This is a genomic window from Micromonospora sp. WMMD1155, assembly GCF_029581275.1.
In the GTDB taxonomy this organism is placed as follows: domain Bacteria; phylum Actinomycetota; class Actinomycetes; order Mycobacteriales; family Micromonosporaceae; genus Micromonospora.
This window is the reverse complement of record NZ_CP120742.1, coordinates 6107924-6165594: the sequence shown is the minus strand read 5'-3', so window position 1 is coordinate 6165594 and position 57671 is coordinate 6107924. Positions and strand designations below refer to the sequence as shown.

52 protein-coding genes and 1 riboswitch (2 of these 53 running past the window's edge) are annotated in these 57671 nt (G+C 73.4%); of the genes, 27 read left to right on the top strand and 25 right to left on the bottom strand.

All coding sequences use genetic code 11. The annotated features are described in order from the left end of the window. The 11 genes from O7617_RS28095 to cobN all read right to left on the bottom strand — a co-directional run. On the bottom strand, nucleotides 1-577 hold the 5' portion of the coding sequence (locus O7617_RS28095) for a precorrin-8X methylmutase (RefSeq protein WP_282259248.1). It extends 20 nt beyond the left edge of the window; only the first 577 of its 597 coding nucleotides appear in the window; it begins with the start codon at nucleotides 575-577; its stop codon lies off the left edge, out of view. After that, a complete protein-coding gene (locus O7617_RS28090; protein ID WP_282259246.1) occupies nucleotides 574-771 on the bottom strand; it encodes a 4Fe-4S binding protein in 198 nt (65 codons plus the stop codon). Before O7617_RS28090 ends, O7617_RS28095 begins: the two co-directional genes overlap by 4 nt. Then, nucleotides 759-2546, bottom strand: a complete 1788-nt coding sequence (gene cobJ, locus O7617_RS28085) for a precorrin-3B C(17)-methyltransferase (RefSeq protein ID WP_282259243.1) — start codon at nucleotides 2544-2546, stop codon at nucleotides 759-761. Before cobJ ends, O7617_RS28090 begins: the two co-directional genes overlap by 13 nt. After that, on the bottom strand, nucleotides 2543-3898 hold the full coding sequence (gene cbiE / locus O7617_RS28080) for a precorrin-6y C5,15-methyltransferase (decarboxylating) subunit CbiE (RefSeq protein ID WP_282259241.1): 1356 nt from the start codon (nucleotides 3896-3898) through the stop codon (nucleotides 2543-2545). Before cbiE ends, cobJ begins: the two co-directional genes overlap by 4 nt. After that, nucleotides 3895-5046, bottom strand: coding sequence for a cobalt-precorrin-5B (C(1))-methyltransferase (locus tag O7617_RS28075; RefSeq protein ID WP_282259240.1), 1152 nt, complete (start codon nucleotides 5044-5046; stop codon nucleotides 3895-3897). Before O7617_RS28075 ends, cbiE begins: the two co-directional genes overlap by 4 nt. Beyond that, a complete protein-coding gene (cobM, locus tag O7617_RS28070; RefSeq protein ID WP_282259238.1) occupies nucleotides 5043-5876 on the bottom strand; it encodes a precorrin-4 C(11)-methyltransferase in 834 nt (277 codons plus the stop codon). Before cobM ends, O7617_RS28075 begins: the two co-directional genes overlap by 4 nt. Then, entirely contained in the window at nucleotides 5873-6613 is a 741-nt protein-coding gene (gene cobI / locus O7617_RS28065; RefSeq protein ID WP_282259237.1) for a precorrin-2 C(20)-methyltransferase, read from the bottom strand. The genes cobM and cobI overlap by 4 nt, the downstream gene beginning before the upstream one ends. Continuing rightward, nucleotides 6610-7965: a cobyrinate a,c-diamide synthase gene (locus tag O7617_RS28060; protein WP_282259236.1), complete on the bottom strand. Its 1356-nt coding sequence runs from the start codon at nucleotides 7963-7965 to the stop codon at nucleotides 6610-6612. The genes cobI and O7617_RS28060 overlap by 4 nt, the downstream gene beginning before the upstream one ends. After that, on the bottom strand, nucleotides 7959-8570 hold the full coding sequence (gene cobO, locus O7617_RS28055; protein ID WP_282259235.1) for a cob(I)yrinic acid a,c-diamide adenosyltransferase: 612 nt from the start codon (nucleotides 8568-8570) through the stop codon (nucleotides 7959-7961). The genes O7617_RS28060 and cobO overlap by 7 nt, the downstream gene beginning before the upstream one ends. A 55-nt stretch (nucleotides 8571-8625) precedes the next feature. Then, a complete protein-coding gene (locus O7617_RS28050; RefSeq protein ID WP_282264886.1) occupies nucleotides 8626-10803 on the bottom strand; it encodes a VWA domain-containing protein in 2178 nt (725 codons plus the stop codon). A 154-nt stretch (nucleotides 10804-10957) separates the two neighbouring features. Next, the gene (cobN, locus tag O7617_RS28045; protein ID WP_282259234.1) at nucleotides 10958-14626 is read right to left on the bottom strand and encodes a cobaltochelatase subunit CobN; all 3669 of its coding nucleotides are present in this window, start codon (nucleotides 14624-14626) and stop codon (nucleotides 10958-10960) included. 270 nt (nucleotides 14627-14896) lie between these two features. After that, a riboswitch (cobalamin riboswitch) is annotated at nucleotides 14897-15026 on the bottom strand. A 335-nt stretch (nucleotides 15027-15361) separates the two neighbouring features. Here cobN and O7617_RS28040 point away from each other — a divergent pair. After that, nucleotides 15362-16084 carry an MBL fold metallo-hydrolase gene (locus O7617_RS28040; RefSeq protein ID WP_348774204.1) on the top strand — a complete coding sequence of 241 codons (723 nt, stop codon included), beginning with the start codon at nucleotides 15362-15364 and terminating at the stop codon, nucleotides 16082-16084. An 11-nt stretch (nucleotides 16085-16095) separates the two neighbouring features. Here O7617_RS28040 and O7617_RS28035 read toward each other — a convergent pair whose 3' ends face one another. Continuing rightward, nucleotides 16096-16431, bottom strand: a complete 336-nt coding sequence (locus O7617_RS28035) for a hypothetical protein (protein ID WP_282259233.1) — start codon at nucleotides 16429-16431, stop codon at nucleotides 16096-16098. Between the two features lie 126 nt (nucleotides 16432-16557). Here O7617_RS28035 and O7617_RS28030 point away from each other — a divergent pair, with 126 nt between their 5' ends. Beyond that, on the top strand, nucleotides 16558-17130 hold the full coding sequence (locus O7617_RS28030; RefSeq protein ID WP_282259232.1) for an RNA polymerase sigma factor: 573 nt from the start codon (nucleotides 16558-16560) through the stop codon (nucleotides 17128-17130). Further along, on the top strand, nucleotides 17123-17833 hold the full coding sequence (locus O7617_RS28025; RefSeq protein ID WP_282259231.1) for a hypothetical protein: 711 nt from the start codon (nucleotides 17123-17125) through the stop codon (nucleotides 17831-17833). The genes O7617_RS28030 and O7617_RS28025 overlap by 8 nt, the downstream gene beginning before the upstream one ends. 31 nt (nucleotides 17834-17864) lie before the next feature. On the opposite strand, the gene O7617_RS28020 is transcribed toward O7617_RS28025, so the two are convergent. Continuing rightward, the gene (locus O7617_RS28020; protein WP_282259230.1) at nucleotides 17865-18713 is read right to left on the bottom strand and encodes a helix-turn-helix transcriptional regulator; all 849 of its coding nucleotides are present in this window, start codon (nucleotides 18711-18713) and stop codon (nucleotides 17865-17867) included. A gap of 129 nt (nucleotides 18714-18842) precedes the next feature. On the opposite strand from O7617_RS28020, the gene O7617_RS28015 reads away from it, so the two are divergent. From O7617_RS28015 to O7617_RS28005, 3 genes are all read left to right on the top strand, one after another. Further along, nucleotides 18843-19829, top strand: coding sequence for an aldo/keto reductase (locus O7617_RS28015; RefSeq protein WP_282259228.1), 987 nt, complete (start codon nucleotides 18843-18845; stop codon nucleotides 19827-19829). Between the two features lie 406 nt (nucleotides 19830-20235). Beyond that, complete coding sequence (locus tag O7617_RS28010; RefSeq protein ID WP_282259227.1) at nucleotides 20236-20517, top strand: hypothetical protein; 282 nt, start codon at nucleotides 20236-20238, stop codon at nucleotides 20515-20517. 27 nt (nucleotides 20518-20544) lie between these two features. Beyond that, entirely contained in the window at nucleotides 20545-21213 is a 669-nt protein-coding gene (locus O7617_RS28005; RefSeq protein WP_282259225.1) for a hypothetical protein, read from the top strand. Between the two features lie 106 nt (nucleotides 21214-21319). On the opposite strand, the gene O7617_RS28000 is transcribed toward O7617_RS28005, so the two are convergent. Beyond that, nucleotides 21320-22216 (bottom strand): aldo/keto reductase, encoded by an 897-nt coding sequence (locus O7617_RS28000; protein ID WP_282259223.1) that lies wholly within the window; start codon nucleotides 22214-22216, stop codon nucleotides 21320-21322. A 73-nt stretch (nucleotides 22217-22289) separates the two neighbouring features. After that, nucleotides 22290-23543, bottom strand: a complete 1254-nt coding sequence (locus O7617_RS27995) for an MFS transporter (protein ID WP_282259222.1) — start codon at nucleotides 23541-23543, stop codon at nucleotides 22290-22292. Nucleotides 23544-23703: 160 nt separating this feature from the next. Between O7617_RS27995 and O7617_RS27990 the strand changes: the two genes are divergently transcribed. Next, nucleotides 23704-24690, top strand: a complete 987-nt coding sequence (locus tag O7617_RS27990) for a LacI family DNA-binding transcriptional regulator (protein WP_282259221.1) — start codon at nucleotides 23704-23706, stop codon at nucleotides 24688-24690. Between the two features lie 147 nt (nucleotides 24691-24837). Here the strand turns inward: O7617_RS27990 and O7617_RS27985 are convergent, their stop codons facing one another. Next, on the bottom strand, nucleotides 24838-25962 hold the full coding sequence (locus tag O7617_RS27985; protein WP_282259220.1) for an FUSC family protein: 1125 nt from the start codon (nucleotides 25960-25962) through the stop codon (nucleotides 24838-24840). A gap of 595 nt (nucleotides 25963-26557) precedes the next feature. Further along, nucleotides 26558-27187, bottom strand: coding sequence for a TetR/AcrR family transcriptional regulator (locus O7617_RS27980; RefSeq protein WP_282259218.1), 630 nt, complete (start codon nucleotides 27185-27187; stop codon nucleotides 26558-26560). 67 nt (nucleotides 27188-27254) lie between these two features. On the opposite strand from O7617_RS27980, the gene O7617_RS27975 reads away from it, so the two are divergent. The 17 genes from O7617_RS27975 to O7617_RS27895 all read left to right on the top strand — a co-directional run bounded on the left by O7617_RS27975 (nucleotide 27255) and on the right by O7617_RS27895 (nucleotide 42866). Then, entirely contained in the window at nucleotides 27255-28418 is a 1164-nt protein-coding gene (locus O7617_RS27975; protein WP_282259216.1) for an FAD-dependent oxidoreductase, read from the top strand. A 209-nt stretch (nucleotides 28419-28627) separates the two neighbouring features. Continuing rightward, nucleotides 28628-29401 carry a DUF3153 domain-containing protein gene (locus O7617_RS27970; protein WP_282259215.1) on the top strand — a complete coding sequence of 258 codons (774 nt, stop codon included), beginning with the start codon at nucleotides 28628-28630 and terminating at the stop codon, nucleotides 29399-29401. Nucleotides 29402-29546: 145 nt separating this feature from the next. After that, nucleotides 29547-29891: a hypothetical protein gene (locus O7617_RS27965; RefSeq protein ID WP_282259214.1), complete on the top strand. Its 345-nt coding sequence runs from the start codon at nucleotides 29547-29549 to the stop codon at nucleotides 29889-29891. Nucleotides 29892-29902: 11 nt separating this feature from the next. After that, a complete protein-coding gene (locus O7617_RS27960; RefSeq protein WP_282259213.1) occupies nucleotides 29903-30511 on the top strand; it encodes a glycine zipper family protein in 609 nt (202 codons plus the stop codon). Further along, on the top strand, nucleotides 30508-31206 hold the full coding sequence (locus O7617_RS27955; protein ID WP_282259212.1) for a carboxypeptidase-like regulatory domain-containing protein: 699 nt from the start codon (nucleotides 30508-30510) through the stop codon (nucleotides 31204-31206). Before O7617_RS27960 ends, O7617_RS27955 begins: the two co-directional genes overlap by 4 nt. 22 nt (nucleotides 31207-31228) lie before the next feature. Continuing rightward, entirely contained in the window at nucleotides 31229-32488 is a 1260-nt protein-coding gene (locus O7617_RS27950; RefSeq protein WP_282259211.1) for a phage tail sheath subtilisin-like domain-containing protein, read from the top strand. Nucleotide 32489: 1 nt separating this feature from the next. Beyond that, nucleotides 32490-32975: a phage tail protein gene (locus tag O7617_RS27945; RefSeq protein ID WP_282259210.1), complete on the top strand. Its 486-nt coding sequence runs from the start codon at nucleotides 32490-32492 to the stop codon at nucleotides 32973-32975. Next, nucleotides 32950-34356, top strand: coding sequence for a hypothetical protein (locus tag O7617_RS27940; RefSeq protein ID WP_282259208.1), 1407 nt, complete (start codon nucleotides 32950-32952; stop codon nucleotides 34354-34356). The genes O7617_RS27945 and O7617_RS27940 overlap by 26 nt, the downstream gene beginning before the upstream one ends. Beyond that, entirely contained in the window at nucleotides 34356-35222 is an 867-nt protein-coding gene (locus O7617_RS27935) for a hypothetical protein (protein ID WP_282259206.1), read from the top strand. The genes O7617_RS27940 and O7617_RS27935 overlap by 1 nt, the downstream gene beginning before the upstream one ends. After that, entirely contained in the window at nucleotides 35219-36811 is a 1593-nt protein-coding gene (locus tag O7617_RS27930; RefSeq protein ID WP_282259204.1) for a contractile injection system protein, VgrG/Pvc8 family, read from the top strand. Before O7617_RS27935 ends, O7617_RS27930 begins: the two co-directional genes overlap by 4 nt. Then, entirely contained in the window at nucleotides 36811-37149 is a 339-nt protein-coding gene (locus O7617_RS27925; RefSeq protein WP_282259202.1) for a hypothetical protein, read from the top strand. Before O7617_RS27930 ends, O7617_RS27925 begins: the two co-directional genes overlap by 1 nt. Next, nucleotides 37146-37580 (top strand): GPW/gp25 family protein, encoded by a 435-nt coding sequence (locus O7617_RS27920; protein ID WP_282259201.1) that lies wholly within the window; start codon nucleotides 37146-37148, stop codon nucleotides 37578-37580. Before O7617_RS27925 ends, O7617_RS27920 begins: the two co-directional genes overlap by 4 nt. After that, entirely contained in the window at nucleotides 37577-40216 is a 2640-nt protein-coding gene (locus tag O7617_RS27915) for a putative baseplate assembly protein (protein ID WP_282259200.1), read from the top strand. The genes O7617_RS27920 and O7617_RS27915 overlap by 4 nt, the downstream gene beginning before the upstream one ends. Further along, nucleotides 40197-40712 (top strand): phage tail protein, encoded by a 516-nt coding sequence (locus O7617_RS27910; RefSeq protein ID WP_282259199.1) that lies wholly within the window; start codon nucleotides 40197-40199, stop codon nucleotides 40710-40712. The genes O7617_RS27915 and O7617_RS27910 overlap by 20 nt, the downstream gene beginning before the upstream one ends. Further along, nucleotides 40709-41632: a hypothetical protein gene (locus O7617_RS27905; protein ID WP_282259198.1), complete on the top strand. Its 924-nt coding sequence runs from the start codon at nucleotides 40709-40711 to the stop codon at nucleotides 41630-41632. Before O7617_RS27910 ends, O7617_RS27905 begins: the two co-directional genes overlap by 4 nt. Then, nucleotides 41629-42090, top strand: a complete 462-nt coding sequence (locus tag O7617_RS27900; RefSeq protein WP_282259197.1) for a hypothetical protein — start codon at nucleotides 41629-41631, stop codon at nucleotides 42088-42090. The genes O7617_RS27905 and O7617_RS27900 overlap by 4 nt, the downstream gene beginning before the upstream one ends. 20 nt (nucleotides 42091-42110) lie before the next feature. After that, nucleotides 42111-42866, top strand: coding sequence for a hypothetical protein (locus tag O7617_RS27895; protein WP_282259196.1), 756 nt, complete (start codon nucleotides 42111-42113; stop codon nucleotides 42864-42866). A 125-nt stretch (nucleotides 42867-42991) separates the two neighbouring features. Here O7617_RS27895 and O7617_RS27890 read toward each other — a convergent pair whose 3' ends face one another. The 8 genes from O7617_RS27890 to O7617_RS27855 form a co-directional block, all read right to left on the bottom strand. Beyond that, nucleotides 42992-43477, bottom strand: a complete 486-nt coding sequence (locus tag O7617_RS27890) for a hypothetical protein (RefSeq protein ID WP_282259195.1) — start codon at nucleotides 43475-43477, stop codon at nucleotides 42992-42994. 17 nt (nucleotides 43478-43494) lie between these two features. Beyond that, nucleotides 43495-47580: a polymorphic toxin-type HINT domain-containing protein gene (locus O7617_RS27885; RefSeq protein ID WP_282259194.1), complete on the bottom strand. Its 4086-nt coding sequence runs from the start codon at nucleotides 47578-47580 to the stop codon at nucleotides 43495-43497. A gap of 160 nt (nucleotides 47581-47740) precedes the next feature. Continuing rightward, nucleotides 47741-48631: a PmoA family protein gene (locus O7617_RS27880; RefSeq protein WP_282259192.1), complete on the bottom strand. Its 891-nt coding sequence runs from the start codon at nucleotides 48629-48631 to the stop codon at nucleotides 47741-47743. Continuing rightward, a complete protein-coding gene (locus tag O7617_RS27875; protein ID WP_282259191.1) occupies nucleotides 48628-49284 on the bottom strand; it encodes a hypothetical protein in 657 nt (218 codons plus the stop codon). The genes O7617_RS27880 and O7617_RS27875 overlap by 4 nt, the downstream gene beginning before the upstream one ends. Further along, nucleotides 49268-50149: a carbohydrate ABC transporter permease gene (locus O7617_RS27870; RefSeq protein ID WP_282259189.1), complete on the bottom strand. Its 882-nt coding sequence runs from the start codon at nucleotides 50147-50149 to the stop codon at nucleotides 49268-49270. Before O7617_RS27870 ends, O7617_RS27875 begins: the two co-directional genes overlap by 17 nt. Beyond that, the gene (locus O7617_RS27865; RefSeq protein ID WP_282259188.1) at nucleotides 50149-51132 is read right to left on the bottom strand and encodes a sugar ABC transporter permease; all 984 of its coding nucleotides are present in this window, start codon (nucleotides 51130-51132) and stop codon (nucleotides 50149-50151) included. Before O7617_RS27865 ends, O7617_RS27870 begins: the two co-directional genes overlap by 1 nt. A 72-nt stretch (nucleotides 51133-51204) precedes the next feature. Further along, nucleotides 51205-52551 (bottom strand): extracellular solute-binding protein, encoded by a 1347-nt coding sequence (locus O7617_RS27860; protein ID WP_282259187.1) that lies wholly within the window; start codon nucleotides 52549-52551, stop codon nucleotides 51205-51207. Between the two features lie 19 nt (nucleotides 52552-52570). Beyond that, the gene (locus O7617_RS27855; protein WP_282259186.1) at nucleotides 52571-53701 is read right to left on the bottom strand and encodes a LacI family DNA-binding transcriptional regulator; all 1131 of its coding nucleotides are present in this window, start codon (nucleotides 53699-53701) and stop codon (nucleotides 52571-52573) included. A gap of 238 nt (nucleotides 53702-53939) precedes the next feature. On the opposite strand from O7617_RS27855, the gene O7617_RS27850 reads away from it, so the two are divergent. The 3 genes in view from O7617_RS27850 to O7617_RS27840 are tightly spaced (at most 24 nt apart) and all read left to right on the top strand, a layout consistent with a single transcriptional unit that may run on beyond the window. After that, entirely contained in the window at nucleotides 53940-55268 is a 1329-nt protein-coding gene (locus O7617_RS27850; protein WP_282259185.1) for a Gfo/Idh/MocA family oxidoreductase, read from the top strand. A 24-nt stretch (nucleotides 55269-55292) separates the two neighbouring features. After that, nucleotides 55293-56726, top strand: coding sequence for a glucuronate isomerase (gene uxaC, locus O7617_RS27845; protein WP_282259184.1), 1434 nt, complete (start codon nucleotides 55293-55295; stop codon nucleotides 56724-56726). Next, nucleotides 56723-57671 carry the 5' portion of an enolase C-terminal domain-like protein gene (locus O7617_RS27840; protein ID WP_282259182.1) on the top strand. It continues 356 nt past the right edge of the window, so the window shows 949 of its 1305 coding nt (coding positions 1-949); its start codon is at nucleotides 56723-56725; its stop codon lies beyond the right edge, outside the window. The genes uxaC and O7617_RS27840 overlap by 4 nt, the downstream gene beginning before the upstream one ends.

The following is a 57671-nucleotide window of genomic DNA, read 5'->3' as shown; positions in this document are numbered from 1 at the left end:
AGAGCAGGGCGTTGAGGGCGGCGGCGGCGACCGCCGAACCACCCTTCTCGCCCACGTTGGACACCCCGGGCAGGCCGCTGGCGCGCAGCGCCGCCTTCGACTCGGCGGCCCCCACGAAGCCGACCGGCAGGCCGACGACCAGCGCCGGAGCGGCGTCCACTGTGAGCAGTTCGACAAGGGCGGTCGGCGCGCAGCCGACCACCCAGACCGCGCCGGGGCCGACCCGGCCCAGTGCGAGCCGTACGGCCGCCGCCGAGCGGGTGATCCCGGCCGAGCGGCCCAGCTCGGCGGCGGCCGGCTCGGCGACCGGGCACACCAGCTCCAGGTCCGCGCGGGTGATCCCGGCGGCGACCATCGCCACGTCGGTGACCACGGGTACGCCCGCCCGCAGCGCGGCCAGCCCGGATTCCAGGGCGGCCTCGTCGCACACGAGGTCGTCGACGTACGCGAGGTCGGCGCTGGCGTGCACCACCCGCTCGGTCACCGCCCGGGTCAGCGGCGGCAGGTGCGACAGGTCGACGCGCTCGCGCAGGATGCGGTACGACTCGACCTCGATCGGGTGCACGACCCGGCTCATCGGGCTCCTTCGGAAGGGTCGGACGCGGCGACGCGGATCGCGTCGACGGGGCAGATCTCCAGGCATTCCAGGCAACCGGTGCAACGGTCGGCGCGCACCGTCAGGCCGCCGGGCACCGGTCGGATGGCGTGGGTGGGGCAGGTGAGCAGGCACGCGCCGCAGCCCTGGCACGCGTCGATCGTCACGACCGCCACCGGTACCCCCGGGGTGTGACCATCCGGCCGGCGACCAGCCGGGTGTCGCTGTTGCCGACCACGACGACGCTGTACATGTCCACCACCGCCGGGTCGATCGTGGCCAGGCTCGCCAGGTGCACCCGCTCGCCGGGGCGGCTGGCGTTGCGCACCACCCCGACCGGGGTGTCCGGTGACCGGTGCGCGGCGAGGACGCCGAGCGCCTTGCCGAGCTGCCAGTCCCGGGCCCGGCTGCGCGGGTTGTAGAACACCGTCACGAAGTCACCCTCGGCGGCGGCCGTCACCCGCCGCTCGATGACCTCCCACGGCGTGTGCAGGTCGGACAGACTCACGTAGGCGTGGTCGTGGCCGAGCGGCGCGCCGAGCACCGCGCCGGCGGCGAGGGCGGCGGTCACCCCGGGCACGCCCACCACGTCGATGCGCTGGTCGGCGTACTCCAGGGCGGGGCTGGCCATCGCGTACACCCCGGCGTCGCCGGACCCGACCAGCGCGACCGCCCGGCCGGCGGCGGCCTCGGCGACGGCGGCCCGGGCCCGTGCCTCCTCCGCGCCCAACCCGCTGGACCGGACCCGGGTGCCCGGGCGGAACACGTCGCGGACCTGGTCGAGGTACTGGTCCAGGCCGACCACGACGGAGGCGCGGCGCAGCTCGGCCACCGCGCGGGGGGTGCGCAGGTCGGGCGCGCCCGGCCCGAGGCCGACGACGGCCAACCGGCCGCGCGGCGCGTGCCGGGCCACCGCGACGGTGGCCATCGCCGTCGCGGTCTTCCCCACCAGCAGCGTGGCGTCGTCGGCCCGGCCGTCCGCGCCGAGCAGGGCCGCGGCCTCCGCGACGCTCGGTGTGCCGACGGCGGCGCGGACCACCTCGCTGGGGTGCGGCACGTCGATCGCCGCCAGGCGCGTCGCCGGCCAGGTCACCAGGGGTACGCCGAGCGCGTCGGCGGTACTGCGGATGCCTGCCTCGTCGGCCTTCACATCGGCGCTGGCGAGGCAGCGCAGGCTCGCCGGGTCGAGCCCGGCGTCGGTCAGCACCCGGTGCAGCAGCTCGGCCACCTCGGCGGCCGGTACGCCCCGACTCGCCCCCACCCCGGCGACGAGCGACGGTGGGCGCAGCACCACGGTCCGCCCGTCGAGCGGGATCTCCCGGTCGGTGACCAGCAGCCGGTACCCACCGTCGGCGCCCCCGTCGGCGTCGGCGTCGGCCTCGGACGGGTCAGCCCCGGGCGGCGCGTCAGCGTCGGCGTCGGCTCTCGGGGGTCGGACGTTCGGGGGCAGGGCGGGCAGCGGCCAGTCGGCGTCGGCGATCAGCTCGACGGGCTCGCCGTCCAGGATGGCCCGGGACACCGCGGCGACCGCGCCCTGCACGGGCCAGCCGAGGGTGTCCAGCCCGGGCAGACCGACCGCGTCGGTGGCGGTGGTGACCACCGGGCGGGCGTCCAGCAGTGCGCCCACCTGCTCGGCGAGGTCGTTGCCGCCACCGGCGTGCCCGCCGAGCAGCGCCACGGCGTGCCGGGCCGCCTCGTCGACGACGACCACGGCCGGGTCGCTGTGCTTGTCGCCGAGCAGCGGGGCGACGATCCGTACCACCGCGCCGGTGGCCAAAAACGCCACCACCGCGTCGCACCCGGCCCAGGCGGACCGCAGCGCGTCGGCCACGGTGTCCCCCTCGACCAGTCGGGCGTGCGGCCAGGCGGCGGCCACGGTGTCGGCGTGCCGGCGACCGGCGGCGGTGGCGGCCACCAAGCCGATGCGGGTGGGCACTGTCGGGTCGGTCACTGGCGCTCCCCGGTGAGGACGACCACCGGGTTGGTGGCCGCGAGTCGGATCGACCCGCCGGGCAGGTCGGCGAGGCGGGCGGCGGAGAGCTGACTGCCCTCGACCGTGTAGCCGGCGGCCCGCAGCAGACCCACCGCCGGTGCGACCCGGTCCAGCGCGGCCAGGGTCAGCACCACCCGTTCGGGGCGGCGGGCCACCACGGCGGCGAGGGTGTCGTGGCCGCCACCGCCGACGAAGACGGCGTCCGGGTCGGGCAGCCCGGCCAGCGCCTGCGGTGCCCGGCCGACGACGAGCCGGACGGTGACCTCGTGCGCGGTGGCGTTGGCCCGGATGGTCGCGGCGGCGTCGGGGGCCTGTTCGACGGCGAGCACGGCAGCGCCGAGCAGCGCGCACTCGATGCCGACCGAACCGCTGCCCGCGCCGACGTCCCAGATCAGCCGACCCAGCCGGGGGCGCATCCGGGCGACGACCAGAGCCCGCACCTCCGACTTGGTGATCATCGAATCGCGGTGGACGTAGCGGGTCTCGGGCAGCGCCCAACCGCCGACCGGCGCGGCGGCCGGCTGGTTGTCGACGCGCATCCCGCCGACGGCGACCGGATCCGCTGCGCGGTCGGCAGCCGCCTGGGGATACGCGGCGTCGGCAGCCGCCTGGGGACGAGCTGCGTCGGCGGACGCCTGGGCAAGCGCGGCGTCGGCGAGGCTGAGGACCACGTGCGGGTCGGCCCAGGTATCGGTGGCGGCCTGCTCGGCGGCCACCTCGCGGACGCGTTCGGCGTCGGTGCCCAGGTGCTCGGCGACCAGCAGGCGGCGGGGCCAGCCGACCAGGCCCGCGCCCAGCTCGGCGGCGCCCGCGCCGGGTGCGGTGAGCACCGCGACCAGTGGCAGCGCCCGGCAGGCGTTCAGCGCCGGTCGGAGGTCACGGCCGTGCGCGGTGACCACGGCGGCGCCGTCCCAGGGCAGGCCGGCGCGGGCGAACGCGGCGGCCACACTGGACACCGCCGGCACCACCCGCAGCGGCAGCCCGGCCGCCCGCAGCCGCCGGACGATGCCGAACAGGCCGGGGTCACCGCTGGCCAGCACGACGGCCGGCACCCCGGCAGCGACAGCCGCGGCGAGCCGGTGCAGGGCCGGGGCGAGCGGTCCGAGGGTGACCGTGTCCGCACCGGCCGGTACGGGCACCGCCGCCAGATGCCGGGCGGCCCCGACGACCAGCCCGGCGGCGGACAGCACCGGCGCGAGCGCGGGGTGCGGCGCAGCGCCCGCCGCGTCGAGGCCGACGACCGTCACGCCGACCACCGGGTTCAGCTGGGCCGTCGTCTTCGCCCGGGTCGCCGCCTCCGCCGGGGTCATCGGGGCCACCGCCCGGAGGAGGCGACGACGTGTGCCCCCGCGAAGTCGACCATCGCCACATCCACGGTGACCGTCGGCCCCGCGAAGCGCCGCAGCACCTGACGGACCCGCCGGCAGAGCACGTCACCGGCCGGTCCGAGCAGCCCGGCGCCCTCCCACAGCTCGTACGCGTGCCGCCCGGTGTTCGCCTCGGTCACGGCGGCGACGAGGGCCGCGTCACCGCCGGCCTCGGCGGTCACCGCGCCGAGCAGCGAGAGGTCCACAGTGGAGCGCGTGTAGTGGGTCATCAGGATGCCGGCGGCGAGTTTGGCGAGTTTGCCGGCCATGCCGACGAAGACGACACCGGTCATGCCGTCGTCCACGGCGGCGGTCACCGCCGCGCCGGTGAAGTCGCCGACCTCGACGAAGCACACCTCGGGCAGGTCGGGCAGGAGCGCGCGGGCGGCCCGCTCGGTACGCCCACCGGTGCAGAGCACCACGGTCCGCTCCCCCTGGGCGGCCATCACGTGCACCGCCTGCACGACACTGGCCCGCCAGGAGGCGGTGGAGAAGGGGCGGACGATCCCGGTGGTGCCGAGGATCGAGATGCCGCCGAGGATGCCGAGCCGCCGGTTGGTGGTCTTGCGGGCCATGATCTCGCCCCTCGGCACGCTGATCACGACGCGCACGCCGACTTCGGTGAGGTCGACCACCTCGGCCACCGCCTCGCCGATCATCCGACGGGGAGTGTCGTTGATGGCTGGGCCGCCGACCGCGAGCCCGAGGCCGGGCTTGGTGACGGTGCCGACGCCGTCGCCACCGGCGAGTCGCAGGCCGGGCACGTCGGTCCAGCCCACGGTGGCGGTCAGCTCCGCGCCGTGGGTGACGTCCGGATCGTCCCCGGCGTCCTTGACCACGACCGCCTCGACGCGCACCGGGGGGTCGCCGGTCACCTCGCACCGTTCGACCGGGAACCGCACCCGTCGTCCGGCGGGCAGGCCGATCTCCACGTCGGGCTGGACCTCCCCGGTGACCAGCGCGGTGACCGCGGCCTTGGCCGCCGCCGTCGCGCACGCGCCGGTGGTCCAGCCGGTCCGTAGCGCGGTGGGCCGGACCTTCGCGGTACGCGGCAGGTCCGGCTCGCGCAGCGGCGGCTCGGGGTACGTCATGGTGTGCCGGTTCCCCCGGCCCGGGTGCCGCTCCGGCGGCGCAGCTCGGCGCGGGCGGCGGGCTCCGCCTTGCGGAAGGTGTGGAAGTGCCCGGGGTGGTAGAGGTGCGAGCGGGTGCCCTCGGCGGCGAGGGCCGGCCCGACCAGGAACAGGGTGTGCTTCCAGAGCCGGTGCTGCTTGACGGTGGCCTCCAGGGTGCCGACCGTGCAGCGCACCACCAGTTCGTCGGGCCAGGTCGCCTGGTACGCCACCACGGCCGGGGTGTCCTCCGGGTAGCCGCCGGCCAGCAGCTCGGCCTGCACCTGACCGGAGCGGGCGGCGGAGAGGAACAACGCCATGGTGGTGCCGTGCCGGGCGAAGTCGCGGACCCGCTCACCGGGCGGCATCGGGGTCCTGCCGCCTTCGAGGCGGGTGAGGATCACCGACTGGGCCACCTCGGGCACGGTCAGCTCCCGCCCGACGATCGCCGCGACGGCGGTGAACGACGACACCCCGGGCACGATCTCGACGGCCAGGCCGAGCGCCCGGCACAGGTCCAGTTGCTCCTGCACCGCGCCCCACAGCGCCGGGTCGCCGGAGTGGATCCGGGCCACGGTCAGCCCCTGCTCGGCGGCCCGCTCGTAGAGCGGCAGCACGCCCTCGATGGGTAGCTGCGACGAGTCGACGATCTCCGCGTCGGGGCGGGCGTGGCCGAGCACGTCGGCGTGCACCAGGCTGGCCGCCCAGATCACGATGTCCGCCTCGGCGATCACCCGGGCGGCCCGCAGGGTCAGCAGGTCGGCGGCGCCCGGGCCGGCGCCGACGAACCACACGGTGCCGTCGCTGGTCACAGTTTTCCTCCTCGGTGGGCGCGGCGGGCCGGGACCAGCAGCGTCGACAGGTACGGCAGGTCGTGGTCGGCGTCGCCGACCGGGCCGATCCGTTCGCCGGGCAGCCCGAGGCTGCGCCCGAGGACCGCGTCGGCGAGGCGGTCCTGTCGGCGCAGCTCGGCGAGCAGGTCCGGGTGCCGCCGCCAGCCCTTGTAGACGACGACGCTGCCCGGCCCGGCGAGGGCGTCGGCGAACAGCGCCGACCCGGCGGTGGCCGGGAGCAGGGTCAGCGGTTCGCGTCCCTCGCAGAGCGGGGTGCCGCTGCGGGAGGCCAGCTCCTGCATCGCGGTGACGCCCGGGACGGTCGCCACCCGCACCGCCGGGCGCCGGGCCCGCACGCTCTGCGCGAGGTAGCCGAAGGTGGAGTAGACGTTCGGGTCGCCGATGGTGGCGAACGCGAGGGCCCGCGCGCCCGCGTCGACCGCCTCGACGACCGCGCGGGCCGCGTCGTCCCACGCCGCCGCCCGGCGGGCCGTCACCCCACCTCGGTCGTCCAGGGCGAACGGCAGCCGCCGCAGCCGGTCCGCCGGGACGTGGTCCCGCACCGTCGTCTCGGCCCGCCCGGCGTCCGGTTCGGGTCGGTCCGCCATCACGGGTACGAAGACCACGTCGGCCTCGCGCAGCACCCGCACCGCCTTGACGGTGAGCAGTTCCGGGTCGCCGGGGCCGACACCCACCCCGGTCAGCGTGGCGGTCATCGGCACGCCTCGACCAGCCGGCGGGCCGCCTCCGGGTGACCGGCCCAGTGGGTGTGCAGGTAGGAGGCGTGCACCCGACCGGCCACGAAGCCGTGCGCGGTGTCGTTCCAGCGCCACGCCGGACGGTCGCCGTGCCCCGGGTCGGTGGCGGTGCGGTGGAACTCGTGTCCGCGTACCGGCTCGCCGCCCCGGGCCACCGGGGAGTCGGTGACGGCGACGGCCTCGCGGTAGCCGAGGGTGAGCCGGCCGGTCATCCGGGCCGTCAAATCCAGTCGGCCGCACATCGGTACGCCGTCCAGGGACCGCCCGAGGTAGAGCAGCCCCGCGCACTCGGCCACGATCGGCCCGTCGAAGTCGGCCAGCTCGGCGCGCAGCGCGGTGTTCCCGGCCAGCGCCTCCGCGTACGCCTCGGGGAAGCCTCCCCCGATCACCACCGCGCGGGTGCCGGTGGGCAGCGCCGGGTCGTGCAGCGGGTCGACGGTGACCACGTCCGCACCGGCGGCGGTGAGCAGTTCGGTGGTCTCCGCGTACGAGAAGGTGAAGGCCGGGCCCCCGGCGATCGCGACCCGTGGCCGCCCCGCGTCGGCCGGCCCGCCGACGGCCGCGACCGGGTCCCACGCCGGGGCGGTCAGCGGCCCGGCGCTGCGGGCCAGGGTGAGCACGGCGTCCAGGTCCACGGTGGCCTCGACCAGCTCGGCGAGCGCGGTGACGATGGCGAGGGACTCGGGCGCCCGCTCGGCGACCGGCACCAGGCCGAGGTGTCGGGCCGGCGCGGTCACCTCGGCGGCCCGGGTGACCGCCCCGAGCACCGGTACGCCCACCTCGCCGAGAGCGTCGCGCAGCAGCCTCTCGTGCCGGGACGAGCCGACCCGGTTGAGGATCACCCCGCCGATCCGCACGGCCGGGTCGAACGCGGCCATGCCCAGCGTCAGCGCGGCGGCCGAGCGGCCCTGCGCGGTGGTGTCGAGCACCAGCAGCACTGGCGCGTCGATCAGCCGGGCGACGTGCGCGGTGGAGGCGAAGTCGCGGCGGCCGACCGCGCCGTCGTGCAGGCCCATGACGCCCTCCACGACTGCGACGTCGGCGGGCGTCGGAACGCTCGCGCCGTGCCGCAGCAGACCGGCGATCCGCTCGGCGCCGACCAGGAACGGGTCGAGGTTGCGACCGGCCCGACCGGCGGCGAGGGCGTGGTAGCCGGGGTCGATGTAGTCCGGGCCGACCTTGTGTGGGCTGACCGTCAGGCCGCGACGGCGCAGCGCGGCGAGCAACCCGGTGGCGATCGTCGTCTTGCCGTGGCCGCTGGCCGGCGCGGCGACCACCACCCGGGGCAGCGGCCGGGGTTCGCTCACCACTCGATGCCCTTCTGGCCCTTCTGCCCGGCGTCCATCGGGTGCTTGACCTTGGTCAGCTCGGCCACCAGGTCGGCGGCGGCGACCAGGCGCGGGTCGGCGTCGCGGCCGGTGATGACGACGTGTTGGAAGCCGGGCCGGTCGGCCAGGGTGGCGACCACCTCGTCCACGTCCACCCAGCCCCACTTCATCGGGTAGGTGAACTCGTCCAGGACGTACAACCCGTAGCGCTCGGCGGCCAGGTCACGCTGGATCTGCCGCCACCCCTCCAGGGCGTCGGCGGCGTGGTCGGCGTCGCCGCCGCGCTGGATCCAGGACCAGCCCTCACCCATCTTGTGCCAGGCCACCGGTGCGCCCTGGCCGGTACGCTCGTGCACCTCGCCGAGGGCCCGGAAGGCGTTCTCCTCCCCCACCCGCCACTTGGCGCTCTTGACGAACTGGAACACGCCGATCGGCAGCCCGGCCGTCCAGGCGCGCAGCGCCAACCCGAACGCGGCCGTCGACTTCCCCTTCATCTGTCCGGTGTGGACCATGAGCAGTGGCCGGTGCCGCCGCTGCCGGGTCGTCAACCCGTCGGCGGGCACCACACTCGGCTGTCCCTGCGGCATCAGCGATCTCCCCTTCGCGCGATCCTGCGGTCTCGGCCCGCCATCGGTGCCCCCGTCACGCCGCGACCGGCAGCCCGGCATCGCGGGCGTGCGGGTGGGTGAGGGCGGCCAGCGGGTGGTGCGGCGCGTTCAACTGCGTCGCCAGGCGACGCGCCAGGTTCAGGCGTACCGGGCCGCTCTCGCAGTCCACGACGACGCAGGGAGCGCCGGTCGCCGCCAGCACCGCCGCCGCTCCCGCCGCGCGGTCCAGCGGACGGTGCCCCGCCGTGGCCCGGCCGTCGGTGACGACGAGGACGAGGGGACGCCGCCTCGGGTCGCGCAACCGCTCCACCCGCAGCAGGTCGGCCGCCGCGAGCAGCCCCTCGGCCAGCGGCGTACGCCCACCGGTCGGCAGCTCGGTCAGCCGGGTCGAGGCGGCCAGCACCGACGAGGTGGCGGGCAGCAACGTCCGCGCGCCGGTGCCCCGGAAGGCGATCACCGCTACCTTGTCCCGCCGCTGGTACGCGTCGGTGAGCAGGGCGAGGACCGCGTCCTTCACGGCGGTCATCCGCTGCCGGGCACCCATCGAGCCGCTGGCGTCCACCACGAACAGCACCAGGTTGCCCTCGCGCCCCTCCCGGACCGCCTCGCGCACGTCGCCCGGACGCAACCGCAGCGGGCCGGTCAGCCGTCCCCGCGACGCCTGGTGCGGTGCGGCGGCGCGGACCGTCGCCGGCAGGTGCAGCGCGGCGACCCGGCCGTGCGGCACCCGGGCCCCGGTGGTGCGCCCCCGTCCGGTGCGGGCCCGCGACCGCCGACCGGGCACCCCGTCGCCCACGCCGGGCGCGGTGAGCAGCCGCGCGGTCAACCCACCCCGGGGTACGGCCACCGGCTGCGCGTCCCCGCCGCCGCTCGTCGAGTGGTCGGCACCGGCCGCCGCTGCTCGGCCGTCGCGGCTGCCCGGCCCCCGGTCGTCGCCTCCCCGGTCGTCCGCGGAGCGCTGCGACCGACCGTCGTCGTGGTCGCCGGGCCGGCGCTGCGGCCAGTCATCGACGCCGTCCGCGCGCCCGTCCGGGCCGGTGCCGTCGCGCGCCGCCGAGCGCCCGGGTTCACAGTGGTCAACGCCGTCACCGCCGCTGTCGCCGCCGTTCGGGCCGCCGGGACCGGCCGGGCCACCGCCGTTCGGGCCGCCGCCCGGTGGGCCACTGTCGTTCGGGCCACTGTCGTTCGGGCCACTGTCGTTCGGGCCGTCGTCGTCCGGGTCGTCGGGGTGGGCCTCCTGGGCGCGCTGCAACGCCTCGTCCAGGCGCTTCTCGTCCAACCCGGGGGTGTCGAACGGGTCGCGGCGGCGACGGTGCGGCAGGGCCAACCGAGCCGCCACCCGTACGTCGTCGACGGTGACACGGTCCCGGCCGTGCCAGGCGGCGTGGGCGAGGGCGGTCCGCGCGGTGACGATGTCGGCACGCATCCCGTCCACGTCGAACGCCGCGCACACCTCGGCGATCTGCCGCAACGCGGCGTCCGGCAGGCGTACCCCGGACAGTCGACGGCGGGCGGCGGCAACCTGGGCGGCGATCTCCGCGTCGGCGTCGGCCCAGCGGGCGGCGAACCCGGCCGGGTCGGCGTCGGCGGCGAGCCGACGGCGGACCACCTCGACCCGGACCTCCGGATCGCGGCTGGCGCCCACCTCGACGGTCAACCCGAACCGGTCGAGAAGCTGGGGGCGCAACTCCCCCTCCTCCGGGTTCATCGTGCCCACCAGCAGGAACCGAGCGGCGTGGCTGACCGAGACACCCTCCCGCTCGACGTGGCTGCGACCCATCGCCGCCGCGTCCAACAGCAGGTCCACGAGGTGGTCGTGCAGCAGGTTCACCTCGTCGACGTAGAGCACGCCCCGGTGCGCGGCGGCGAGCAGACCCGGCTCGAACGCGCGGACCCCCTCACCGATGGCCTTCTCCAGGTCCAGCGAGCCGACCACCCGGTCCTCGGCGGCACCCACCGGCAGCTCGACCAGGCGGGCCGGACGGGTCTCGGCGGTCGCGTCGACCGGGTGCGGGCCGTCCGGGCAGGCCGGGTCCGGCTCGGCCGGGTCACAGCCGAACCGGCAGCCCGCGACCCGGCGCACCGGGGGCAGCAGCGCGGCGAGCGCGCGCACGGCGGTGGACTTGGCGGTGCCCTTCTCACCCCGCACCAGCACCCCGCCGATCGCCGGGGACACCGCGTTGAGCAGCAACGCCAACCGCATGTCCGCCATGCCGAGGACCGCGCTGAACGGGTAAGTCGTGGTCGTCACTGTGCCTTCTTTCGTTCGCGACTGCGGGGCTCGCAAAACCGGCTCACTCCTCGCGCTCACAGCGCTTCCTTCGATCGCGACTGCGGGGCTCGCAAAACCGGCTCACTCCTCGCGCTCACACCCGGTCCTCCAGGTCGCCCTCGCTGGCCAGGTACGTGTCGCGCAGCCGGTCCAGGGTGGCCGGTTCGGGTTTCGCCCACAGCCCCCGGTCGGCGGCCTCCAACAGCCGCTCGGTGATGCCGCGCAGCGCCCACGGGTTGGACTGCTCCAGGAACTCCCGGGTCGTGTCGTCGAACAGGTACGCGGCGGCCAGGTGCTCGTACATCCAGTCGTCGACCACACCGGCCGTGGCGTCGTAGCCGAACAGGTAGTCCACGGTGGCCGCCAGCTCGAACGCGCCCTTGTAGCCGTGCCGGCGCATCGCGGCGATCCACTTCGGGTTGACCACCCGGGCCCGGAACACCCGCCGGGTCTCCTCGCCCAGGGTGCGGGTCCGCACGTCGTGTGGCATCGCCGAGTCACCCACGTACGCCCGCGGTGCCGTGCCGGTCAGGTGGCGGACCATGGCCACCATCCCGCCGTGGTATTGGAAGTAGTCGTCGGAGTCGACGATGTCGTGCTCGCGGGTGTCCTGGTTCTTCACCGCCACCGCGATCCGGGCGAAGGAGCGTTCCATGTCGCCGCGCGCCTCCCGCCCGTCCAGGCCCCGGCCGTAGGCGTAGCCACCCCACACCGCGTACACCTCGGCGAGGTCGGCATCGCTGCGCCAGGTCCGGGCGTCGATCAGCGGCAGCAGCCCCGCCCCGTACGCCCCAGGCTTCGACCCGAAGATCCGGGCGGTGGCCCGCCGCTCGTCGCCGTGCTCGGCGAGGTCGGCGGCGACGTGCGCGCGCACGTAGTTCTCCTCGTCCGGCTCGTCCAGGGCCGCGACCCGCCGCACGGCGTCGTCGAGCAGCGCCACCACGTGCGGGAACGCGTCGCGGAAGAAGCCGGAGATGCGCACCGTGACGTCGACGCGGGGCCGACCCAGCTCGGCGGTGGGTACCACCTCGACGCCGGTGACCCGCCGGGACCTGTCGTCCCAGACCGGGCGGCAGCCCAGCAGCGCGAGCACCTCGGCGATGTCGTCGCCCTGGGTGCGCATCGCGCTGGTGCCCCACACGGTCAACCCCACCGAGCGGGGGTACGCGCCGGTGTCGGCGAGGTGCCGGGCCAGCAGCGAGTCCGCGAGGGCCACCCCGACGTCCCAGGCGTTGCGGCTGGGGATGGCCTTCGGGTCGACGGAGTAGAAGTTGCGGCCGGTGGGCAGCACGTTGACCAGGCCCCGGGTGGGTGAACCGGACGGGCCGGGCGGCACGAACCGGCCGTCCAGCGCGCCGAGGGTGTTGGTCAGCTCGTCGGTGGTGCGGTCCAGCCGGGGCACCAGTTCGGTGGCGGCGAAGCGCAGCACCGCGGCGACGTCCGGGATCGGCCGGCCGGTCACCTCCGCGACCACCGCGTCGGCGGTGTCGGCGTCCCAGCCGAGCGTCTCCATGCCGACGACCAGCCGCCGGGCGAGGGCCTCGAGCAGGTCGACCGCGTCGGCGGCGGTGCCGGCGGGCCCGTCCACCGTGTCGGTCAGCGCGCTGGGCAGCGCCAGCCGCTGTCCCGGTGACGCGAGCAGCTCCTGTTCGTCGAGGGAGTAGGCGGCGGCGAGGGCCTGCCGCAGGCCGGGCAGGGCGTGGGCGCCGCCCCAGATCTGGGGGGCGCGCAGCACGGCGAGGACGAGGTTGACGCGGGGCTCCCCGGTGGGCGCGTCGGCGAGGATGTGCAGGCCGTCGCGGATCTGCACGTCCTTGACCTCGCACAGGTACCCGTCGAGGTGCAGCACGAAGTCGTCGAAGTCGTCCGCGTCGGGCATCGCCTCGGCGTGCAGGTCGTGGTGCAGTTCGGCGGCACGCACCAGGTCCCAGATCTGGGCCCGCACGGTGGGCACCTTGGCCGGGTCGAGGGCCTGCACCGTCGCGTACTCGTCGAGCAGTTGTTCCAGTTTGGCCAGATCGCCGTACGTCTCGGCGCGGGCCATCGGCGGCACCAGGTGGTCGATGACCACGGCGTGTGCCCGCCGCTTGGCCTGGGTGCCCTCGCCGGGGTCGTTGACGATGAACGGGTAGACCAGCGGCAGGTCGCCGAGGACCGCGTCGGGCGCGCAGTCGGCGGCCAGACCGAGACCCTTGCCGGGCAGCCATTCGAGGGTGCCGTGCTTGCCCAGGTGCACCACGGCGTCCGCGTCGAAGCCGCCGTCGGCGACGGGCGCGGCCAGCCAGCGGTACGCGGCCAGGTAGTGGTGGCTCGGCGGCAGGTCCGGGTCGTGGTAGATGGCGATCGGGTTCTCCCCGAACCCGCGTGGCGGCTGGATCAGCAGCACCACGTTGCCGAAGCGCAGACCGGCGAGCACGATGTCCCCGCCGTCGGTGTACAGCTCGCCGGGCGGCTCACCCCAGTGTTCCCGCATCCGCTCGCGCAGCTCGGTCGGGACCTGGTCGAACCACCGCCGGTACGTGTCCCCCGGTATCCGGGCCTCGGCGGCGGCCAACTGCTCCGGGGTGAGCCACTCCACGTCGTGCCCACCGGCGGCGATCAGCGCGTGGATCAACGCGTCCCCGTCGGTGGGCGGCGGCGCGTCGCCCAGGTCGTAGCCGTCCTCGGCCAGCGCGGCGAGCAGCCGGACCGCCGAGACCGGGGTGTCCAGCCCGACCGCGTTGCCGACCCGGGAGTGCTTCGTGGGGTACGAGCTGAGCACCACGGCGACCCGCTTGTCCGGGTTGGGAAGGTACCGCAGCCGGGCGTGGCGCACCGCGATCCCGGCGACCCGGGCGGCTCGCTCGGGATCGGCGGCGTAGACCGAGAGGCCGTCCGAGTCGATCTGCTTGAACGAGAACGGCACGGTGATGATTCGGCCGTCGAACTCGGGGATGGCCACCTGCATCGCGGCGTCCAACGGGGACAGCCCGGCGTCGCTGTCGGCCCACTGCTTCCGGGTGCTGGTCAGGCAGAGTGCCTGGATGATCGGCACCTCCAGGGCGGCCAGGGCGCCGACGTCCCAGGCGTCCTCGTCGCCGCCCCCGGACGCGTCCGCGGCGACGGCGCCGCCCGCCGCGAGGACGGTGACCAGCAGGGCGTCGCAGCGGGCGAAGAGCCCGAGCGGGCCGGCCCCGGTGGTAAGCCCGCGCAGCGAGCCGCAGAAGATCGGCAGCGGGTTGCCGCCGGCCGCGCGGACCGCGTCCGCGAGCACGTCGACGAATCCGGTGTTACCGGCGAGGGCGTGCGCCCGGTAGAAGACGATCCCGACGGTGGGCTGCTCCGGATTCGTGGGGTACTCACGGTGGACGCCGTACGTCGGGGTGGGTGCGGGCGCGGCGAACCCCTCACCGGTGAGCAGCACCGTGTCGGAGAGGAACCGGGCCAGCTGCCCCAGGTTGCCCGGGCCGCCCTCGACCAGGTACGCCAGCGCCTGCGTGACCACTCCGGACGGCACTGTGGAGACGGCCATCAGCTCCGCGTCGGGCAGCGCCTCACCGCCGAGCACGACGGTCGGCACCCCGGTTTCGAGCACCGCCGCGATACCGTCCGGCCACGCCTGTCGACCGCCGAGCAGGCGTACGACGACGAGGTTCACGCCGTCGAGCAGGGCGGGCACCTCATCGGCGGCGACCCGGGCGGGGTTGGCCAGCCGGTAGTCGGCGCCGCTGGCCCGGGCGGCCAGCAGGTCGGTGTCGGCGGTGGAGAGCAACAGGATGCGCACGGCAGGCTCCGGTGAGTGACGCCCCGGCCACCATGAGGGTGACCGCGACGATGCGGGTGGGTGCGGCGTCAGCCGGTACGCCGGCGGGGCGGTCGGCTCGCGGGCGCGAGCGACGGGCCCGGCCGGCGGCGAGGGCTCAGCTCAGCGGGGCGTGACCGGTCGCGGGCGCGGCGAAGCGCGGGTTACGACGACAGTCGTCGATGAATGAGACGCCGTGCGTCATCGGGTCCTCCTCGGGTGTCCACGCCCTGGGGTACGTCCCGACGGCCGAAGTATCCTGGCTTCCGGATCGACGCTCTCCCCCGGCCTTCCAACCGCAGACACACGGCCGTGACTCACGAGGGGGGATCACTCCCCGGTGACAGTGGCGGGACCGCGTCGGAATCGCACCGACTTCCTTCACTGCCGTCAGGCCGCGAATGCTGCCACACCCCTCCGCCGCGGGTCAACGCCGGTCCAGACCCGCCCGGCGGGCTGCGCAGATCGACATTCGGCGATCACCGGGGCCGCGGCCACGCGCGTTTCAGTGCCCCGGATTAATGCTTCGCGTCCTTTGCTCTGCATACCTGTAGGCACCGGGCACGGAGCGTCACCGGTGCATATGGATATGCAGAGCAAAGGACGGCCGCACCTGCCCTGGCCCGCGCCGATCGTCCGGCGGGACGGCGCTGGCCGACCCGCTCGCCTAGGATCGGCGGACGCCACACCAGCGTCCGCGATCAATCCCGGAGGTCGATCACCATCGTCGCCCCGAGGTTCCACCACCTGGCCGGCCGGGTCTGGCTCTGTCCGGGCGACCCCGACCCGGATGAGGTCCAGGCGAGCGTCGCCTTCGTGGCCGACGAACGCGGCAGTGTGATGATCGACGCTGGGCAGAGCCCCGCGCACGCCCGCGAGATCCAGGCCGCGCTCGCCGCGGCCGGGCTACCGCGGCCACGCTGGCTCGTCTACACCCACCACCACTGGGATCACGTCTGGGGCGCCTGCGCGTGGCCCGACGTGGAGATCGTCGGGCACGAGGCGGCCGTGCCGCTGCTGCGCGCCGAGGCCGCCCGGCCGTGGAGCCACCACTACCTGGACGAGCAGGTACGCGCCGACCCTCGCCTCGGCCCGAGCTTCCGGGCGCGGGCACGGGCGGTGGCCTCCTGGGAGGACTTCACCGTCCTGCCACCCACCCGGACCTTCACCGACGTCGAGGAGTTGCCGGTGGGGGTGCACCTGCGGCACGTCGGAGGTGGGCACGCGCCGGACTCGACAGTCGTTCTCGTGCCCGACTCGGGCGTCATGCTGTTGGGCGACTGCTTCTACCCGCCACCGGCACACCTGCGCCGACCCGAGGACGGCCCCGACCTGGGCCTGGTCCGCCGACTACTCGACGACGGCTACCACTGGTACGTCTCCAGCCACGCCGAGCCGATGACCGCCGAGCAGGCCCGCTCAGCCGTCGGGGACGCCTGAGCCGGCGGGTCTCAGCGGGCGTGGCGCTCCGGGTGGGCGCGGTTCCACACCCGCATCCGTTCCGGGTAGCCGGTGCGCGCCGCCTCGTACAGCGGCACCGCGTGCTTGCGGGCGATCGCCCCCGCCGCGCGAGGCGTACCGGTGCGACGGCGGATCCACTCACCGTCGTGCGCGATCGCCACCACCGTGGTGTCCGTCGCGGTGGTCTCCGGCTCCAGGTAGAACTCCACGCCCCGCTTGTCGACGACGAACGCCTCCAGCGCCGCGAGGTCCTCGCGGGTCGCCTCCCGGTCCAGCTTCGTCGGAGTCGTCCCGGCACCCCGTGCCCGGCGGTTGAACCAGCCCATGTCCAGCCCCTCTCCTCGACACCTCCTCCAGTGCAGCACCGGATCCTGGCAATACGCTGCACGTCCGATGGGAGCAACCTGACCCGCGCCCTGTGGAACCCGCGACGCGTGAGCGGTGTCATGAGGGTGATCCGAACGGAGGCTCCCCTGGACGACGACACTCTCGTCACCCGCGCCCGGGCCGGTGACCTGGAGGCGTACGACCTCCTGGTCGCCCGGCACACCGCGTCCGCGTACCGGACGGCGGTGCTGCTCGGTGCGGGTTCGGACTCCGAGGACGTCACGCAGGAGGCGTTCGTGAAGGCGTACCGCAAGCTGTCCCGTTACCGGGGCGAGTCGTCCTTCCGGTCGTGGCTGCTCGCGATCGTCGCCAACGAGACCCGCAACCTGCACCGGTCCCGGGGCCGACGCGACGGGCTCGTCCTGCGGGCGGCGGCGGACCCGACGTCCGCGATCGCCGAGGACGGGGCGGTCGGCGCGGTCCTCGCCGGGGAGCGCCGGGAGGCACTGGTACGGGCCCTGCGGCGACTGCCGGTACGCGACCGTGAGGTGATCGTGTGCCGGTTCTTCCTCGATCTCAGCGAGGAGGAGACGGTGGCGGCACTGGGTTGGCCCCGGGGGACGGTGAAGTCGCGTACATCCCGGGCGTTGGCGAAGCTTCGCGGCCTTCTCGACCGGGAGGAGGTCCGACATGGGTGACCTCGAACGGGAATTGCGTGAACTGTCCACCTGGCTGGACACACCCGAGCCGCCCGACGTGACCGCCGGTGTCCGCGTACGGCTCGACCGGCCCCGGTGGCGGTGGCGCCCGCTCGCCGCGGCGGCGTCGGTCGCCCTCCTGGTCGCGCTGGTGCCGCCGACCCGGGCCGCCGTCGCGGACGCCGTCGCCGGGCTGCTGCGCTTCGCCGGGGTCGGCATCGCCACCTCACCCGCCCCGACGCTGCCCGGCGGCACCCCGTCGCCGTTGCCCGGGCAGCGGACCGCCGCCCTGGACGAGGCGCAGCGGGCGGTGCGGTTCCCGATCCGCCTACCGGCGTCGTTGGGTACGCCCGAGCAGGTGCTGGTCGCCGACCCCGACCCGGCGGGCGTCTGCCGGGTGGCGACGCTGCTCTACGACGGGGGCGCGCTGCGCATCGACGCGTTCGACGGTCGCCTCAACCTGGCCTTCCACAAGGAGGTCAACCCGCCGGGGGCGGAGTGGACGCAGGTCGACGGTGACTTCGCCGTCTGGGTCGACGGGCCACACGTGCTCTCGTACGTGGACCGCGCGGGCGAGGTCCGCGAGGAGACCGCCCGACTGGCCGCCTCGACGCTGATCTGGCAGGACGCCGACGTGAGCTACCGGCTCGAAGGGTCCCTCGGCAAGGCCGAGGCGCTCGAGATCGCCCGCTCACTGCGCTAGGGGGCGTCTTCGACCGTCGATCGCGGCACTGTCAGCGAGGCACGCCGGCCGGGAACTCCTCGACCCCCAGCACGCGCAGCAGCTCAAGCCTCTCCCGGGCCTCGGCGTCCGACGGCGTCAGCACCAGCAGCTGCTGGCCGAGGTCGGGGGTGACCAGGGTTTCGCAGTCCATCGTGATGCGGCCCACGCGCGGGTGCAGGAACGTCTTGCGGTCGACCCGGCGCACCGCCACCTCGTGCTCGGCCCACAGCCGCCGGAAGTCGTCGCTCGCAGCCCGCAACCGCTCGATCAGGCCGGTCACAACCGGGTCCCCGGCCCGTCGGCCGGCCACCGCTCGCAGGTCGGCGACCTGCTGGCGGGCGTGCCGTTGCCATTCCTCGGGGCCGTGGAGGTCGCGGACGGCCGGGTCGGTGAAGTAGCGGTAGGCGACGTAGCGCCGGTCGCCGGTCAGCCCGGTGTGGTCGCCACTGAGCAGGATCGACATGCGGTTCTGCGCCAGGATCTCGCCGAGGTCGGACAGGACCATGGCGGGGGTGTCGCCCACCAGATCGAGCAGGCGGACCAGACCGGCGCGGGCCAGGCGCGCGATGCCGTCGGCGGGCGGCGGCTGGTGGCCGGCCAGGTGGAACAGGTGGCTTCGCTCGTCGTCCGTGAGGCGCAGGGCCCGGGCCAGGGCACCGAGCAGCTGGGTCGACGGCTGGCTGCTGCGGCCCTGCTCAAGGCGGACGACGTAGTCGACGGACATGCCGGCGAGCATGGCGACCTCCTCGCGGCGCAGGCCGGCGGTGCGGCGGCGGGGGCCGTCGGCGATGCCGACCTCGGCGGGGCGGATGGCCTCGCGTCGGCGCCGCAGGAAGTCGGCGAGCTGCTCACGCTGCATGTCTTCATGGTGCCTCGGGGACCGAGCACCGAGCCAGGGAGTGGCGCTCCCACGATAAGCGCTCCGCTGCCGGCGGGCGGAAAAGTGGCGCAGGGTGGAGCTGAGATCGACCGACGAGGGAGAGTTTCGATGCAGACACGCACTCTGGGCACGACGGGTCCCACGGTTTCCGCGGTGGGGCTGGGGGCGATGAGCATGTCGGGCACGTACGGCCCGGCCGATCGCGAGGAGAGCATCGCCACCGTCCGGGCGGCGCTGGACGCGGGGGTCACGCTGGTCGACACCGGTGACTTCTATGGCATGGGGCACAACGAGCTGCTGCTGTCGGAGGCGTTGCGGGGACGCGACCGGGACAGCTATCTGCTGAGTGTGAAGTTCGGGCAGCAGGTGGGGCCGGGCAGGCGGTTCGAGGGGCAGGATTCCCGCCCGGCTTCGGTGCGGAACTTCCTGAGCTACTCGCTGACCCGGCTCGGCGTCGACCACGTGGACATCTACCGGCCGGCCCGGCTCGACCGGTCGGTGCCGATCGAGGACACGATCGGTGCGATCAAGGAGATGATCGATGCCGGTTACGTACGGTATGTGGGGCTTTCCGAGGTTGACGCGGAAACCATTCGGCGGGCGCACGCCGTACATCCGGTTGCTGATCTTCAGATTGAGTATTCGCTGCTGTCCCGGGCGGTCGAGGCCGAGGTGCTGCCCACGCTGCGGGAGCTGGGCATCGGGCTGACCGCGTACGGGGTGCTGGGCCGTGGCCTGCTCTCGGGGAACTGGGTGCCGGGACGGGCGGACGATCCGCGTAACCACAGTCCTCGCTTCTCCGCCGAGAACGCGTCGCACAACCTCGCCCTGGTCGAGGCGTTGCGCCGGGTCGCTGACGCGAAGGGGTGCACGGTGGCGCAGTTGGCGATCGCGTGGGTGGCGGCGCAGCACCCGTCCATCGTTCCGTTGGTCGGTGCGCGCACCCGGCAGCGGTTGACCGAGGCATTGCCGGCGCTGGACGTGAGGCTGTCGGCCAATGATCTCGAACAGATCGAGACGGCCGTGCCGAAGGGCGCCGCGCACGGTGACCGATACCCGGCGGCGTTCATGTCGAGCCTCGGCGTCGGTAACTAGTGCCTCGTCAGGCACGGGTAGTGGATCTCGGGGCTCGGGACCGACTGCCCCGGGGCGGACATCAGCACCACGATCGCCCTGCGAAGCATCACCGGGTCACGACGCGGCACTAGGAACCCGGCGGGCCCGGGCGGTGTCGGAGAGATGCGACGAGTCGTCGCCGGGCACCGGAAGGGGCGAGATGGTTTCCTGGGGCAGATGGACGCTGGCATCCTCGGTGGTCCTGCTGGCGGGGTGTACCACCACGACCAGCGGCGCAACGCCAACGGCGGGTGCGGCTACCTCGGCGGGCACTGCGACCGCCTGCGCGACGCGGGTCGAGACGGGGTCGCTGCCGGACTGGGCGGACGCCGGTTTCAGCGGGGACGCACGGGTCCCGCACGTCTTCGGGGCGAAGGGTGACATCGTGGCGGTGCTGTTCGCCCACCCGCTGCGGCAGCACCGCGAGGACGGGTCGAACAACAAGATCCTGTGGGTGGCCCAGGCCCCCACGACCTCGCCCGACCCGACGGCACCGGCCACGCTGGTGATCACCGCGACGCTGGACGGCACCGACACCACTGTCACCCGTGAGGTCGCCGGCGGGCCCGGTCCGTCGATCATCGACGTGCCCCAGGCCGGTTGCTGGCGCCTCGACCTGCGCTGGTCCGGGCACACCGACACGATGAACCTGGTCTACGCGCCGTGAACGCACGGGCCGCCTAGGCTGCCGGGCGTGCTGAAGGACCCACGGGCGGCGGCGGCCCGCGACAACGCCGGGTGGTGCGACATCGTCTGCCGCAGCCACGGGCTGACCGGCCGTACCGACGGTGACGCCTGGACGGTCCCCCGCCGCTCGCCGCCGTGGTACCCGGACGCGGTCACGGTGCGGCCGGGCGTCGACGCCGAGGCCCTGCTGGCCCGCATCGACGCGGGGCCCGGCGCGACGGTGAAGGACAGCTTCGCCGACCTCGACCTGTCCGGGTACGGCTTCCGGGTGCTCTTCGACGCCCAGTGGATCCACCGCCCTGCGGCGGAACGGCCGGCCGAGGGCGCCCTCACCCCGGTCACCACGCCCGACGAGTTGGTGGCCTGGGCGGCAGCTCACGGCGGCGGGGACCTGTTCCGCCCCGCACTCCTGGACCACCCTCGGGTACGGGTGCTCGCCCGTCACCACGACAGCGGCGTGATCACCGGCGGCGCGGTGCTCAGCGGCCACGGGGGCGTCTACGGCGTCTCCAACCTGTTCACCCACACCGACGACCCCCGGGCCGTCTGGCGCGCGGTGTGCGCCACAGTGCCCGACGCACCGTTGGTCGGCTACGAAACCACCCCGGACCTGCCCCCCGCCCGGCAGGCAGGCTTCCTCCCCACCGGCCCGCTACGGGTCTGGGTCAACGACTGATCCCCGCCCCGCCCCGCCCCGCCCCGTCGATCATGAAGTTAGCGGCACGAAACGCCGTGATCGGTGCCGCCAACTTCATGATCAACGAGGCTGAGGGGGTGGACGGTCAAGAGAGACGGGTCAGGTCTTCGGGGGTGAGGCGCAGGGCTCCGGCGGCGATGTTCTGTTCCAGGTGGTGTGGGTCCGCGGTGCCGGGGATGGCCAGCACGTGTGGGCCCTGGTGCAGGGTCCACGCCAGGCGTACCTGGTGCCCGTTGACGCCGTGCGCGCGGGCGACGGCCTCGACCGCAGCGGTCTGCGCGGCGCTCGCGCCCGCCTCCCGGCCGGTGCCGGCGAGTGCGAAGAACGGCACGTAGGCGATGCCCCGCTCACCGCAGAGCCGAACGACGTCGTCCTGCTCCCGGTAGGCGTCCACCCCGTAGTTGTTCTGCACGCAGACCACCGGCGCGATGCCCGCCACCTCGTCGAGCTGCTCGGGCCGGACGTTGGAGAGCCCGAGGTGCCGGATCAGCCCGGCGGCACGCAGGTCGGCCAGCGCGCCGAACCGGTCGGCCGGCGGAACCTCGCCGGGCCCCCGCCCCAGGCGCAGGTTGACCACGTCGAGGTGGTCGCGACCGAGCCGACGCAGATTCTCTTCCACCTGGGCGCGCAACTGCGCCGGGGTGAACGCCTCGGTGAAGCCCGCCTCCGGGTCGTACCCGAAGCCGACCTTGGTGGCGATGACCAGATCCTCGGGGTACGGGGCGAGCGCCGCGCGGATCAGCTCGGTGGCGTAGCGGGCCGGGCCGGTACCGACCCGCAGGGTTCCGCCGGGCGAGACGTAGAACGCGGCCGTGTCGATGTGGTCGACGCCCAGCTCGACGGCGCGGCGCAGCAGCGCGACGGCCCGGGCCGGGTCGGGGTCGGCGGTGATCCGCATGGAACCGAAGCCCATCCGGCGCACGGTGCGGTCGCCCAGTGTCCAGGTGCCCGCCGCTGCGGCGGTGATCTCGTCGGTTGGCATCGGGCGACCCTAACCAGCCCGGGTACACGGCGCAGTCGGCCACGCACCCGATACCGCTCGACGGCGCGCTGGGTTAGTTTTCACTGGCGGACGCAACGGCGTGCGGCGGGCGCAGCACCGGCACCAGCAGCAGGGTCGGCAGCAGCAGCAGCGGCACCACCAGCAGCGCCCGCAGGGTCCCGACCTGGTCGCCGAGCAGGCCCAGCAGCGGAGGGCCACCGAGGAACGCGGTGTAGCCGATCACCGCGACGACGCTCACCCGCACCGCCGCATGCGCCTCGTCGTCGGCAGCGGCGCTCATTCCGACCGGGAAGCCCAGCGACGCGCCGAGGCCCCACAGCGCGACGCCGACGACGGCCACCGGTCCGGAGCCGGCCAGGACGGCCAGGCCGGCGCCGACCACGGCGAGCCCGATGGTGCCGCTGAGCACCGGCACCCGCCCCCACCGGTCCAGCGCGATGGTGCCGACGGTGCGCCCGACGGTCATGCCCACGACGAAGACCGCGAAGACCGCCGCGCCGGCGGCCTCGCTCAGGTCTCGTCCGTCGATGAACGCGACGGCCAGCCAGTCGTTGGCGGCTCCCTCGGTGAACGCCGCCACCAGCACGAACAGCCCGATCAGCAGGGTGCGCGGCTCGCGCCAGGCGGCGAGTTGCGCCCGACGGCGGGCAGCCGGGGTGGCGTCCGCCGGGTCGCCGGTGGGGTCGACGCCCAGGGGCAGGTATGTCCGGGCGGCGAGCACCGTGCCGACCAACACGACGACCGCCACCGCGACGAGGTGCGTGCCGACCGGCACGTCGAAGCGGGCCGCCCCGGCCCCGAGCGCCGCTCCCGCCACCGAGCCGAGGCTCCACCCCGCGTGGAAGCGAGGCATGATCGTGCGGCCCAGCCGCCGCTCCACCGCCGCGCCCTCGACGTTCATCGCCACGTCGCAGGCGCCGGAGCCGTAGCCGAAGGCGACGAGGCCCACGGCGACGACGGCGAACGACCCGGTCATCGTGGCGCCCAGCCCCGCCACGGTCAGGCCGACAGCGACCACCCCGGTCGCCAGGGCGACGGTGCGGGCCGCGCCGAGTCGCTGGGCGAGCAGCCCGGCGGTGGGCATGGCGAGCAGCGCGCCGACGCTCATCGCCAGCAGCAGCAGCCCGAGCCGGCCGGCGGAGAGGTCCAACGCCTCGCGGACCGCCGGCACCCGGGAGAACCAACTGCCGACGGCGAGCCCGTTGAGGGTGAAGGTGACCGCGACGCCGTTGCGGGCGAGCAGCACCGCCCGTGCGGACGGTGGTGCGGCGGCCGGGGCTACGGGTCGACTGGTGGGGGCGCTCACGGGGGTGGTCCTCTTCCTCGGGGTGATCTCCTGGCACGATCGCACACCTGAGAGCGCTACCACCACAACCGGCAACCGCCCCTTACCGCTGAGGTGCCCGCCGGGGCATGATGTGAGCAGGCGTTTGTCCGACCGGGCGGGCCGCCGCGGGGAGGCGACGATGACGGCAGCGGCACACCGGCCGGCAACTCTCGAGGACGTCGCGCGGGTCGCCGGGGTGTCCCGGTCCACCGCGTCGCGGGTGATCGCCGGCACGGGGTTCGCCTCGCCGTCGGCCCGGGAGCTGGTCGCGGCGGCGGTCGACCAGCTCGGCTACGTACCCAATCCGGCGGCCCGGGCACTGGTGCGCGGTGGCGGCGTACGGATGGTCGTGGCGGTGCTGGGCACCAGCGCGGCGGTGCTGGACGACCCGTACGTGCAGCAGGTCGTCGGTTCGGCCGCGCGGGTGTGCACGCCCGCCGGTGTCGGCGTGGCGTTGCAGTGGCTGCCGCTCGGCGACCCGGGCGGGCTGGCCCAGCTCGACGATCGCAGCGTGTGCGGGGTCATCCTGGTCAATACCACCGAGGACTTGCTGGAGGCGGTGCCCCGGTCGCTGCGTGGCCGGGTGGTCTCGATCGGCGTCGGCTCGGCGAGCGTGCCGTCGTTCGACGTGGACAACGTGGCCGGGTCCGGGGCGGTGCTACGCCACCTCTACGCCACGGGCCGACGCCGGATCGCCATGGTGGCCGGTCCCCGGTGGCTGCCCTGCGCGCAGCGTCCCGTGGAGACCTACCGGCGGCTGATGCGGCAGGCCGGCCTGCCGGAGCGGGTGCTGCCCGGGGACTTCACGGCGTCCTGCGGCCGGGCGGCGGCCGACGCGGCGCTGCGCCGGTGGCCGGACGTCGACGCGATCTACGCGATCAGCGACGACACCGCGCTCGGTGTGATCGCGGGTCTGCGGGACGCGGGTGTGCGGGTGCCCGACGACGTCGCGGTGGCCGGTTTCGACGACATCCCCCTGGCCGGACTGACCGCCCCGGCGCTGACCACGGCCAGCCACCCGGTGCGGCGGATCGCCGCCGCCGCGGCCGCCGCCCTGCTGGACGGACGACCGGCCGCGCCGGTGACCCTCTTCCCGTCCGACCTGGTGGCCCGGGCCAGCGCCTGACCGGCGGGCTCGGCGGGCGCCCTGGTCGACGGGCTCAGCGGGCCCTGGTCGACGGGTCGGCGGGCTCAGCGGGCCCTGGTCGACGGGTCGGCGGTTCCGCGGGTCAGCGACCGGCGAGGCAGCGGCACGGTGGCTCGGCGGGCCTGGTCAGACGGCGGGAAGACCGAGGGCTTCGTCGACGCGGGCCAGGACGGCGGCGTCGTCCTCCGGGTTGACGCCGCGCAGCAGGTCGATGGCTGTGGCCCGGACCTGCCCGATGATCATCGCGAGCGGGAGGGTCTGTGCGGTGCCGAAGAGCTGCCCGGCAGTGTGCACGGCGGCGAGCGCCGACTCGTCGGCCCGGGCGGCGTGCCGGACGGCGACCTCCGCCTGCCCGTCCAGGTCGGCGGCGAGGGCAGCGCCGGCCTGCCGGACCGCCTCGGCGAGCGACCGTAGGGCGGCGCCCAGTTCGGGCGGCGTCGACGTGTGCAGGCGGCTGAGGGTGACGCCCGCGCGGGCCAGCACCCGGACGTTGCGGACCGCGTAGTCGGTCTGGCGGACCGACTCGTCCACCGACCGTAACCGGCCGATGTGCCGACGTCGGCGGACGTGCAGTCGCAGCGCCTCCCCGGCGGCCAGCACCCCGTCACGCAGACCGTCCACCCGGGCGTCCATGCCCCGCGCCCGCCGCAGGGCCGCGACGGCGGCGGCCTCGTCACCGTGGCCGAGGGCGTCGGCGATCCCGCCCAGCAGCCCGGCCAGCTCGTCGAAGGTCCGCCGCACCTCGGCGACCAGCGGAGCGAGGGGGTGCCGGGCGTCGACCAGCAGGCTGGCCGCGAGCGCGACCGCACCCCCGATCAACGCGTCGACGAAGCGGAACGGCACCAACGTCCCGTCCGGTGGGGCGACCACCACCAGGTAGAGCGCCGAGACCGCGGCCTGCACGAGGGTCACGCCGGTGGCACCGAAGGCCACCGCGAGGAGGACGGTGAGCAGGATGACGGTGAAGACCGTCCACGTGCTGCCCGGGCCGAGCGCCTGCACCACCAGGTCCGCGACGAGCACCCCGGCGGCGACACCGAGGACGACCTCGACGGCCCGACGAATGCGCTGCCCCCGAGCCTGACCGAGAACGATCAGCGCGGCGGCCGGTGCGAAGAAGGGTTGCGGGTGCCCGAGCAACCGGGTGGCCAGCAGCCAGGCCACCGTCGCCGCGACGGTGGCCTCCAGCACTGGCCGCCAACCGTGTCGCAGCCGCCCGCCGGCCGTCCGCAGGCCCCTGAACCGCATCATCACCCGATCTCTCCTACCCACGCCGACCGGCGCGGGGCACCCCGGCCTGAACCGCACGTCGCCGGCCCGCCGCAACCGCACGACAGGGTGCCGTCAATCCCCGGCACCACCGCCGACGCACGCCACCCCACAGCTCGCCCCCGCACCTTGCCACTCGCCCCGCACCCTGCCGCCCGCACCCCGTACCCTGCCGCCCGCACCCCGCCCGCACCCCGTACCGCCGCCCGCTCCGCCTTTGGAGCTGATGCCGCAAACGAATCGGGCGCGTGCCGCACACGAATCGGGCGCATGCCGCACACGAATCGGGCGCGTGCCGCGAACGCATCGGGCGCGATGTCGTCACCGCTTCAGGCGCGATGTCGTAAACGATTCAGCTCCAGAGGGCCGAACCGCAGCACCACACCGGCCGCCCACGGCCGTCCAAGGGTGATCGTCTCCCAGCACGCGTCAGACCTGCTCACCGGGCTCCACGGCGCGCTCTCCCGGGGCCAGCGCGCCGATGGCCCACGCCACCAGGCCGCGCCGAATGGACCTGACCGGCCCGGCCCGCGCACCGACAGGCCGGCGCACCCGCCACGCCCGCGCGCCGGTCGGGTCAGCTTCCGGTCAGGGCGCGCAGCAGCGTACGGACGGCGGTGCCCAGATCGGCGCGGCTGGCCGCACTGCCGGGCGGTGGGGCGGTGAGCGCGCCGGCGCCGACCAGCCGGTCGAAGAGCAACCCGTCCACGAACGCGACGAACTGGTCGCCCTGCCGGTCGGGGTCGGTCGCCCCGGCCCGGGCCAGCAGGTCCCGGGCCTGCACCCGCTGACCGATGCCGTGGTGCAGGATGCCCCGCAGCTCGGGCCGGTGCACCGCCTCCAACAGGCAGGCGTACCGGGCCAGGGTCCGACTGCGCCCGACGCTCAGCCACCTGTCGAGCACCTCGGCGACGCCGGCGGCGAGCGCGTCGAGGGCGGCGCTGTCGAGCCGGGGCCCGGGCGTCGGGGGCGGCGGTTCGGTCGGCAGGTCGTAGGCCGCCAGGTCGGCCCGGTCGCGGTCGGCGAGCCGCCCCACCACCGCCTCGATCAGCGCCTGTCGGGTCCGCAGGTACGCGGAGGTGGTGCCGGGGGGCATTCCAGCGCGGCCGTCGACCGCCCGGTGGGTCAGCGCTCGCATGCCACCGTCGGCGATCAGCTCGATGGCCGCGTCGGTCAGCAGCGCGATCCGGTTCGTCCGGGCCGTCACGGCACTCCCCCTTCTCAAGGTCCGCAGGTAGTATCCTCCTTCTACAGGTGTAGAAGGGTGGGACGAGATGGACGACTCACACGCGGTGGTGGTGGGGGGCGGCATCGGCGGGTTGAGCGCCGCCCTCGCCCTGCACCGGCGCGGCTGGCGGGTCACCGTGCTGGAACGCGCCGCCGAGCTGCGCGAGGTCGGCGCCGGCTTGAGCCTGATGGCCAACGCCGTACGGGGGCTGGACGCCCTCGGCCTCGGCCCGGCCCTGCGCGACGGCGGGCACGCCGAGGCACCCGGCGGGATCCGCGACCGGCACGGGCGGTGGCTGTCCCGGGTGGACGCCGGCGAGATGGTCCGACAGTTGGGCACCACGGCGCTCGGCGTGCACCGGGCCACGCTGCACCGCACCCTGCGCGAGGCCCTGCCCGCCGCGTCCCTGCACACCGACGCCACCGTGGAGCACGTCGAGACCGACCCGGACCAGGCCGAGGTCCGCTACCGGCGGCCCGACGGCTCGCACACCCTCCGCGCCGACCTGGTGGTCGGGGCCGACGGCCTCCGCAGCCGGGTCCGCGCCCAGCTGTGGCCGCGACACCCCGGCCCGGTGTACGCGGGCTCGACCGCCTGGCGGGCGGCCATCGAGTTTCCCGACCCGGTCCCGGCCGCCATCACCTGGGGACCGGGCGCCGAGTTCGGCATGGTGCCGATCGGCGACGGGCGGCTCTACTGGTACGCCGCGGTGAACGCGCCACCCGGCGGCCACGCCCCCGACGAGTTGGCGGCTGTGCGGGAGCGCTTCGGCGACTGGCACGCCCCCATCCCGGCGCTGATGGCGGCGACCCCACCCGGAGTCGTCCTGCGCAACGACATCCATCACCTGGCCGTGCCGCTGCCCACGTACGTGCGGGGACGCGTCGCGCTCCTCGGCGACGCCGCCCACGCCATGACACCCAACCTCGGGCAGGGCGCCGGGCAGGCCATCGAGGACGCGGTGGTGCTGGGTGCCGTCTGCGCCGACGGCGCCGCCACGGTGCCCGCCGCGCTGGCCGCGTACGACGAGCAGCGTCGGCCGCGCAGTCAGAGCGTCGCCCGGGCCTCCTTCACCGCCGGCCGTTTCGGTCAGCAACTGCGCAACCCACTGGCCGTCGCGGTCCGGGACGGCGCGTTGCGGCTCACCCCGGCCCGAGCCGCCCTGCGGAGCATGGCCCGCTACGCCGACTGGAGACCTCCGGCGGGCTGAGCCGACCCGTGGCCGTCCGGCCGACCGCCGTCGCGACACATCACGGCGGCGGCGAGGAATTGATCAACAATGGTGGCCCAACACTCCAGAATATTCATCGGGGCCGTCGGCGGGATCATTCGAAGGCGACAGCGCGCCCGTACAATCGGCGACTGTCTTGTGACCGATCGCTGACTGCCGGTGTGAAAGCGATCACACACACTGAGCCCATGAACAGGAGAGTCAACCGCGGTAAGGCACTCCGCGTCGCGGTGTGTCTCATTCTGCTCGCCGCGCTCAGCGGTTGCATGCAACTCAACATGGGTCTCACCGTCAACGCCGACGACACGGTCGACGGTCAACTGCTGCTGACGGCCCAGAAGCAGGTGTTGAGCGCGCGGAACAAGAACGTCCCGGCCGCCTTCGCGGAGCTGCGGCAGAGCATTCCCGCGCTGCCGGCCGGAGAAGAGACCATTTACCAGGACGACACTTTCTACGGCTCGCAGATCAGTTACCGCAGGGCGCCGCTGGCCGGTTTCGACACGGAGAGCGTGAAACTGGTCCGGGACGGCGATCTCTACCGTTTCACACTGCCACTGGACCCGAAGAAATACGGCGGAAAGGTCACGCAGCAGAATCCGCAGCAACAGCAGGCGTTCCTCAAGCTCATGTCGTTCGAGATCTCGGTGACATTTCCCGGCCGCGTGATCGACAGCAACGGCACTGTCAACGGCCGTTCGGTGAGCTGGAAGGTCGACGCCAACCAGGACAAGCCGACCGAGCTGCGGGCCGTGGCCGAGGCGCCACCTCGACCCTCCGCCTCGCCGGCCGCCGCCGGCGACGACAGCGGGTTCCCCTGGTTGCTGGTCGGTGGCGGCGTACTCCTTCTGCTGCTGCTCGCCGCGGTGGGCGTACTCCTCTTGCGCCGCCGTCAGCCCACCGCGCCGGCTGCGCCCGGGCCGACCCCGCCGGGCCCGCCCGCCAGCGCCCCGGGGCCCGGCTGATCCACCCGGTGGCCGGCACCGCCGGCCGCGCCCGGCTCCGGCCGCCCCCGAGACGACGGCGACCGGCCCCGGTGCTCCCGGTGGGAGCACCGCACCTCACCACCACCACATCCCGGTCGCACCATCGCAGAAAAGGGGGATCGCCATGAACGATCTCTTCACCTGGGCAGCCCTGGGCAGCCTGGCCGGTGCCAGCGCCGCGACCCTGCTGGCCACCAACGTCATCGGCGGGCTCATCGGGCCCAGCGGAGACAAGCTTCGCAAGTGGATCGCCATCGGCATCGCGTTGCTGCTGTCCTACGTGACCGCGGCGTTCGCCGACGACGCCGGCGGCGAGAAGTGGATCATCGCGTTCTTCAACGCGCTGGTCATCTTCTCCGCCGCACTCGGCGTCAACCAGTTCCCGCCCGGCAACCGGCAGGCGACCCAGGCGTCGCCGACCCAGGTCGCGCAGAACCGCGAACCCCGTTTCATCCGCTCCTGGGTCTGAGAGGTGACGTCATGGTCTTCGGAATCCTCAGCGCGGCGGTCCAGGTCGTTCTCGGCGCTCTCTTCGGCTTCCTCGCCGGTGGCCCGATCGGGCTGCTGATCGGCGCGGCCGTCGGCACGCTGGTCGGCGCGGTCTTCGGCTGGGCGGTGGCCTCCGCCGGGGTGTACGCGCCGGACGCGCGCGGCATCTTCCTCTTCGTCGTCGACCACACCTGGAGCCTGCTCAACACGGTCGTCGGGGCCGTCTACCTGGCCGCACACCTGATCTTCGGGCACTCGCTGGACCGGCCCACCTCGGCCGGCAGCGGGCGGGTCTGCGTGGTGGAGGGGGTCTCGCCCCGCTACGCCACCACCATCGGCACCGTCTGCGCCGGCGCCAGCTCGAGCATCCAACGGCACGAGGACGTGCACATCTTCCAGGGCCGCCTGCTCGGGCCGTTCTACATCCCGCTGGTCCTGGCGAACTACGTGCTGTTCACCATCGCCCCGGTGTGGTTGCTCTACCACGACCACACCAACGCCCCGATCAACCGGTTCACCAGGTACTTCGAGATCGGTGTCTACCCGCACGTGTGGAACGAGGCCATCGCGTACCGGATCCAGGGGACGCCGCCGCGATGAGCACCGATGGGCGCGGTCCGATCGAGACGGCCACCGCCGAGTTGGCCTCCTGGCTCACCAGCGCGGTGGGAGAGCCCGTCCCGGTCGGCCCGCCCCGCACCGACGGTGACGCCTCCGGGCTCACCGTCTGGCCGCTGGAGTTACGCCCGGCCCGGCAGACCCGGTCCAGCGGCGCGGTCCGCGAACCGTACCGGTTCACGGTCCGCTACCTGATCTGCGCGACCGGTCCGGCCGGGTTGCCCCGGCTGGACCGGGTGCTCACCGCCGCCACCACCGAGGGTGGTTACGCAGTCGTCCTGGAGGCCGGTGACCCACCACTCTGGACCGCGTTCGGCACGGCGCCCCGCCCGGCGCTGCTGATCGACGTGCCCGCGCAGGTGGACCACCCGACCCCGTCGGCGCCGCCGGTCCGGCAACCGTTGCGACTGCGGCAACTCGGGGTGCACTCCCTCACCGGCCGGGTGGTCGGCCCCGAGGACCAACCCCTCGCCGCGATGCGGGTCGAACTCGCGGCCACCGGGTCCGCCACCCGCACCGACCCCGACGGCCGGTTCCTGATCGTCGGCGTCCCCCACGACCCCGAGCACCCGGGTCCGGTCCGGCTCCGGCTGACCGGCCGCGGCCTCGTCCTCACCGCCGACGTCGACCCCACCGAACCCGACCTCGTCATCGTCTGCGCGCCACCGACCCACTGACGCCCACCGCACAGGAGGACCGATGCCCAGCTACTTCTCCCCCGGCATCTATGTCGAGGAGGTCCCCAGCGGCGCCCGACCGATCGGCCCGGCGAGCACCAGCATCGCCGCGTTCGTCGGCGTCGCCCCGGACCGCTCCGCCCACCTGGGCAAGGCGGTGCCGGTCAACAACTGGACGGAGTTCCTGCGGCTCTTCGCCGGTGGTGAGCGGGTGGAGAGCACTCCGCTGGCCCGGGCGGTGTTCGGCTTCCTGGACAACGGGGGCGCCCGCTGCTGGGTGGTCAACGTCGGCGAGGGCGGCGCGATCACCGGCACCGGGCAGAAACGCGGTGGCCTGCAACTGCTGGAAGCCGTCGACGAGATCTCCATCATCGCCGCCCCCGGCTTCCACGACCCGGTGTCGCACGAGGCGCTGCTGAGCATGGCCGAACGCACCCGCACCATGGTGGCGATCTGCGATCCGGCACCGGACATCGACGACATCTCCGCGTTGACCCGGGTCGCCACACCGTCCTCCGGCAAACCCCCCAAGCCCGACGGGGGTACGGGCGGCGGCGCGGGCGGCTCCGGCGGCGGCTCGGCCCAGCCGGGCGGCTCCGGCGGGCACGAGGGGGCGGCGTACCGGCCACGGCAGTCGGAGTTCGGTGCCTTCTACTACCCGTGGCTGCGGGTACGCGACCCGATCAGCGGCGAGTTGGAGCTGACGCCGCCGAGCGGGCACCTGGCGGGCATCTGGGCCCGCACCGACGCCCTGCGCGGCGTGCACAAGGCACCGGCCAACGAACCCGTACGCGGCGCCGTCGACCTGGGCTACCTGGTCACCCGACCGGAACACGACGTGCTCAACCCCAAGGGCGTCAACGTGATCCGGTACTTCGCCGGCGAGGGCATCCGCGTCTGGGGCGCCCGTACGCTCGCCGCCGAGGCCAGCGAGTGGCGCTACCTCAACGTACGGCGGCTGAGCATCGCCATCGAACAGGCCATCGCCAACGGCACCCGGTGGATGGTGTTCGAGCCCAACGACTTCACCCTCTGGCGCTCGATCCGGCGTGACATCGGGGCGTTCCTCACCCGGGTCTGGCGCGACGGCGCGCTGCTGGGGCGCAGCCCCGAGGAGGCGTTCTTCGTCAAGTGCGACGAGGAGACCAACCCGCCCGACGTACGCGACGCCGGCATGGTCATCGCCCACATCGGCATCGCCGTCGTCAAGCCCGCCGAGTTCGTGGTGTTCAAGCTGAGCCAGTGGGCCGGCGGCACCGAGACCGAGACGATCGGAGGCTGACATGCCCACCCCAGCCACCCCGCAGCAGCCCGGCGCGCCGGTCGACCCCTACCGGGCGTACAACTTCCGGCTGCTCATCAACGGAGTCACGAACGGCCACTTCACCGAGATGACCGGCCTGGAGGTGAACATCCCCGGGCAGCCGTACCGGGAGCACGGCCTGGGCCGGATGCGGATGGTGCCCGGGCAGGCCGAGTACGAGCCGGTGACGTTGCACTTCGGCCTCACCGCCTCCCGCGAGCTGTGGGACTGGGTGAACGCCACCGCGCAGGGCACCCTCAACCGCCGCAACGTCTCCGTGGTGCTGCTCGACTCGGTCGGCACCGCGGAGGTGCTGCGCTGGAACCTGATCGACGCCTGGCCCACCCGGTGGCGTGGCGCGCACCTCAACACCCTCAGCCACGAGATCGCCATCGCCTCGTTGACCCTGCGCTACGAGGGCCTGGAGCTGGAGACCGGCGGTGCCGCCGCGCCGGCACCCGCGTAGCTGGCTGGCCGGGCGGCTGCGCTCGGCCGCCGGCGCGGTCCAGCGCCTCGCCGGACGGGTCGAGCCCGCCGGGCGAACCCGTCCGGAGCCCCCGCCGGACCCGCCACGCCGCTTCGGGGAACCCCCGCAACACTGGTTGGACGTGGTGGCCACGCACGCCCCCGGCCTGCTGCGCGACCTGGACCTCGACCCGGCACCGCCGCAGACCGAGCAGACGCGGGGCCCCGAAGACCAGCACGGGGGGTCCGGCGACGCTACCGCGGCCCCGACCGCTGCCGAGCGACGGTTCGCCCTGGGCCGGGCCGGCAGCCTGGTCGCGGACCTGTCCCGGCACCCCGCCGACCTCGGCCTCTCCACCGGCACCGGTGTCGAGCGCGACGCCACCCGGCTGTCGGCCCCCGGCACGACGGGCAACGCTGGCACGTCCGGCGACCCTGCGGCGGGTGACCTCGACGCGGCGGTCGGCGCGGAAACCGTCAGCGTGCCGGAAGGTGCGGCTCGGCCTGGACATGCGGTCAGGCCCGAAGGTGCGGTCAGGCCCGAAGGCCTCGGCACCACCGGAAGGCGCGGCGCGGCGGGGACCGTTCCGTCGCATGGTGACCCCGACCGGGCGGGTGGGTTCGGTACGACCGGCGCGGCGTACGACGTCGCCGGACCGCGCCTGCTGAGCCACGTCGGGCGGCCGGGCACCACGCCGGACGCGCGTCCGACGGCGGGGTGGAGCGACACGCCCAGAGTGGCTACCCGAGACGGCAACTCGGGGCCCGGCCACATCTCGCGGTCCGGCAGCGTCTCATCTCCCACTCTGAAGTCCGCCGACCTCCCCGCCCTGAAGCCCGCCGATCAGCACGGCCCAGAGCCGGCGTCCCCCCGCCAACCACCCGCCACCCCCACCCCCACCCTTACCCCCACCCCACCCCCCACCCCAGCCCTCGCCGTCGGCGAGATCTTGGAGGATTTCGGCCCCTCCAGTGGCACGTTCCTTCCAAGATCTACACGTCCAGCCGCTGACGAGGGGTGGGGTGGGGACGGTGGGGGCTGGGGTGGGGGTGGGGGTGGGGCTGTGCGCGGTGGGCCGTGGCCCGCCCTGCCGGGCGAGCGGGTGTCGCCTGGGCAGCTCGACCAGGCGGCGCTACCGCAGGGCGGGCAGCGGCCCGTTCAACGCATCGAGGTTGATGCGGCGGATCGGGTCGGCCGTCCGGATCGCGGACCGGGTGGACACTGGCCGGCGAGCACGGCCCTCCCGGCGATGCCGCCGCAGGTGACGGCCGCCGACCCGTGGCCGGCGCTACCTGACGACGGGGCGGTGTGGGAGGTGCCGGGCGACGTGCTGGACGCCGCCCACCTGGGTCGGCTGGACCGGGAACAGGCGGGCGACTGATGGAGCGGGTGGCCTTCCTCATCGACTCCTCCGGGGAGCGGGTGGACTGCCTGCTCAACCCGGAGACCGTGCAGGTGACCCGACTCGCCGGCGTACGCCGTCGGGGTGCCGCCGGCGGGCAGCTCACCGGGTCCGGGCTGGCCGACGACCCGCTGGTCTTCACCGGCGGCGGCCGGACCGAGCTGGTGCTCGACCTGCTCTTCGACGTCGACTTCGTGGAGGCGCAGGTCCGTCCGGCCGACGTGCGGGTGCTGACCCGCCCGCTGTGGATGCTGGCGGAGAACTCCGCCGTCGAGCATGGCTGGCTGCGACCTCCGCTGGTGCGGTTGGTCTGGGGCAAGACCTGGAACGTGCCCGGCGTGATCGTCGCGGTCGCGGAACGGTTCGACGCGTTCACCGGTACCGGGTCGCCCCGGCGGTCCTGGCTGCGGCTGAAGCTGGTCCGCGCCGCCGAGTCGGCCGAAGAGGCGCAGGCCGGCTTCGAGGAGGAGTTGGCGGCGGCGAGCACCCCGACCGCCGCGCCGGGCAGCGCGGTGATCGCCGCCGGCGACGGCGCGGCCGAGCCGGGCCGTTCCGGGGTGCGCTTCGACCTGCTGGCCAACGACGCGCTCGGCTCGCCGCTGCGCTGGCGTCTGCTCGCCGAACACAACCGGATCACCGACCCCCTCGCCGTTCCGGCCGGTACGACCCTGGCGGTCCCACCACCGGCACCGACCGCCGCGACGGCGACGGCGGTGACCGGGGCCGCGCGGGCGCTGGCCGGGGCGGTGGGTGCCGGCGCGGCGTTCGTCGGAGCGTCGATCGCCACCGCGCCTGCCGCCTGGGGTGCGGCGACCGGCCCCATGCCGACCGGGGGTACGCCGTGACGAGCGTCGCGCCCCGGGCGTTGACGGTCAGGCTCGACGGCGTCGAGCTGGCCGACGCGGCCCGTCAGCGGATCCGCTCGCTGCGTGTGGCGGCACGCCTCGACCAGCCCACCCAGGCCGAGCTGGTGCTCGCCACGACCCCCGGGGCCGGTGCGTTCGACCCGGCGGTCCGCCCCGGCACGACGCTCGACGTACGGCTGGCCGATCACGCCGATGCCCTGTTCGGCGGGGAGGTGACCGCGGTGGAGGTCGACTACGCGGCGGACGGTGCCGCGCTGCTGCGGCTGCGCGCGTACGACCGGTTGCACCGGCTGCGCAAGCGCCAGGGGTTGCGGGTGTTCACCGCGGTCACCGCGGTGGAGCTGGCCCGGGAGTTGTGCGACGAGGTGGGGTTGACGGTGACCGCCGACGTCGACGGGCCACGGCTGGAACGGCTGGCGCAGCACCGGCACAGCGATCTGGAGCTGCTGCGGGAGGTGGCCGGGCGGGCCGGGCTGCACCTGGCCACCGACGGTGACGGGGTCCGGTTGGTCACGCTCGCCGGTCACGGGGAGCCGGTCGCGTTGACCCTCGGCGCGGGCGTGCACACCCTGCGGCTGTCCACGAACGCCGACCAGGCCGGTGGTGCGAGCGTGGCGCTGGGCTGGCACCCGCAGCGGGCCGAGGTGATCAGCCAGCAGGCCGACGAGGCGCGCTGCGGCCGGTCCGCCGACGACCGCCCGGACCCGGCCGACGTGGGCGCCGGTGGGGTGCGTACCGCCGTGGACCAGCCCGGCCGCAGCGACGACGAGTTGGCGGCGTTGGCCCAGGCCCGCCTGGACACCCGGGCGGCGGCACTGGTCACCGCCGAGGGGGTGGCCGAGGGCGATCCGGCGCTACGGCCGGGCCGGCGGATCGACCTGAGTGGTGTGCCGGACCCGGTCGCCGGGGCGTACGTGCTGACCGAGGTGATCCACACGGTGGACGGCGACGGGCACCTGACTCGGTTCTCCACGGTGCCACCGGTGCCGCCACCGGCTCCGACCGGCGGCGCGGTGGTCACCCTGGGCTCGGTCACCGACGTCGCCGACCCGGACGGGTTGGGGCGGGTCCGGTTGACCCTGCCCGCGTACGGGGACCTGGACGCCGGCTGGCTCGCCGTGCTCTGCCCCGGCGCGGGGCGGGGCAAGGGCCTGGTGGCGCTCCCCGACCCGGACGACACCGTGCTGGTGGTGCTGCCCGGTGGCGAGCCGGCCTCGGGCATCGTGCTCGGTTCGTTGTTCGGCGCCGTCGAGCCGTACGACGCGGGCATCGACGACGGGCGGGCCCGCCGCTGGACGATGCGGACCGCCGGGGGGCAGTCGATCGTCGTCGACGACGTGAACCGCAGTCTGCGGCTCGCCACCGAGGGCGGCAGCTTCCTGGAACTGACCCCGGATCTGGCCACGTTGCACGCGGCGTCCGATCTGGTGATCTCCGCACCGGGCCGGGCGATGGTGGTGCGCGCGCGCAGCGTGGACTTCCTGCACGCCGAGTCGACCGAGGCCCCGGCGACGGCGGCGGAGCAGGCCCGTTCCCTCGCCCGCGCCCACCACGAAGGAGGCGGCTGATGCGCTGGATCCACCGTGACTCCGTGATCACCTGCGACCACGACGGCCGGGTCGAGAACCGACCGTCGCGGGAGTGGGTGACGGTCACCGGCGTGCCGGTGCTGGTGGACGACGACCCGGAGGGACGCGACATCGTCGCCTGCCCGAACTACGGCCCGACCATCAAGCCGTGCACGACGACGCTGACCGTCCGGGTCGGCTACAGCGACTGGGTCCGCGTCGACGGGCACCGGGTGGTGCTCTCCCACCTGTCGGGGTTCACCAACGGCACGCCACCGGGTCTGGTCAAGCACACCGTGCGGGACCCGCGCCAACAGTTCCTGGGAGCGGACCGGTGAGGGCCTTCCGCTTCGTCGGCGCCGGCTTCGACGCCGGCCGGACCGGCGGGTTGGCGCTCACCGCGGCCGGTGGCCTGGCGATGACCGAGGGCGACGAGAGCGTACGCCAGGCGCTGTTCCTGCTCCTGTCGACCACGCCGGGCGAACGGCTGATGCGACCCGGGTACGGGTCCCGGCTGCACCGCCTGGTCTTCGCGCCCAACGACGACACCACGGCCGGCCTGGCCATCCACTACGTCCGGCAGGCGATCGCCCGTTGGGAGCCCCGGGTCGAGGTGATCGACGTGGACGCCGGGCCGGACCCGGACGACGCGTGGCGGCTGGTGATCAGGTTGGACTACCGGGTGCGGACCAGCCTCACCCCCGGGCAGCTGGTCTTCTCCGTGGACCTGCTCCCGGCCGACGATCCCGCCCAGGGAGGCCCCTCATGACACTGCCCGTGCCGCACCTGGACGATCGCGGCTTCCTCGACCTGGTCACCGAGGCCCGGGAACGGATCCGGCAGTCCTGCCCGGCGTGGACCGACCTGTCGGCGCACGACCCCGGCATGGCGCTGGTGGAGGCGTTCGCGCACCTGACCGAGGTCATGATCTACCGGCTGAACCAGTTGCCGGAGAAGGCGTACGTCTCGTTCCTGAACCTGCTCGGGGTCGCCCGGCACGCACCCACCGCCGCCTGGGCGGACGTCCGGTTCACCCGTACCGGCACCGACCGCGCGGCGGTCCGGATCCCGGCCGGCCTGCGGGTCGCGGCGGCACGCGGGGCGGACCCCCGGCCGGTCGTCTTCGTCACCACCGAACCGGCGCTGCTGCCCGCCGACGAGACGTCGGTGACGGTACGGATGCACCACTGCGAGACGGTCGAGGCGGAGCTGCTCGGTGTCGGCACCGGCCAGCCGGGTCAGGTGCTGCGGGCCGCCCACGCGCCGTTGGCGCACACCGCCGAACCGCTGGACCTGCTGCTCGGCGTGGAGGTGCCGACCGGCACCGTCGAGTTGGGCGCGGCGGCCCGCGAGCACGACGGTCGCACCTTCGAGATCTGGCAGCCGGTGGACAGCTTCGCCGGGCTCGGCCCCCAGTCGAAGGCGTACCTGGTCGACCGCTGCTCGGGCACCGTCACCTTCGCCCCGGCCCTGGACCTGCGACCTCCCGCGGGGGCCGCGCAGCCCTCGGCGGGGACCCCGACGCCGGTCACCGTCGCGGCCGTGCCGCCGGCCGGGCGGCAGGTGCGGCTCTGGTACCGCTCCGGCGGCGGGCCCACCGGCAACGTGGCGGCGGGCACCCTGACCAGCCTGCGCGACCCCCTGCCCGGGGTGAAGGTGGACAACCCTGCTCCGGCTGCCGGTGGCCGCGAGATGGAGGCGTTGGAGTCGGTGCTGCTGCGCGGCCCGTACGAGTTCTTCGCCCAGCAGCGGGCGGTGACCGCTCGCGACTTCGAGGTGCTCGCCACCAGCTCCGGCGCGGTGGCGCGGGCCCGGGCGTTCACCCGCGCGGCGGTGTACAGCTTCGCCCGGCCGGGTGAGGTCGAGGTGGTGCTGGTGCCGTACGTGCCGCCGACGGCCCGCCCGAACGGCCGCCTGCCGGTGGCGGTGCTGCGCGAGCACGAGGTGCCCGAGGCGCGGCACCGGGTCGAGGCGGACCTGGAGGAACGCCGGATGGTGGGCATCCGGTCCCGGGCGACCTGGGCCCGTTTCAAGGCGGTGTCGGTGCGGGCCCGGGTGGTGGTCCGGCGCGAGGAGGACGTGGACGCCGTCCGCAGCCGCATCCACGACCGGCTGCACCAGACGCTGAGTCCGCTGCCGACCGCGCTCAACCCGACCGGTTGGCCCTTCGGGGAGCCGCTGCGGGCGTCCAACGTGTACCGGTTGCTGGAGCACGCCGAGCCGGGTGTGCGCTACGTCGAGTCGGTCCGGTTCGTTGTCGACGAGGCCCCCGACGCGGAGGTCCGCGCCCTGGCCGTGGACCAGTACCAGCCCCGCACCTGGTACGCGGGGCGTGGCCCGGTGGTGTTCCGCTCCAGCAACGGCGGCGCGGGGTGGGAGCCGGCGGGCCGCTTCGAGGACGAGACGGTGCTGCGGGTGGCGCCCGCTCCCGCGCCGGTCCGGCCGGGCATCGTGGCACGTCCCGGCTCGGTGGCCGTGGTGACGCTGCGCGCCTCCGGGGGCTCCCGGGTGCACCTGAGCACCGACCTGGGCGAGACGTGGTCCCTGCTCACCGACCTGGACTCGCGGATCTCCGACGTGGCCTGGCTGGACCGCGACGGCGCGGGCGCGCTGCTGGTGGCCACCGACACCGGCCTGTACGAGGTGTCGTTGCTGCCCGGGGCGGTGCCGTTGCAGATCCTGGTCGACCCGTCCGACGCCGACCGGGGGTTCTACGCGGTGCGCACGTTCGTCTCGGAGCGGGGCGCGCCGGGCGTCGCGGTGGCCGCGCAGGCGAGCTTCGGGGTGTACCTGTCGACGGCCGGTGGCCGACCCGGCAGCTTCACCCACGTCGGATTGTCGAACGTGGACAACCGGGTCCTCGCCGTGCAGTACGACGGCCCGGCCACGCTGCTGTGGAGCGGTGCCGGTGAGCCGGACCCGAAGAAGCCGGGCCAGGGCTGCCATCGGACCCGGCTGTTCGAGTCCGACGTGAAGTGGCAGTCGACGCAGTCCGGCTGGATCGGCGGCACCTGCCGGGACCTGGCGTTCGCCGGGTCGTTGGCGGTGGCGGCCACGCAGAGCGGCGGGGTGCTGCGGCTGGACACCCTGGCCACCCAGCCGCAGTGGCAGCCGGTGTCGGTCAACTGCGGGCTGCCGCTGCGGGATCGGACCCGGTTCGTGCCGGTCGACGCCATCGCGGTGAACGGTCCGGCGACCGGCGGGGGCGGCGGTTCCGGCGCGGCGGAACGGTTGATCCTCGCCGGTGGTGAGCGTGGTGTGTACCGCAGCGCCACGGCTGTCGACTGGACGCCCAGCGCCAACCAGGCCACCGCCGACGTGGTGACCGTTCCGGATACCTGGCTGCTCTGCTCCGGCGAGCACGACATCGAGGTGGTGCGCCAGGATGCGACGCTCGGCGATTGAACGGCTGTTGCCCGCCGCCTACCAGCGCGCCTGCGTGCCCGGCAGCGTGCTCTGGACACTGCTGGACGTCATGGAGGCACTGCACGCCCCGGACGAGGCGATCCTCGCCGAGGTGGACGCCCTGTTCGACCCGTACCGGGCGCCGGACGGGTTGGTCGTGCGGTTGACCGGCTGGGTGGCGATGGACCACGTGGTGGCGTCTCCCCGGCCGGACACCCCGCTGCCGCTGCCGGTGGGCCGGCTGCGGGACCTGGTGGCCGACGCCGCGCTGCTGGCCCGGTGGCGCGGCACCCCGTACGGGATCCGCCGGGCCCTCGAACTGGCCACCGGAATGGTGGGTTTCACGATCGACGAGCCCGCCGAGCAGCCCTTCCACGTGGTGGTACGGGTGCCGGCGGCCGCCGCCGGTCAACTCGCCGTGATCACCCGCATCGTCGAGGCGGAGAAGCCCGCCTCGACGACCGTCGAGATCGTCCTGGAAGAGGAGTCGTCATGACCACCGAGTGGGCGGTCGTCGCCGCCGCCGAACAGTTCACGCTCGACCCGCGCAACGGCGGCGAACTGACGTTCACCGTCTCCAACCCGGGCAACGCGCCGGACACCGTGGTGTTCGACGTGGCCCCCGGTGACGGGTCCCAGCGGGCGTGGTTCACCGTGGCCGAGCCGCAGCGGGTGGTACCCGGGCAGGGCTCGGTGTCGTTCCTGGTCAAACTCGCCGTGCCGGCCGGCACCGCCCCCCGGCGCTACGACATGACCGGGTTCGCGTACTCGGCGAACACCGCGCCGGAGGAGAGTTCCCGTTCCAGCGGCCGGGTCACCTACGAGGTGCGGGCGGTCGCGCCGCCTCGGCGTACCCCCTGGTTGTGGATCGCCGCCGCGGCGGCGTTGGTGTTGGTGGTGGTGACCGTGGGAGTCGTCCTGCTGACCCGCGACTCGGGCCCGGGTGAGCCGCGGGTGGTCACCGTCGAGGCGGAGAGCCTGGTCGACGGCGCCACCGTGGAGTCGCCGAGCAAGAGCAAGGCGGCGGTGGTGGCGCAGCCGGACTGCTGTGAGGTCACCTGGTCCGGCGGCGAGCAACTGTTCTTCCAGGGCCTGGCGATCGGCGACAAGGTGACGGTGACGGTGCAGATCCCGGCCGACGGCACCTGGCGGTTCGCAGCGGTGCGCACCACCGCCGTCGACTACGCCAACACCGTCTTCGTCATCGACGGCAACCAGGTCGGCGGCACGTTCCTCGGCTTCACGCCGACGGTGCGCAAGACGGAGTTCCTGGACGTCGGCACGGTCCAGCTTTCCAGGGGCGCGCACCAGGTCACCCTGCTGGTGGTCGGCAAGACGCAGGGGACCAACCGCTACTTCGCCGGCGTCGACGTGCTCCGGTTCAGCGAGGTCGTGTCACCGGCCGCCGCGCGATGAGCGGCCGGCAGAAGGCGCTGCTGGGCGTGCTCGCCGTCCTGCTGGTGGCGCTGTTCGTGGTCGCGGTCGGGGCGGGCCGCGACGACCGGGGTGATCCGGGCGCCCGACACGGGCTGGTCGACCGGTTGGGGGCGCTCGGCGGCGAGCACGCCACGGTGGACCCGGCCACGGTCAGCGCCGACTGCGTCGAGGAGCCCGGACGGCTGGTCTTCTCGGGCGGTTGCGAGCTGCGGATCGCCGACCCCGGCGGGTTACGCACCCTGGTGCTGCGCAGCGGGGCGCGGTTCACCGTCACCGCGCCGGCCCCGGGCGACGCCGACCTGACCATCCGCGACGAGGTCGAACCGGCCGCGGACGGCACCGGAGCGGTGGCGAAGGTGGCCGTCGACAAGGCCACGGTGGTCGGTGTGCGCTGTCCCGGCCTCGGTTCCTGCACTGTCGTCGTGGCGACGTCCTGAGCTGAGTGGAGGGTTCCGCCGTGGGTGACCTGCGTAAACCGTTCCTGCTGCTGGCCATGCTCGCCATCGTGCTGGCGATCGGGGTGGAGCTGGGCGCCGGGCTGCTGATCGGCGGCGGTGACGCCGGTGCGGCGCTCGCGGACAGCGCCGGTTCGTTGGACGTCCAGATCGACGACGTGTCCGGGGTCAGCGAGCCGTCCGGCCGGGGCACCGGCTACCTGGCGTTGATCGACGCGGTGGCGGTGTGGAGCACCGGGCTGTTCTGTCTGGGTCTGCTCCTACCCGAGCGGGTCCAGGGCCGGGTGCAGGGCGTCGCCGGCCTGATCTTCTCGATCATCCTGATCATCGTGGGGCTGATCGCGCTGCTCATCGCGTTCGTGGAACTAATGATCATGGTGTCGCTGTTCCTGGCCGTCCCGTTCGGGACGCTCGCGTACCTGGCCCTGTGGGGGTTCTTCCCGGTCGGCGACGCGGCGGTGCTGCTCGGGCTGGTGCTGCTGCTCAAGCTGGTGTGGGCCGGGCTGCTGGTGCTGGCCCAGCCCCGGTTCCTGCAGAACAAGGGCCTCGTTCTGCTGATCCTGACCACCCTGCTGTGCACCGTCGTGCTGGAGTTCCTGCACAACCTGGTGCCGGTGATCCTGGTCAGCATCGTCGACGACGTGGCGGCGCTGGTCTTCGCGATCATCGCGATCATCTGGGGGCTGGTGCTGCTGATCGGCTCGATCCCGGCGATCGTCAAGGCCGTCCGGGTCACCGCGGCGCTGCCCGGTCGTTGACGTTCGCGGTATCGGCAGCGCCCACGTGGATCGTCGCGCACCTACGCCGTGCACGAGTTGATCGACCGCTCCCGCTGACCGCGTCTCGTTGCCCTCGACCGCAGCGACGATCAGCGGGGATGGCGCTACACGTCGGACATGTCGAGCACCGCGATGGCCTCCAGGGTGTACGTCTCCAACTCGTCGAACCAGGGGGGATGAGACCCCCGCCGGCTGAAGAAACGAATCGTGGCGCCCTGGAGCGAGAAGTCCTCGTCATCCACGTCGACATTTATCGCGACGGTGGCCAGGAGCGTTTCCGAGCCCGGCAGGCCACGCGCCTCCGCCAGCATCCGTCGTGCGAAGTGCAGGCCGCGGGATGCCGCCCTGGGCAGGAAGTCGTCCGTCTCGCCACCCAGGTCGGCGAGTGACACATGGACGTCGTTGATCTCGTACTCGCCGTCGCCCAGGGCGTCCGCCGGGATGTCGCGCAGGCTCTTCGGCCGATGCGCGGCCACGAGGAGCGCACCACCGGGCTCCACCACCCAGCCGGCATCCAGCGTGTCCTGCTCCATCTCTGGAACAGTCGGCTGGTCTGCGGAGAACGCCGCCATGCGGAGCAGGCTCCGCATGGCGGCGTTGGTCCTCATCACGGACGTGGAATCCCCATGAACCTGAATGCCTTGTTGATGGCTTCCTGTGGAATCTGCTTGGCTGCCTTCTTGGAGAGCTCGACGCCCGCCTCGGACACCCATTTGCCGTTGCTCGGATTGTAGTAGTACTTGGTGGTGTCGGCGCCGCGTCCCTTGAATTGAACGTGGAAGGCTGCCGTACCGTCGACACCCGGACGGGGGTTCTCCACGTCCACCCGGATCGACTCGTCGTTGGTGATCCACACGGTCTTGCTCGTAGCCTGCGGTGACGTCGGGGCGGAGGTGACCCGGCAGGCTTCCGGCGGAGCATTGTGGACCAGTACGGACGTGCGGTCCACCGCGACGTAGTACGTGCTGAGGTCGGCGACGCTGAAGTTGTAGACCCTGGTGACCTCGCTACGCGAGGTGCTCCGCTCGACGCGCACCGCCGAGCCGGTGTCGCTCATGAGCCCATCGCCGACCGTCAGCGATCCGGCCTCCACCCACGCGTCGCGCGCCGGCACCCAGATCGGGTGGTTGCTGGTGGCCGTGATCGTCGCCGTTGCCGAGCCGGCCTCACCGTCCACGTCGACGACGAGGTCGACTAGCGCCTTCACACCGACCGTGGTGATCGTGGCGGTCACCACCTTGTTCGCCGTCACACCTGTAGCGGGGTCGGTTGCCCGGACGGTGTCACCGACGACCACGTCCTCGATGCTCCGGCGGGTGCCGTTGGCGAGAAGTACCCGAGTTCCGGCGGTGAAGCTGCTGGTCTTCTTGCAGGCCTCGGCGAGCTGCCCGATGATGTTCTTGATATTGCGCAGCTTGTCCGCGTTCTTCACGCCCTTCGCGCCGCTGGCGAGCCAGCCCACCACGGGTACCGTGGCACCGAGTGAGAGCACACCGCCGACCCAGTCGCCGCGTTTGAACGAGATGGCCGAGTCGACGGCGTCACACGCCTCACCGACGCCTGGAATCAGACCACACATGCCGAGAACGAACTGCAACATGTCCAGCAGCAGTTCCGGGTTCTGGTCCACGAAACCCTTGATGTCGGCGAGCATCGCGCAACCAGCCGTGCCGTTGTTCGCCGGCACACTGCACTTGGCCGGATCGACGAGCGCACCGGCGAAGTCCTTGTAGGTGCTCAGACACGTCTTGGACAACGCGTCCTCGGGAACGAGACAGCTCCAGGTCTTGAAGTCGCCGGCGGCCGTTCCGGTTCCGTCGGCACCCGTGCCGGCCGCGGCACTTCGACGGGCCTCCTCGGCCTGCCGCAACCGGTTCGTGTAGGTCTGGCTGGCCTCCTTCGCCGCCAGTTCCGCGGCGGCGGCATCCGCGCCCGCAGCCTGCGCGTCGGCGCGAGCCTGCGCGGCCGCGCCGTAGGCGCCGTTCGCGTCGTCCCGGGCACGACGTGAGGCAGCGGTAGCAGTCGCTGCGGACCTCGCGGCCTGACCGGCGCTGGCCTGAGCCGAGTTCGCCGCGTCCCGCGCGGTGGTAGCCGACTGCGCCGCCTGGTCAGCGGACCGTTTGGCGTCCGCGGCGGACTGGGCGGCGGAGGTTGCGTAGCCGGCGGCCCTGTTCGCCGCCTCGGCCGCCTTGGTGGCCCAACCGTTGGCCTCGTCGGCGGCCGCGCGCGCCACGGCGGCGACGCGGTTGGCCTCCGCCGCGTCCGCCACGGCGGTCTCCGCGTACTGCTGAGCTTGGGCGATGAGCGCCCGCACCGCCGCGACGTGGGCACTCTGCTCCGCATCCCGCTGCGCCGCCTGATACCGCGACGCGGTGAGGAAGTAGGAGATGTACGAAGGGGGACCGGCCAGCGCGACCTGACCGGCCGCCTTGACCTCCGGCCCGCCCGTCTCGATGATCCGGTACACCTCCAGTCGTTCGTCCGCGGTACGCGCGGAGTGCTGACCCGAACGCAGGAACTGATGCACGTCGGCGGCGCTGCCGTTGAGCGCGGCGGTGGCCGTGGCCTTCACGTTCGGACCTGCGGTCGCCATGATCTGGTAGACCGTCTGTCGGTCCTTGGCAGCCTTGCCCACGTAGTTTCGGGTCCGCAGGAAGGTCTGCACCGCCGTGTCGTCGCCGGTCAACGCGGCCTGCGCGGCAGTTTTCTCCGCCCCGTCAGGCAGCGTGTCGACCAGGTTCCACACTCGGGCGCGATCGTCCTGCCCGACCGCGAGGCGCCGCCCCTCGGTGAGCCACGACCGCAACTCCGTCTCGCCGCCACTCAGCGCGGCCTCGGCGGCGGTCTTCGTCCAGTCTCCGCCCGTCCGTACGAGCGCTACCGCTGCCCGACGACCACGGTCGATGACCACCTCAGCGGACGCACCGGAGGCTGTCGCCTCGTCCAGCAGGGCACGGGTGCCCGAATCGACGCGGTCCTCCTCTGCGGTGTCCCACTGAAGCGACCTGTTCCACTGCGCGAGCAACCCGCCCTGCGCCTTCGTCGCCGCCTCCGCGGCCGACGCATCACGCGCGGCCTGCACACCCTGTTCGGTGGCGTTCACCAGCCGGGCGGCGTCCTCATCGCGTGCCATCTGCTCCAGCGTCACCGCCTGGTTGGCTGCCGTGACCGCCAGGTTCGACGCCTCCACAGCGGCAGCGGCGTGTTTGGCCGACTCCACCGCTGCCACCTCGGCACGGCCGGCTGCGGCTGCGGCTGCTTCGGCCGCCGCAGCGGCAAGCTCGGCATGCTGAGCGGCCTGCGCGGCGAACCGGAAGGCCTCGTCTGACGCCTTCGCAGCCGCCTGCGCGAACGAGTACGCCCGGTCGGCTGCCCGATCTGCTGCGGCAGCCGCCGCACGGGCCTCAGCGGCGGCGTTACGCGAACGCGCCGCCTGCGCCTCGGAGACGCCCGCGTGGCCGCCGGCCTGATCAGCTGCTGCTGCGGCGGCGTCCGCGTTGCCGCTCGCACCCTTCGCCGCCTCGGACGCGACCTTGGCCTGGGCGAGCGCGCGATCCCGCTCGGCTTTCACCTGTTCCAGCTCACGGGCCTTGGCTGCCGCGTTTCGTGCCGCCTCGGCAGCCTGCCGGGCCGCCGCCGCCTTACCGGCGTCGGTGCGAGCGGCAGCGGCGGCGCGCTGTGCGCGGGAGGCTGCCTGCGCAGTCAGTGAGGCGGCAGTGGTGGCGCGGCGAGCCGCGTCCGCCGCAACCCGCGCAGCTCGCATCGCCGCGTTGGATGCACCGATCGCGTCACGCGCGGCGTCGGCGGCGCCCTCGGCAGCGTCAGCCGCCCGCCCCGCCGCAGCGGATGCCTTGGCCGCCGAGCCGCCGGCCGCCCGCGTCTCCGCCTCTGCTCGCTGGGCCGCGGATTTCGCCTCCGCAGCCGCATTCACCGCCCGGGTCGATGCCTCCGAAGCGGCCAGCGACTCACGGGCCGTCGTCTCACCGGCCTGCTTGGCCTGCTCGGTCAGACTCTTGATGGAGGCCAGTTCGGCGTCCCGAGCCCGGGCCACGAACTGACCGCTCACCAGGAAGTCGCGAAGATCCGCCGGAGTGCCCGCCAACGCCTGCTGTGCCGCGGAGTCCAGAACGGGACCGCTGTTGTTGACACCACCGGTGAGCATCCGTGTCGCGGCCAACCGATCGTCGGCGATCGCGGCCGCGTCTCGACCATTGGACAGGAAATCGCTGATGTCCTGTGGGGTGCCCGCGAGCGCCCGCTCGGCTGCCGCCCTGGTTGTCGGACCGGCCCCTTCGATCACCCGATAGACCCGCAGTCGCTCGTCCGCCGTGAACGGCACCTCCCATCCGCCGTTGACGAAGTTCTGGACCGCCGCTCGCGATCCCGCGAGGGCCTCCAGCGCCGCGGCCCGGGTGCCCGGTCCGTCCATTCCGGCCAGGACCTGTGCTGCTGCCCTCTCGTCGGCCTGCTGGGCCGCGTCCCGACCTGACTCGATATATGTCGTGAGGTCGGCCTCGGTGCCCAACAGCGCGGCCTCTGCGGCGCGTTGCGTCGAGGGACCACCCTCGACGAAGTCCTCGACTGCCTGCTCCCGGTGCGTCAGCTGGTCCGCAGCGGACGCCGGCGCGCCCGGAACCAGGACCGACCCGATGAGGAGGAGAGCCAGGACTCCCGCGGTGCTCCTGCGCCGCAAGGATGGCCTGCGATTCGGCTGTTTTCGGGCAGGATGGATTGACTGTCTCACTGATGGAACCCCCGTGTAGCGTCGATAGTCCACGAGGAGGCTATCGACTGGTCACAATGGCCACAAGGCCACACCCGACCCGACGAGCATTCGTACAGTCCTATGTCTCTCAACCGACCTGCGGGTTGCGCGAAACAATCGCCGACATCGCCGCGATGGCGGCGGGGTCCAGGGAGCCGTCGGCGACGATCACCGTGTGCCGACCCCGCCGTTCGGTGCCGGCCGCGATGGTGACCGGCCGTTCGAACGCGAACGCCACCCCCACACCCGGGTACATCGCGGTCCGCGTGAACCATCGGTCGCCGTCGCCGAGACCGCCGAAGACCAGGGTGTACGCCCCACCGTCCGGCCCGGTGCCGGTCAGGGCAACCCACGGCTCGGCGGAGCCGTTCACCGTCTCCTCCCCCGTCGCCGAGGCGCTGAACACCGATGCCGGCCCGGTCGAGACGGCTCGCCAGAAGAACCCACCGTAGCCGGCCCCGCCCGGGCGACCGTTGGTGGCCGGGCTACCGAGTCGCACGTCCTGCCCGGCAGGGGCGGTCAGCGTGTAGTCCACCGCCAGCCACCAGGCCGGCAGCCCCCCGGCCGGCCCCTGACCGGCCAACGGGGCGGCGGTGAGCCGGCGGCATTCGGTGAGCAGCACCGAGCCGCGCGCGTCGCGCCACTCCAGCCGGTGGGCCAGTCGCTGGGTCGAGCGCTCCGACCAACCGGTGTGCGCCATGACGCCGTGGTCGGCGCGCCAGGTGTAGCCGACGTCGCGCACATAGGTGCGCCCACCCCAGAGGTTGCTGCCGTTGACGTCCTGCACGGCCAGGGACGCGCCGAGGTGCCAGACGTGGTCGGCGGGGAGCGCGTCGGTGACCACCGTGCCGCCGAGGGTGCGTACCGGGTGCAGGTACGGCCGAGGGCCGTGCCGTGCGTCCAACTTCGGGTCGATGACGTACCGGGCCACCTCGGTCCCGTCGACCAGCAGCCGCGCCGGCTCCGCCACCCCGCTCACGGCGACTCCGGGTGCGCGGCCGGCGGGCGGCCGGTGAGGGCCGCGGTGATCGGCCGTCGGTTGGCGACGGCGTGCAGGGCGGCCAGCGTGTATCCGGCGAGGATCGGCACCGCGACCGGGGTGACCAGGACGGCGAGCAGCCCGGCCGACGCGACGACTCCGGTGAGCGCGGCCCACCGGGTGGGTGCGTCGAGGCAGGCGCGGGCGGCGGAGCGGGCGCACGCCCGCCACCGCCCGCCCCCGTTGCCGCCCACCTCGACGACGACCAGCCCGGCGTACCCGGTCAGGCCGGCCGCGACCAACGCCGTCACCAGCAGCGCCACCGGGCCGCCGGGCACCCGGCCGGTGGCCAGCGCGGCCAGGTCGGCGGTGAGCAGCCCGGCCACGGCGAGCGCGAGCAGGCTGACCGGCATCCCGGGCAGCAGCGCGCGGCCGAACCGGCGCACTGTCGTGCCCGCCGACGGCCAACCGCCGGTACGCGTCCAGTCGTGCAGCGCCGCACTGGCCGTGCCGACCGCCGCGGCGGCGGTGAGCAGCGGCAGGGCGGCGAGGGTCAGCAGGATGCCGAGCAGCGCCAGGTCGGCGGCGTCGCGCAGGACGTCGCGCCAGTCCCGCCGCCCGGCGGTGTCGACAGGTTCACCCCTTGATGCCACTGGTGTTGATCCCTTCGACGAGCATCCGTTGGAAGGCGACGAAGAACAGGAAGACCGGCAGCAACGACAGCACCGACATGGCGAACATCGGCCCGACCGCGCTCTGGCTGGTCGAGTCGATGAAGAGGGTCAACGCGACCGGCACCGTGTAGTCCTCCAGTTGGGACAGGAAGACCAGTTGTCGGAAGAAGTCGTTCCAGGTCCAGATGAACGAGAAGATCGCCGTGGTGACCAGCGCCGGGCGGCTCAGCGGCAGGATGATGTGCCGGAAGATGCCGAACGGGCCCGCGCCGTCGATCCGGGCCGCCTCGTCCAGCTCATGCGGCACGCCGCGCATGAACTGCACCATCAGGAAGACGAAGAACGCCTCGGTGGCCAGGAACTGCGGGATGAGCAGCGGTAGGTAGGGCCAGTCGCCGCCGACCAGCCCGAGCGTCCGGAAGAGGATGTACTGCGGCACGATCAGGACGTGCTGGGGCAGCAGCAGCGTGCCGATCATGACGGCGAACCACATGCCGCGCAGCCGGAACCGCAACCGGGCGAAGGCGTACGCGGCGAGCAGGCAGGAGAGCCCGTTGCCGACCACGGTGAGCAGGCTGACCATCGTGCTGTTGAGGAAGAACCGGCCGAAGGTGACGTCGAAGTTGGTCCAGCCGGCGGTGTAGTTGCCGGGGGTGAACCGGTCGGGCAGCAGCCCGACGTTGTTGACGATCTCCTCCTGGGACTTCACCGAGGTGCCGATCATCCAGATCAACGGGTAGAGCACCACGGCGACGATCGCCAGCAGGATCAGCAGCCGCAGTACGGGCCGACCGCCGGGGCGTCGGCGTGGGCTCGGTGGCGCCACGGCGGTCGGGGTCGCCATCACCGGTCCTCCCCGTCGGAGTAGTGTACCCAGAACCGCCCGGTGCTGAAGAAGATCGCGGTGATCACCGCGATGGCGAGCAGGAACACCCAGGCCATCGCCGAGGCGTAGCCCATCTCGAGGTCGGTGAAGCCGGTGATGTAGAGGTTCAGCGTGTACATCAGGGTGGAGTCGACCGGGCCGCCGGTGCCGTTGCTGAGCACGAACGCGGCGGTGAAGCCCTGGAAACCGTTGATGGTCTCCAGCACCAGGTTGAAGAAGATGACCGGGGAGAGCATCGGCAGGGTGACGTTGCGGAACTGGCGGAACCGGCCGGCCCCGTCGACCGAGGCGGCCTCGTAGAGTTCGGTGGGCACCTGCTTGAGCCCGGCCAGGAAGATCACCATCGGTGCGCCGAACTGCCAGATGGCCAGCACCATCAGCGTCTCCAGGGCCCAGTCCGGGTCGTTGACCCACGGTTTGCCGGTGATGCCGAAGAGGCTCAACAGCGAGTTGAACGCACCGTCGCGGTTGAACATGTTGACCCAGACGATGGCCAGCGCGACGCTGCCGCCGAGCAGCGACGGCAGGTAGAACAGCCCCCGGAACAGCCCGACGCCGCGCCAGGCGCGGTTGAGCAGCAGGGCCACGCCGAGCGCGGCGGCGAGCTTCAGCGGCACGGCGATCAACGCGAAGGTCACTGTCACCCGGACCGCGTGCCAGTACGACGGGTCGGCGGTGAACATCCGCTCGTAGTTGGCCAGCCCCACCCACCGCACCTCGGAGAACGGGGTGAGGATGTCGTAGTCGGTGAAGCTCAGGTAGAGCGACAACAGCATGGGGACCGCCGTGACACCCATCAGCCCGATGAGCCACGGCGACAGGAAGACGTACCCCGCCAGACCTTCGCTGTGCCGGAGACGGCCGGGCCCACGCCTGTCGGTGGGGGCCCGGCCGGTTCCGGGGCCGCGTCGGGTCGGGTCGGGCGCCGTGGTCAACGCCACGAACAGCTCCTCTCCTCGCGGTGGGTCTGTGTCGAGGTCCCCGGCCCGGGGACTTCGACACGGACCCTGGGGTCAGGCGATGGCGGACTTGCACGCCTCGACGAACTGGGCGGCGGCCTCGGCGGGGGTGGCCCGGCCGTACTGCGCGTTCTCGGCGGCCTTGATCAGCTCCGACTTGACCTTGCTGTGCCCCTTGATCGGCACCTGCGGCGACGGGCCGAACTTCTGGGTCAGCTCGGCCTCGACGGCGATGGACTGCTTCATGGCCGGGTCGGTGGTGTCGTCGCTGACCACCCGCCGCAGGTCCAGGTTGGACGGCAGCCCTCGGTCGGTGCCGAGCAGCTTGACGGCCTCCAGGTCGTTGTTCAGGAAGTTGATCACGTCGACGGCGACGTCCTTGTGCTTGCTGCCCTTGAACACCGACCAGTACATCGAGGCCCGGGCCCACTGCGCGCTGGGGTCACCGGGGTAGGCGATCACGCCCAGCTCGTCCTTGGTGTTCTTCTTCAGGTCCGGCATCTGGTTGGCCCAGACCCAGGAGGTCGCCGACTTGCCGGTGACCACGAGCTGCTTGGTGACGTCGCTGGAGTTGCCCTCGTGGATCACGTCGGCGGTCGGGGTGGCCTTGCGGTCCCGGGCGCCCTTCCACAGCTCGAACCACTTGGTCACGTCCTCGGCGGTGAAGCCCAACTCCTTGCCCTGGTAGAGGTCCTTGCCCTGCTGGCGCAGCCACACCCAGAGCGCCTTGTAGTCGGCGCTCGGGTCCTGGGTGCCGGGCACGCCGGTCTTCTTCGACACCTCCTCGGCCCAGGCGATGTGCTGCTCCCAGGTCATCCCGGTGGTCGGCTCGGGCAGGCTGTGCTTGGTCAGCAGCGTCTTGTTGTAGACCAGACCCTGGGTGTTCTCCCCGGCGGCGAGGCCGGCGAACTTGCCGTCCACCACGCCGTACTGCCAGAGGCTCTCGGGGAACTTCGAGGTGTCCAGCTTGCCGGACTTCTGGTACGGGGTCAGGTCCAGCGTGGTGTTGCGGGCCGCGTACTCGGCCAGGTAGTTGTCGTCGATCTGGAACAGGTCCGGCGGGTTACCACCGGCGGTGAGCGTGGCCAGCTTGTCGAAGTAGCCCTGGTTGGCCTGCCAGGTCTTCTCGAAGGTCACGTTCGGGTGCTTCTCGGTGTAGAGAGCCAGCGCGTCCTCGGTCAACTTGGCCCGGGCGTCGCCGCCCCACCAGAAGACGGAGAGCTTGACCGGTGCGTTCGGATCGGCGGCGGGCTCGTCGTCGCCGCAGGCGGCGGCTCCGACCATGAGCGGTGCGGCGACCGTCACGGCCAGCAGGCCACGCAGCAGGCGCCGCCGAGGCAGCGGGGTACGGTGGGCGCGCCCGACGGGCGCGTCAGTGGTGGGGGGCGTTGCGGGGTGCATGTGCGCTCACTCCTCGGCATTAGGAGGCGACGGCGTCACCGGTGGCCGCGGTCGGGATGCCCGGGCCCGCAGGGCAATGCGGGTCCGGGCCCAGCGGCGCGGCCAGGGGACGTGCCGGTCGGGCGTGCGGGCCCGGGCCGGTCGAGTCGCGGATGACCAGGTCGGTCTGGAGCATTACCTGTGCGGTGGTACGACGGACGCCGAGCGCCGTGCCGGCACCCAGCCCTCGCGCGCCGCGCGGTGACTCGGTGTCCTGTTGCAGCAGCATGTCGACGGCCGTCCGGCCGGCGGCCCCGGTGGGTGTGGCCACCGTCGTCAGTTTGGGGCGGGTGAGCCGGCTCAGGGTGATGTCGTCGACCCCGACGACGCTCACCTCCTGCGGCACCCGGACCCCGAGTGCGTCCAGCCCTTCGATGAGGCCGATCGCCATCAGGTCGTTGTAGGCGAGCACGGCCGACACGCCGCTGCGCCGCACCTGCTCGGCGACGGCGGATCCGCCGGTCTCGGTGGGCGCGTTCGGGCCGAGCACCGTCAGTTCGGCGCCGCCCGCCCGGGCGGCCGCGCCGGCGGCCCGGCGCATCTCCCGGTTGGTCCACGAGCTGCGCGGGCCGCCGAGCAACGCGATGCTGCGGTGTCCCAGGCCGATCAGGTGCTCGATCGCCGACCGGGCACCCTGGCCGACGTCCATCAGCACGCAGGGCAGGCCGGTCACCTGGCGGTTCACGACCACCAGCGGCACCTCACGGCTGAGCTGTTCGATCAGGCTGTTGCTCATCCGTGGACTGCACAGCAGCACCCCGTCGACCTGCTTGGCCAGCGCGTGGACCAGCTCCTCCTCGGCGGTCGGGTCCTCGTTGGTGTCGGCCACGAACACGTGGTAGTCGCGGTGCCGGGCCTGACTCTCCGCCGCCTTGATCAGCGGCGGGAAGAACGGGTTCGCGATGTCCGCGATGATCAGCCCGATGTTGTGCGTACGCCCGGTGATCAGTGCCCGCGCGGCCCGGTTCGGCCGGTAGCCCAGGTCCTCCGCGCAGGCCAGCACCCGGACCCGGGTCTCCGGGTTGACCAGGTGCGGAGCGGAGAAGGTGCGGGACACGGTGGAGATGTGCACACCGGACGCCCGGGCGACGTCCCGGATGGTGACTGGCACGGCGACCCCTTCGTCCGATGTGGTGGCGGTCACGCGGGTGTGGCCCATTAATGCAAACGGTTGCGCCAGTGTCAACGGTCAATGGCTACAGCTTTGTTGCACCGGAACTCCTCCTGGTGAACCAACACCTCACAAACACGGACATTCATCGCCGCTGGCATCGTCGCCATTGACGTGATTGCATCGATCGTGATTACTTCATTGCAAACCTTTGCAGCATGATCGGAGAGGCGACCGCATGTCACCGAGAGCCGACGGCCGGGTCCGGTACGCCGTCGTGGGCACCGGCGCGCGAGCCGAGATGTTCGTCCGCGCCCTGGTGCTCGACCACGCCGACACCACCGCGCTGGTCGCCTTCGCCGACGTCAACCAGGCCCGGATGGACGCGCACAACCGCTGGCTGACCGAGCTGGGTCACCCGCCGGTGCCCACCTACCCGGCCGGTGACTTCGCGGCCATGCTGGACGCCGAACACGTCGACGTCGTCCTGGTCACCAGCGTCGACGTGACCCACGACGAGTACGTGGTGGCCGCGTTGCGCGCCGGCCGGCAGGTCGTCACCGAGAAACCGATGACGGTGGACGTGCCGCGCTGCCGGCGCATCCTGGACACGGTGGCCGAGACCGGTGGTCGGGTGACGGTCGCGTTCAACTACCGCTACAACCCGCTGCACGAACAGGTCCGCCGGCTGCTCGCCGAGGGCGCGGTCGGCGAGATCGGCTCGGTGCACTTCGAGTGGCTGCTCGACGTCCGCCACGGCGCCGACTACTTCCGCCGCTGGCACCGCGACAAGGCCAGCTCCGGCGGGCTGATGGTGCACAAGGCCAGCCACCACTTCGACCTGGTCAACTGGTGGCTGGCCGCCACCCCCGTCGAGGTGTACGCGGCCGGTCGGCTCTTCTTCTACGGCGAGCACGGCCGCCGGCACGGCTACGCCCGCGACTACGACCGGGCGTACGGCTCCCCCGCCGCCGCCGACGACCCGTTCGCGCTGCGTCTCGACGCGCACCCCCGGCTGCGCGAGTTGTACCTCGACGCCGAGGCCGAGGACGGCTACCAACGCGACCGCAACGTCTTCGCCGGCGGGGTGAGCATCGAGGACGACATGGCGGTGCTCGCCCGCTACTCCACCGGCGCCACGATGACCTACCACCTCACCGCGTACGCGCCCTGGGAGGGTTACCGGGTGATGGTCAACGGCAGCCGGGGCCGCCTCGAACTGGAGGTCACCGAGAACGACTTCGTCGACCGGGGCACCGCCGGCGCGGTCAAGGGCGCCGCCCTGCACGGCACCGAGGCTCCGGCCGAGGGTGGTGGCGCGACGCTCACGCTGCGCCCGTTCTGGCAACCGCCCCGGCAGATCCCCGTCGAGGGTCGCAGCCGGCACGGCCACGGCGGCGCGGACGCCCGGATGACAGCCGTGCTCCTCGGAGGTCGACCCGACCCGCTGGACCGCGCCGCGACCGCCGACGACGGCGCGTCGGCCCTGCTCACCGGCCTGGCGGCCAACCGGTCCTTCGAGACCGGCGAACCGGTCCGGGTCGCCGACCTGCTCACCCCCCGCTGACCAGGAGACGAGGAGCCCATCCCCGTGCCGACGTTCGACCACACCGACCTGCTCCTGCCGCCCGAACCGGGCCAGCGCACGCTGGCCCGGGAGCTGTACGCCCTCGCGGCGGAGCAACCCATCATCTCGCCGCACGGGCACGTCGACCCGGCCCTGCTGGCCGAGGACCGGCCCTTCGGAGACCCGGCGCAGTTGCTCATCGTGCCCGACCACTACCTGACCCGGATGCTGCTCAGTCAGGGCGTACCCCCGGCGGACCTCGGTGTGCCCACCCGGGACGGCAGCCCGGTGGAGACCGACGGACGGGTGATCTGGCGACGGTTCGCCGCGCACTGGCACCTGTTCCGGGGCACCCCGTCCCGGCTCTGGCTGGAGCAGACCTTCCGCACCGTGTTCGATGTGCACACCCCGCTCGGCCCGGCCACCGCCGACGCCCTCTACGACGCGATCTCGGCCCGCCTCGCCGAGCCGGACTTCCGGCCCCGGGCGCTGTTCGAGCGGTTCGGCATCGAGGTCCTCGCCACCACCGAGTCGCCGCTCGACGACCTCGGGCAGCACGCCAAGCTCGCCGCCGACGGCTGGGGCGGGCCGGGCGGGCGGGTGGTCACCACCTTCCGTCCGGACGACGTGGTCGACATGGAGTTCGAGGGCTGGTCCACGAACGTGGACCGGCTCGGCGAACGGGCCGGCGAGGACACCGGCACGTACACCGGTTATCTGGCCGCGCTGCGGGCCCGGCGCGCCGCGTTCATCGCCGCCGGCGCGACGTCCTCCGACCACGGCCACCCCACCGCCCGCACCCTGGACCTGACGCCGCAGGAGGCCGGGCGGCTGTACGACCGGGGCCGACGCGGCCAGGCCGACGCCGCCGACGCGGAGGCGTTCCGCGCGCACATGCTCGTGGAGTTCGCCCGGATGTCGCTCGACGACGGCCTGGTCATGCAGCTGCACCCCGGCGCGGTGCGCAACCACAACCGCTGGCTGCACGCCCGGCACGGCCGCGACGTCGGCGGCGACGTCCCGCAGGCCACCGAGTACGTGCACGCGCTCGCCCCGCTACTGGAGCGCTACGGCAACGACAGTCGACTGCGGGTCGTGCTCTACACCCTGGACGAGGACACCTTCACCCGCGAGCTGGCGCCCCTCGCCGGCGGGTACGCCGCCCTGCTGCTCGGCGCGCCCTGGTGGTTCCTGGACTCACCGGAGGTGCTGCGCCGGTTCCGGGAGACGGTCACCGAGAGCGCCGGCTTCTACAACACCGCCGGGTTCGTCGACGACACCCGGGCGTTCTGCTCCATCCCGGTACGCCACGACGTGGCCCGCCGGGTCGACGCCGGTTTCCTGGCCCGGCTGGTCGCCGAGCACCGGCTGCCGATGGACGAGGCCGCCGAGACCATCGTCGACCTGGCGTACCGGCTGCCCAAGCGGGTCTTCAACTTCGGAGGACATCAGCGATGACGGTCACCATCACCTCCGTCGAGGTGCACGACGTGCGGTTCCCGACCGCCGCGCGAGGAGACGGCTCCGACGCGATCAACCGCGGGGACTACTCGGCGACGTACGTGGAGTTGGGCACCGACGTCGGGGCGACCGGCGCGGGGTTCACCTTCACCAACGGTCGGGGCAACGAGATCACCTGCGCGGCGGTCCGCGCGCTGGCCCACCATGTACGGGGGCGCACGGTCGAGGAGATCATCGCCGAGCCGGTGGCGTTCTGGCGCTCGCTCAGCGCCGACGTGCAGTTGCGGTGGCTGGGCCCGGAGAAGGGCGTCATCCACATGGCGACCGGTGCGCTGGTCAACGCGGTGTGGGACCTGCGGGCGACACTCGCCGGCAAGCCGATGTGGCGGTACCTCGCCGACCTGCCCACCGACGACCTCGTCGCCAGCGTCGACTTCAAGCACATCAGCGACGCGCTCAGCCCGGACGACGCGGCGGCGATCCTCGACAAGGGACGCGACGGGCTGACCGACCGACTGGCCACGCTGGAACGCGACGGTTTCCCGTCGTACACCACCTCGGTCGGCTGGCTCGGCTACCCGGACGAGAAGGTGCGGGCGCTGACCCGGCAGGCGTACGACGACGGTTGGCGGGCGATGAAGATGAAGGTCGGCGGCCCGCTCACCGACGATCTGCGGCGGGCCCGGATCATCCGGGAGGAGATCGGCCCCGGCGCGTTGCTGATGATGGACGCCAACCAGGTCTGGGACGTCGACGAGGCGATCACCGCGATGACCACCCTCGCGGAGGTCGACCCGTACTGGATCGAGGAGCCGACGCACGCCGACGACATCCTCGGCCACGCCCGGATCGCCCGCGCGGTGAGCGAGCTGACCGGCGGCCGGTGCCGGGTCGCCACCGGCGAGGTGGCCGCCAACCGCGTGATCTTCAAGCAGTTGTTGC

Excerpts from the sequence above, each read along its gene's own strand:
- cbiE (WP_282259241.1), bottom strand. The coding sequence starts at position 3,898 with ATGACCCCGGCGGAGGCGGCGACCCGGGCGAAGACGACGGCCCAGCTG.
- O7617_RS28075 (WP_282259240.1), bottom strand. The coding sequence starts at position 5,046 with ATGACGTACCCCGAGCCGCCGCTGCGCGAGCCGGACCTGCCGCGTACC.
- cobI (WP_282259237.1), bottom strand. The coding sequence starts at position 6,613 with ATGACCGCCACGCTGACCGGGGTGGGTGTCGGCCCCGGCGACCCGGAA.
- cobO (WP_282259235.1), bottom strand. The coding sequence starts at position 8,570 with ATGCCGCAGGGACAGCCGAGTGTGGTGCCCGCCGACGGGTTGACGACC.
- O7617_RS28050 (WP_282264886.1), bottom strand. The coding sequence starts at position 10,803 with ATGGCGGACATGCGGTTGGCGTTGCTGCTCAACGCGGTGTCCCCGGCG.
- O7617_RS28035 (WP_282259233.1), bottom strand. The coding sequence starts at position 16,431 with ATGGGCTGGTTCAACCGCCGGGCACGGGGTGCCGGGACGACTCCGACG.
- O7617_RS28025 (WP_282259231.1), top strand. The coding sequence starts at position 17,123 with ATGGGTGACCTCGAACGGGAATTGCGTGAACTGTCCACCTGGCTGGAC.
- O7617_RS28020 (WP_282259230.1), bottom strand. The coding sequence starts at position 18,713 with ATGCAGCGTGAGCAGCTCGCCGACTTCCTGCGGCGCCGACGCGAGGCC.
- O7617_RS28015 (WP_282259228.1), top strand. The coding sequence starts at position 18,843 with ATGCAGACACGCACTCTGGGCACGACGGGTCCCACGGTTTCCGCGGTG.
- O7617_RS28000 (WP_282259223.1), bottom strand. The coding sequence starts at position 22,216 with ATGCCAACCGACGAGATCACCGCCGCAGCGGCGGGCACCTGGACACTG.
- O7617_RS27990 (WP_282259221.1), top strand. The coding sequence starts at position 23,704 with ATGACGGCAGCGGCACACCGGCCGGCAACTCTCGAGGACGTCGCGCGG.
- O7617_RS27985 (WP_282259220.1), bottom strand. The coding sequence starts at position 25,962 with ATGATGCGGTTCAGGGGCCTGCGGACGGCCGGCGGGCGGCTGCGACAC.
- O7617_RS27975 (WP_282259216.1), top strand. The coding sequence starts at position 27,255 with ATGGACGACTCACACGCGGTGGTGGTGGGGGGCGGCATCGGCGGGTTG.
- O7617_RS27970 (WP_282259215.1), top strand. The coding sequence starts at position 28,628 with ATGAACAGGAGAGTCAACCGCGGTAAGGCACTCCGCGTCGCGGTGTGT.
- O7617_RS27965 (WP_282259214.1), top strand. The coding sequence starts at position 29,547 with ATGAACGATCTCTTCACCTGGGCAGCCCTGGGCAGCCTGGCCGGTGCC.
- O7617_RS27960 (WP_282259213.1), top strand. The coding sequence starts at position 29,903 with ATGGTCTTCGGAATCCTCAGCGCGGCGGTCCAGGTCGTTCTCGGCGCT.
- O7617_RS27955 (WP_282259212.1), top strand. The coding sequence starts at position 30,508 with ATGAGCACCGATGGGCGCGGTCCGATCGAGACGGCCACCGCCGAGTTG.
- O7617_RS27950 (WP_282259211.1), top strand. The coding sequence starts at position 31,229 with ATGCCCAGCTACTTCTCCCCCGGCATCTATGTCGAGGAGGTCCCCAGC.
- O7617_RS27945 (WP_282259210.1), top strand. The coding sequence starts at position 32,490 with ATGCCCACCCCAGCCACCCCGCAGCAGCCCGGCGCGCCGGTCGACCCC.
- O7617_RS27935 (WP_282259206.1), top strand. The coding sequence starts at position 34,356 with ATGGAGCGGGTGGCCTTCCTCATCGACTCCTCCGGGGAGCGGGTGGAC.
- O7617_RS27925 (WP_282259202.1), top strand. The coding sequence starts at position 36,811 with ATGCGCTGGATCCACCGTGACTCCGTGATCACCTGCGACCACGACGGC.
- O7617_RS27915 (WP_282259200.1), top strand. The coding sequence starts at position 37,577 with ATGACACTGCCCGTGCCGCACCTGGACGATCGCGGCTTCCTCGACCTG.
- O7617_RS27910 (WP_282259199.1), top strand. The coding sequence starts at position 40,197 with ATGCGACGCTCGGCGATTGAACGGCTGTTGCCCGCCGCCTACCAGCGC.
- O7617_RS27905 (WP_282259198.1), top strand. The coding sequence starts at position 40,709 with ATGACCACCGAGTGGGCGGTCGTCGCCGCCGCCGAACAGTTCACGCTC.
- O7617_RS27900 (WP_282259197.1), top strand. The coding sequence starts at position 41,629 with ATGAGCGGCCGGCAGAAGGCGCTGCTGGGCGTGCTCGCCGTCCTGCTG.
- O7617_RS27890 (WP_282259195.1), bottom strand. The coding sequence starts at position 43,477 with ATGCGGAGCCTGCTCCGCATGGCGGCGTTCTCCGCAGACCAGCCGACT.
- O7617_RS27870 (WP_282259189.1), bottom strand. The coding sequence starts at position 50,149 with ATGGCGACCCCGACCGCCGTGGCGCCACCGAGCCCACGCCGACGCCCC.
- O7617_RS27860 (WP_282259187.1), bottom strand. The coding sequence starts at position 52,551 with ATGCACCCCGCAACGCCCCCCACCACTGACGCGCCCGTCGGGCGCGCC.
- O7617_RS27850 (WP_282259185.1), top strand. The coding sequence starts at position 53,940 with ATGTCACCGAGAGCCGACGGCCGGGTCCGGTACGCCGTCGTGGGCACC.